This window comes from Bradyrhizobium sp. URHD0069, assembly GCF_000701345.1.
Classification (GTDB): Bacteria; Pseudomonadota; Alphaproteobacteria; order Rhizobiales; family Xanthobacteraceae; genus Bradyrhizobium.
On record NZ_KL370775.1, the window covers coordinates 57,672 to 115,342 of the forward strand.

Sequence of the window (57,671 nt, forward strand, 5' to 3'; positions counted from 1 at the left end):
CAATGGCGGTTATGGCGCTGTCACCCACGCGCTCAGCCTCGGTGTGCCATTGGTCGTTGCCGGGGACAGCGAGGAAAAACCCGAAATCGCCGCGCGGGTCGCGTGGGCGGGCGCCGGCATCAACCTCGGCACCGGCCGGCCATCGGCCGCGCAGATCGGCGAGGCGGTCCGCGCCCTGCTCACGCAGCCGCACTATCGACAGCGCGCGCAGGAGCTGCGCACCGCGTTCGGCCGCCACAACGCGCGTGACGAGATCGCGCAATTGGTCGAAGGCCTGGCGGCCAACGGGAGCGCGGCGGGCGGTCACACCAATGCAGGTCGCCGCGCGGTCGACGTCGACGCCGCTTCGATACAAGCGATGTCGAGAACCATTTGATCGGCCCCGATGCTTCAATGGTCTGCTCCGTACTCTGCGTGCCATCGCTGATGCCCACGCCGGTCATCGGATGCCGTGCCGCTTCGCAACGGCAGACCCGCAGGAAGGCAATGGGGTGAAGAAACCGTTAGTGATGCTCGCCTGGATCGCCCTGCTCATGCTCGTCCTCACGGTCTGCGTTTACAGCTTCGCTGTGACCGGCGCGCAGCGCCGACAGATCGAAGCGGTCGCAATGCAACTCTCTGGCCCCGGACGGGACAGCGGCGGGTCTCCGAGCCCCGCACCGGTAGCCACGACGCTGGCCCGCGCCGAACGGCATTCGATCACCGAGATGCTCGCGGTCACCGGATCGCTGGTGGCCCGCGAGGAGATCGTCGTCGGCGCCGAGGTTGACGGCCTGCGCATTGTCGAACTGCTGGCCGACATCGGCGACCACGTCGAACAAGGCCAGGTGCTCGGCCGCCTCGACGGCAGCATGCTGCGGACCCAGCTGGCGCAAAACACGTCGATGATCGCCAAAGCCGAGGCGTCGATCGCGCAGGCGAGGGCGTCGATCGCCGAGACGCAGGCCGCCGAAGCCGAAGCCGCCGACGCGCTGAAGCGCACCCAAACCTTGGGCGCCACCGGCACCAGTTCTCCGGTACAGTTGCTGACGCGGGAGACCCAGGCCAAGGTCGCCGCCGCGAAGGCCACGGCCGCCAAGGCGAGTTTGCGCATCGCCGAAGCCGAACGCGCGCTTGCGGAGGCGCAACGCAGCGAGATCGAACTGAAGATCGCGCGAACCGAGCTGAAGGCGCCGGCAGCTGGAACCATCTCGCGCCGCGCCGCCCGGCTCGGCGCCGTCGCCGGCACAGTGGGAGAGCCTCTGTTCCAGCTGGTGCGCAATGGCGAAATCGAGTTCGACGCCGCGGTTCCGGAAACGGTGCTGCCGCAGATCGAGCCAGGTCAGAACGTCGAAGTCTTGCTGTCCGGCGTCAGCGAGGCCATCAGCGGCACAGTGCGGCTGGTCGACGTGAGCGTCGATAAAGCCAGCCGGCTCGGCCGCGTCGCGGTCGCGCTGTCGCGCCATCCGGCCATGCGGGCCGGCATTTTTGCCCGCGGCAACATCACCGTCGGGCGGCGGCAAGCCGTCACCGTGCCGTTGTCGGCGGTGCTGTTCGGCAAGGATGGCGCCTATGTCCAGCTCGCAACCGACAATGTCGTCGAAACCCGCAACGTCGAAACCGGCTTCAAACGCGGCAGCCGCGTCGAGATCGTCAACGGCTTGATGGAAGGGCAGGAAGTCGTGGTCCGCGCCGCAGCCTTTGCCAGGCCGGGCGAACCGATCGTGCCGGTCCGCAACGAGGCGAAAGCCGCGGGAGGAGGTTGATGGCCCTCAACATCTCGGCTTGGTCGATTCGCAAGCCGATCCCGTCGCTGGTGCTCTTTGTCGTGCTGATCGCGCTCGGCACGGTCAGCCTGAAGACGCTGCCGATCACCCAGATGCCCAACATCGACATCCCGATCGTCACCATCACCATCGTCCAGACCGGTGCGGCGCCGAGCGAGTTGGAAACCCAGGTCACCAAGAACGTCGAGAATGCGGCGGCCGGGGTGGTCGGTGTCAAGCACATCACCTCGAGCATCTCCGATGGGGTGTCGGTCACGACCGTCGAGTTTCAATTGGAGACGCCGGCCGATCGTGCGGTGAATGACGTGCGCAACGCGATGGCGAACATACGGTCGGAGCTGCCGAAGACCATCGAGGAACCGTCGATCCAGCGGGTCGACGTCGAAGGCATGGCGATCGTCACCTATGCGGCATCGATGCCCTCGCGGTCCGCCGAGCAGGTGTCCTGGTTTGTTGATGACGTCATCGCGACCGCGCTGCAGGGCGTTCGCGGCGTCGCCCAGGTCAAGCGCGCCGGCGGCGTCGACCGTGAAATCCGGGTCTCGCTGCTGCCCGACCGGCTGATCGCGCTCGGCATCACGGCGCTGGACGTGAACGAACAGCTGCGCGCCAGCAATGTCGATCTCGCCGGCGGCCGCGGCCAGTTGGGATCGCAGGAGCAGGCCATCCGGATGCTCGCCGGCGCCGCCACGGTCGAGCAACTGGCCAATCGCACCATCGTGCTGCCGGGCGGTCGAAACACCAGGTTGAAGGAGATTGCCACGGTCAGCGATGGCGCGGCGGAAGCCCGCAGCTTCGCCGCCCTCAATGGCCAACCGGTTGTCGCCTTTGGCATTTACCGCGCCAAAGGTTTCTCCGATGTGGCGGTCGCCGAGGCCGTCGCCAGCAAGCTGCAGACGCTCACCAGCGAGCGTCCGGAGTTGTCGGTGATCGAGATCGACAGCACGGTGCGCTATACCAAGACCGACTATCGCGCCACCATGCAGACCCTGGCCGAAGGCGCCATTCTCGCGGTCGTCGTGGTGTTGATCTTTCTGCGCGATTTTCGGGCGACGGCGATTTCGGTGCTGGCGATCCCGCTGTCCATCATTCCGACCTTCTGGGCGATGGACCTGCTCGGGTTTTCGTTGAACGCCGTCAGCCTGCTGGCGATCACGCTGGTCACCGGCATTCTGGTCGACGATGCCATTGTCGAGATCGAAAACATCGTCCGCCACATGCGGATGGGCAAATCCGCCTATCGCGCCTCGCTGCAGGCCGCCGACGAGATCGGGCTCGCGGTGGTCGCGACCACCATGACCATCGTCGCCATGTTTGCGCCGGTCTCCTTCATGGGCGGCATCGCCGGGCAATATTTCAGGCAATTTGGTCTCACTGTCGCCGTTGCGGTCACCTTCTCGCTGCTGGTCGCGAGGCTGATAACGCCGCTCTTGGCGGCATATTTCCTGCGCGAGCCTCATGACCGCGTCGAAGCGCGCGGCGTCTTGATGCGGCACTATCTGCGCCTGCTCGAATGGTCGCTTCGGCATCGCTTCGTCACGGTTGCGCTTGGGGCGCCGGTCCTGCTGGGCTCGCTGATGATCGCAGGGTCGTTGCCGGTTGGCTTCCTGCCGACCGGCGACCTGTCGCGTTCGGTTCTCCAGATCGAGCTGCCGCCGGGGGCGACCATCGCAGATACCGTGGCGACCGCGGACCGCATCACGGAGTTGCTCAGGCAGCGGCCCGAGGTCAGGAGCGTCTATGCGGTCGGCGGCGCCGCCGGCAGCAACGGGCTCAGCGTCACGGCCGGCGAAGTCCGCAAGACCACACTGGTCATCGACCTCGTCCCGCGCGGCGACCGCTCGGGCGATCAGAAGGCATTCGAGCGCGACATGCACGCAGCGCTCGGCGCGATCCCGGATATCCGCTACAGCTTCGGCAATGGCGGCGGCGGACGCGAATTCACGCTGATCCTGTCCGGGCCCGACGGCGCCGCGATCGAGCAGGCGGCGTTGGCGATGGAGCGCGAGGCGCGGCAAAAAGTGTCGGTTCTCGCCAATGTGGTCTCGACCGCGGCGCTGGCCCGGCCGGAGATCCGCATCGTGCCGAGGCTCGAGGAGGCCGCCGATCTCGGCATCTCTGGGGCGCAGATTGCCGAAGCGGCACGGATCGCAACGGTTGGCGACGTCTCGGCTAATCTGGCGAAGTTCTCGGCTGTCGACCGCCAGGTGCCGATCCGGGTGCGGCTCGACGAGCGGGCGCGCGGCGATCTGTCGACGCTCGATACGCTGCGCATCAAGGCCGGCAACGGCATCACCGTGCCGCTGGCGACGGTCGCCGACACCGGCTTCGGCGAGGGACCGACCACCATCGAACGCTATGATCGCAGGCGCCGGGTCGCGATCGAGGCGGATCTGGTCGGAAGCACCCCGCTCGGCACCGCGATCGAACAGGTGACGGCGCTGCCCTCGGCGCGAAACCTGCCTGCCGGCGTGACCATCGCAAAATTCGGCGATTCGGAAATCATGGACGAAGTGTTTTCGAGTTTCTCGCGCGCCATCGCCGCGGGCGTGCTGATGGTGTTTGCCGTGCTGGTGCTGCTGTTCGCCGACGCCACGCAGCCGGTCACCATTCTGTTCTCGATGCCGCTGTCGATCGGCGGCGCATTCCTTGCGCTGCTCATGACCGGCAATGCCATCAACCTCTCGGTCATCATCGGCCTGCTGATGCTGATGGGAATCGTGACCAAGAACGCCATCCTGCTGGTGGATTTCGCGATCACGGAAGTGGCTCATGGCGTGGAGCGGACACAGGCGCTGATCGATGCCGGCCGCAAGCGCGCCCAGCCGGTGATCATGACCACCGCGGCGATGACCGCAGGCATGGTTCCGTCTGCACTGGGAATAGGCGACGGCGGCGCGTTCCGTGCCCCGATGGCGATCGCCTTGATCGGCGGGCTGCTCGCCTCGACCTTCCTCAGCCTGGTCTTCGTGCCGGCCGCCTTCACCATCATGGATGATTTCGGCCGGCTTATGCGCCGCAGGTTTTCGCGCCTGATCGGACCGAAACCCGAACTGGAATTGGACGGCGATGAGCCGGCCTGATCATCGATAACCGTCATGGTCTGCCAGACAGCGCGCGAAATTCAACCGGCGCAGCCGAACCTGCATCGGCTTTCGCAGCCCGTTCGCTATCATTCGCTGCACAACACCGCCGCCGCTTCCGCGCTTCCGCTTGGTGCCGAAGCGCGATTGCGCTTGCCGCAGTCGCTCCGGCATGCGGTCCCGAACCGCCAGCGCGAATTTCTCGCCGGCCGCCTCTGTGCGGCCCAGGCGCTGCGCTGTCTGGGCGCTGGTTCAACCCATGTCGGGATGGCCGAGGATCGGGCGCCGGTCTGGCCCGACGGTGTGGTCGGCTCCATCACCCATAGCGGCGGTTTTGCCGCGGCGGCGGTGGCATGGGCGGCGGACATCGCCGGGATCGGCATCGATTCCGAACAGATCATCACCCCGGCGGCGACGCGTGACATCGCCGACGTCTGCATGGTGGATGAGGCGACGCTGTTCAAGCCGGCCGATGGCCGCAGCTTTTGCGAATTCTGCACATTTGTGTTTTCGGCAAAGGAGGCCGTCTACAAGTGCCTTTATCCGCTGACGCGGAAATTTCTCGAATTCTCCGATGTGCGGATAACGTCGTTCGACTGGGATCGAAACTATTTCGCATGGACGACTGTCAGCGAACATATCGGAATGGGACGACTGTCGCATGCTGACGGGTTTGTGCATACCTCGGTCGAATTGTCGTCGCTCGGTACGCCTCCGACACCGTGAACTCACCGAAACGGTAGTCCGCAATTTCAAGGTACAAGTCGATAAAGCAGTATTCGCCTTGGTCGAAACAATGGTGCACGACTTCCTCAGCGCGCCTCGTACGCGCGCGACCTATTTCGGATTCGGCAGTCATGCTCACACGCATATTAGCTTTGCTCTCGCGGCGATCCGATGGTTTTGGGGCTTTCCCGACCAGGCCCCCGCGACACCCGCCATGCGGGGAGTTCGCCGTTGCCCTACGCTCTCCGCCGTCGCCTCTTCACGTACGGTGGGCCAACTTCACTGACAACCAAAGTAATGCGTGCCCGGATTCCGGCGAGCCAATGCGAACATCTCAAACGAAAAATGCCGGCCTTTCGGCCGGCATTTGTAAGTTCACCACGATGTTGCGATGTATTTAGCTTCGGTAAATTCCAGTAATCCGTGATGGGCGCCTTCGCGCCCCAGGCCGCTTTGTTTCGTGCCGCCAAATGGCGCTGCCGGATCGGAGACCAGTCCACGATTCAACGCCACCATGCCGGCATCAAGCTGTTCCGAAACACGCAGACCGCGCGCGAGGTTCTGTGTGAAGACGTAGGATACCAGACCGTATTCCGTGTCATTGGCGAGAGCGATCACTTCCTCCTCGGTGTCGAAAGCGACCAGAGCGGCCACTGGTCCGAAGATTTCGTCATGTAGCAGTTCGGAGTCCTTCGCGACGTGGGTCAGCACGGTCGGCGGATAGAAGTAACCCTTCCGATCGAGTGCCTTGCCGCCGGTCAGCACCTTGGCGCCGCGCGATACGGCATCCTGGACGAAGCCGTCGACCTTCTTCAGGCTCGGCTCGTTCACGAGTGGACCGCATGCGGTGCCAGGCAGCCAGCCATCGCCGATGGTCATCGCGCTCATCCGTGCACTCAGTTTCTGCGCGAAAGCGTCATAGATGCTGCGGTGAATATAGAAACGATTTGCGGCGGTGCAGGCCTCGCCACCGTTTCGCATCTTGGCGATCATGGCGCCGTCAATTGCCGCGTCGATATCGGCGTCTTCAAACACGATGAAGGGCGCGTTACCTCCAAGTTCCATCGAGCAGTTGATGACACAGTCGGACGCCTCGCGGAGCAGGCGGCGGCCGACATCCGTCGAGCCTGTGAACGACAGCTTGCGCACGCGCGGATCGTGGAGCATCGCGCTGATGACCGGACCGGGCGTCGAAGTCGTAATCACGTTGACGACGCCGTTTGGCACGCCTGCCTTGGCCAGAATATCGACCATGGCGAACGCAGTCAGCGGCGTTTCAGTGGCCGGCTTCAGAATGCAGGTGCAGCCCGCGGCAAGCGCCGGACCGATTTTGCGCGTCGCCATCGCGGCCGGAAAATTCCACGGCGTTACCAGCACGGCGATACCAACCGGCTGATACTGGACAATGATGCGGTTCGCGCCGCTTGGTGCAATCGAAATGTCGCCGTTGATGCGAACGGCCTCTTCCGCGTACCAGCGGAAGAATTCAGCCGCATAATTCACTTCACCTTTGGCGTCAGCGAGGGCCTTGCCGTTTTCGAGCGAAATCAGCTCCGCGAGCCAATCCGCTTTTTCAACCATCAGATAGTAAGCCTTGAGAAGAATCTCGGCGCGGCGGCGCGGCGGGGTCTTGGCCCAATCGCGCGCGGCTGCGGCAGCGGCGTCCACAGCGGAAATGCCGTCCTCGACCGCGGCGTCGGCGATCGTTGCCAGCAGTTCTTCCGTCGAAGGATTGAATACCTTGATGCGCTTACCGGTGCTCGACGGCTTCCAGGTGCCGCCGATAAAGAGATCGGCCGGAATCGAGCCGGCATCGACTGTTGGAGCCTTGATTACAGTGACAGCGTTCATAGTTTTTTCCTTCGCTTACGCCGCAGCTTTGACGGACGAGCCGTGATAGGCCGCGGTGATGATGTGATGCAGTTTCTTGACGTCGAGAGGCACGGGATTGTTGTTGATCAGGCGCTGTGCGGTGAATGATTGTTCGGCCGTCCATTCGAGCTGGTCTTCGGGCAATCCAAGCTCGGCAAGGGTTGCCGGGATCTTGATGTCTTTGAACAGTGTCTTCACCGCTTCGATCGCTGCGAACGAAAGAGCCTCGTCGGCCGCGTCCTTCCGCGCGGCGCCCATGGCGCCGGCGATCTGTGCGAATTCGCTGACGCGAGCCGCGCGATTGAAATCCATGACGTAAGGCATGAGCAGCGCGACGCCGGTGCCATGAGCCGTGTGGGTCAATGCGCCAACTGGATACTGAATGGCATGAGCCGCCGCCGTTCCGGCCGTACCGAAGGCGAGACCCGCGGACAATGCGCCAAGCATCATATCTTCGCGCGCGGCTTCATCGTCGCCCTTGCTCACGGCGACGCTGAGGCTGCCCGCGATGCGTTTGATTGCGAGGAGTGCATGATGGTCGGACAGTGCGTTCTTTCCGATAAAGACGTGTTCGTGCACGAGTCTAGGCGTCTCGGGCTTGCGGATGGCGGTGAAGGCCTCGATTGCATGGGTCAATGCGTCCGCGCCGGAAACCGCGGTTAATGCGGGAGGACAGCTATAGGTCAGTTCCGGATCGCAGATCGCGGTATGTGCGATGATATGCGGACTGGCGATGCCGACCTTCATAGTGCGCTCCGGATCTCCGAGCACGGCGACCGGGGTGACTTCGGAGCCGGTGCCCGACGTTGTCGGAACCGCAATCAGGGGCATGACGGGCCCGGGCACTTTGAACTCGCCGTAATAGTCGCGAATGTTGCCGCCGTGGCTCAGCATGACGGCCGCGGCCTTCGCCAGATCCATGCACGATCCACCGCCGATGCCGATGACCAGGTCCGGACCGAAGCTTTTCGCGGATGCAATGCATTCGTCGAGACAGGTGAGCGGCAACTCGGCAACGGTCTGATCGTACACATGTACCGCGATGCCATTGGCCTTCAGATCGTCGATCATGGCCGAGAAATCGCGCTCCGCGCTCAGGCGCGGATCCGTGCAGACGAAGGCGCGGCTGCCGAGCGATTTCGCAGCCAGACCCAGCGCGCCACGCTGCCCTTTTCCGAAAATGATGTTGCGCGGTGTTCGAAGAGCGCCGATTTGAGTCATGCTATTTTTTACCCTTGGTTGAAGATCAGTTTGTCTCGCCGGCAAGATGAAGAAGACGTGTCCATACTTCTTCAGCCACGGGCATTCCCTCCTTGAGACGCTGTTCGCGCACCGCAAGGGAACGATCGCCGGGAATCGCGACATTGTTGAAACCGCGCGCTGGAGAGCCGTTCCGGATCTCGTCGAGATAGGCGCCGATAGCGTCGGCCATCGTACCGGATGTCGAGGTATCGATAACGATGAACACGTCGCCCTTGTTGCAGGGATGTGTTGAATCCAGTGTGCCGCGTACGTTCCGGCCGAGCGCCGAAGCCGTCAGGCTCGCAACCAGAACTTCAAACGCGAGACCGAGGGCGTAGCCCTTGGCTTCACCGAAGGGAGCGACCGCGCCATCGCGGGCTGCCGCGGCATCGGTGGTCGCCTCGCCATTGGCATCGAGCGCCCAATTCGGAGGAATGCGGACCTTGCGGTGGGCATGATCATGAATCTGCCCCATCGACACGAGACTCGTCGCCATGTCGACAACGAAGGGACGGGGCGAGGCGGGCACGCCGATCGCGATCGGGTTGGTGCCCAGCATTGCGCGGCGGCCGCCCCACGGATGAACAAGCGCCTCGCTCGTGGACAAGGCGATCAGAGTCAATCCACGCGTCGCGATGCGCTCCGCGTACCAGGCCATCATGCCGAGATGGTTGTTGTTGTGAATCGCTGCGATCGCCACGCCGGTTTCGCGCGCACGTTCACAGATGGCATCCAATGCCACGCACGCGACGACGGGGCCAAGGCCCATCTTGCCATCGACATCGAGATAGGCCTGGCTGCGCCAGCTGTGTTCGCCGATGGTGTGTGGATCGGTTACGTCGTTGTGGATGCGTTCGACTATTCGTGGCAGTCTCAGCAATCCGTGCGATGGACGTCCGCGCAGCTCCGCTTCCAGAAGCAGATCGATTTGCAGGGTGGCGTGAGCGTCCGGCACGCCGGCGCGATGGAGGACTTGCTTCGCTACTTTTCGAGCCCGGGAGATAGCTATCGTCAATCGGATATCCTATACGATATTTGATTGCGCCGCGAGATTTATGGTATAATGGCACTAAAGGTCAAGGCAGAATCGCAGGGTTGAAATGTCGGGAATAAAGGGCAGTCGCACTTCCAAGCACGCAGCCAATACTGACGATGATGCACCAAGGACGATCAATCGTCCGGCCGCGCTTGTGGACGAAGTCTACGACGCGATCCTTGATCGGATCATGGCGCTCAAGATTCAGCCGGGCGCCAAGATTACCGTCGACAATCTCGCACGCGAACTCGGCGTGTCGCAGACGCCGATCCGCGAGGCGCTCAGTCGCCTTGAGGCCGAAGGGCTCGTGCTGAAGGCTCACCTTGTCGGATACAGCGCGGCTTCCCAGCTCAGCAAGGAGCAGGTCGAGCATCTGTTCGAAGCGAGACTTCTGCTAGAACCGGCGGTGGCCGCAAAGGCTGCGGCCCGAATAACGCAGGCGGAGATGGATATACTGCGTGCGCTTCATGCCGACATGGTAAGCCTGCGAGACAACCAGTTTCCGGCATATGGCCAGTTCGCACGCAAGGATGCGGAGTTTCATCAGGTCATTTCCACGGCCGGTGGCAACTCGTTGCTGGTCGATACGTTGGCGCGGCTTCATTCGCATGTTCATATTTTCAGGCTGGTGTTCCACACCCGCGTGACGTCTGAAGCGATTGCCGAGCATGCCGACATTCTGACTGCTCTTGTCGCGCATGATGGACCTGCAAGTGAGAAAGCCATGCGGGCGCATATCCTTGCATCGCGTAACCGCATTCTCACCCTGGTCAGCACCTGACCCTTGCGACTCCGTTGAAGGGGGTCACGAGCGTGCGGCCATATATGTCCGGCGCGCTCCGTTGTGATCGCGCTCCGCTGCCTCGCTAAGTTTCCTGCCAGTCGGACAACAAAGATCTGCTGCCCCGTGGGCTCATTGCGCCGTAGTTGACAAAAGATTCGCATGGGATATTAAAATAGGTATTGTATATCCTATACGATATTGGAGGTCAGCTAGCGAGAATCAGGAAGAGTTGAAGACCCGCTGGTTCTTTGCCTGCAGGGCATTCGAAGCGAGACGCCTGCCGGCTGGTCGCAGGCCTTCTGTGGGAATTCTTCACATTCAATCGTCTGAACGAACTAGCCATCCGGTGGGCGGCCTCCGCCGCGGCACGTCGTGGTCACTTGTCGTTCGATGCCACGATCGCGGAGCTGCGTGATTTCAGCGGTTCCGAAATAAGAACACTTGGAGGACGTCGCAGTATGAGAGTGGGAGTAGAGGTCGGGGGGACGTTTACGGACCTCGTGGCGATCGATAACGATCGCATCGCCATTACAAAAGTGCCGAGTACCCCGTCCGCCCCCGAGCAAGGGGCTTTCCATGCCGTGAGTGCGGCGGGTTTAGAGGTTAAGGGGATCAAGGACTTCGCCCACGGTTCAACGGTCGCGACCAACGCGATCCTTGAGCGCAAGGGGGCCAAGATTGCTTTCGTGACCACGGCCGGTTTCCGTGATCTTCTTCAGTTGCAGCGGCATGATCGCCGCAACATCTATAATCTCCAGTACCAGAAGCCTGAACCGATCGTTCCGCGCAGCGGCTCTTTTGAAGTGAACGAGCGTATTCTGCCGGACGGCAGCGTGCTGACGGCGCTGTCGGAAGCCGACGTCATTAAAAACCTCGTTCCGGCTTTGCGAGCCGGCAGTTTCCGGGCCGTCGCGGTCTGCCTTCTGAACTCCTATGCCAACTCGGAGCATGAAGAGAAGCTCGGAAAGCTGCTGCGCTCTCATCTTCCCGGTGTTTCGGTGACGTGCTCGACCGAGGTGGTCAGAGAATTCCGCGAATACGAGCGCGCATCGACCACGGCGCTCTCGGCCTACGTGCAGCCGGTCATCGCCGGTTATCTGTCGCGATTCTCGCAGTGGCTGAACGACAAGACGTTCGACGGCCAGTTCACCGTCATGCAATCCAACGGCGGCTTGCTGCCGGCCGAAGCAATGGCAAGAAGCGCAATCACGGCGCTGTTCTCTGGTCCTGCGGCGGGCGTCGTCGGTGCTGCGCGCCTGGCGGCGCTATCCGGCTATCGCAATCTCATCACGTTCGACATGGGCGGCACGAGTACCGACGTCTCGCTTGTCGTGGATGGTGAGCCGAGCCTTGCAACCGAGACGGAGATCGACCGTCTTCCGCTGCGTACGCCTGTCCTCGACATTGTCACCGTAGGCGCGGGTGGCGGCAGCATCGTCTGGATCGATGACGGCGGCATGCTGCGGGTCGGACCGCAAAGCTCCGGCGCGACGCCAGGACCCGCCTGCTACGGCAAGGGCGGAACGCTGCCGACCATCACCGACGCGCATGTCGTTTGCGGCGCGATCCACCCGGATACGCAACTCGGCGGACGCATCAAGGTCGATCTCGATGCGGCGCGCAAAGCCTTCGCGCCGGTTGCCGAGGCTTTGAAGCTTTCAATCGAAGAGGCCGCAGAAAGCGCGATCCGCTTGGCCAATGCCAACATCGTACGCGCGATCCAGCTCGTTTCGACTGAGCGCGGCCGCGATCCGCGAGACTATGTCATCGTGCCGTTTGGCGGAGCTGGCTCACTGCATGCCACTGCCGTCGCGACGGACCTCGGCGTCGACAAGGTCGTGGTGCCGCCGAATCCCGGTGTGATCTCTGCCTATGGATTGCTAGCGTCGGATTGCGTGAAGCACGACAGCCTCACGCACCGTATTCGGCTGAATGCCGAAGCTCCAGCCCTGGTCCACAAGGATTTTGAGAAGTTGCGGGAAAGCTTGCAGCGGCAGATGGAGGAGATCGGCCTCGGCGCGCCCTATGAATGGACCTACGGCATCGACATGCGCTTCGTCGGGCAGGCGTTCGAGGTCACGGTCTATTTCGATTACGAATCCATCGAAAATTTGACGCAGGACGAAATGGAGCGGCGCTTCGTCGACGCTCACCAGCGCGCGTTCTTCCATGGAGCGGCGTCGAAGCGGGCAATCGAGATCATCTGTCTGCGCGTCGCCATCCGCAAGAAGTTGGCGACGGTACCGCGTTTGATGCGCGAGGCCAACACTTCCGAGCATTTTTCCGACGCTCCGCTGTTTTCAGACTGGAAATGGAACGAAACCAAGCGGCTAGCAGACGGGCTGCTCAAAATTGGTGAATCCATCAAGGGTCCGGCAGTGCTTCACGGCACGACGGCCACTGTTCTCGTCGGGGTCGGATGGAGCGGCCACATCGACGAGCAGGACAATCTGATTCTGGAAAAGGACAAGGCATGAAAGTCTCGCCCATTGATTATGCGGTGATTAGCCAGGCGCTGCATGCCGTCGCCAACGAGATGGGTGCGAAGCTCATTCGTTCAGCCTATTCGACCATTCTGCGTGAGGCGCGGGACGGCGCGTCCGCACTGCTCGATCGCTTTGGCAATGTGGTTTCGCAAGCCGATCTCATCCCGATTCAGCTTGGGCCGATCGGCATGACAATTCAGCCCTGTCTGGCGCGCTATCCGGCCGAGACGCTTGAGGAGGGCGATTTCCTCGTCAGCAACGACCCCTACAACGGTGGCCAGCATCTTCCCGACGTTTTCATCTTCACGCCGATTTTCTTCGAGGAGAAGGTGATCGGCTTCGGCGCCAGCGTTGCGCACCATCTCGATCTCGGCGGGGGCAGTCCCGGCCTCGACACAGACGCCACCGACATTTTCCAGGAGGGGATTCGTATCCCTCCATCGAAATACAACATGGCGCGCGACTGGAACGGTGGAAACTTCGAGCGATTGATCGAAGCCAACGTTCGCGTTCCGGATCTCACGATCGGAGACTTCAACGCTCAATTCGCCGCGAATGCGGTGGGAGCGGCGCGGGTCCAGCAGCTCTGCACCAAGTACGGCGCCGATGCCGTCTGTGAGGTGATGCAGGAATTCATTGCATATTCCGAGCGGCGCATGCGTGCCGCGATTCAGAAGGTGCCCAACGGCGTCTATTACGGTGAAGACGCGATCGATGACGACGGCGTGACCGACACGCCGTTGCCCATAAAGGTCAGGGTGGAGGTGAAGGACGAAGATATCTACGTCGATTTCACCGGCACATGCCAGCAGGTCATGCGCAACGTGAACGTCCCGCTGTCGTCAACCTATGCGGCGACGCTGAGCTGCATCAAGTCGGTCATCACCAGCGCAGGTATTCCGTTCAACGAAGGCGTGAAGCGCCCGATCCACATAACTGTGCCTCCGGCTTGTCTGCTCCATCCGGTGTCTCCAGCGCCGGTGCGTGCGCGGCTTGAAGGCGGCTATCGTGCATTTGGCGCGATCATGAAGGCGCTGAGTCAGGCTGTGCCCGAACAGGTCATCGCTCCGGGCTTCGATACAACGACGGTCATCTGCTTCTCGTATCACGGCGAGAAGGGTTTCCAGGTCAATCTGGAAGTGTTCGGCGGCGGATACGGCGCGTCGGCGATCGGCGACGGATGCGACGCTGTCGATTCACCGCTGTCGAACTGTTCGAATACGCCGGTCGAGGTGATGGATATCCAGTGCGATTACGTCCGCATCGTTGGCTACAAGCTCGAGCCGAATTCCTTCGGGCACGGCCGCTTTCGCGGTGGTGCGGGCTTCAGCCGACACTATGAAGTGCTCCGCGACGGCACCAAGCTCGCCATCTATGCCGATCGCTTCCGTCTCCAGCCAGGCGGCATCTTCGGCGGCACTCCGGCGCTATCCGGATTCTGCGGCATCCACCGCGACGGCAAGCTTATCAAGATCGGCTCGAAATCGTCCTTCGATCTGCGCAAGGGCGACGTCGTGGAAGTGTTCCTCGGGGGTGGCGGCGGCTATGGCCTTCCATCGCAGCGCGACAAGGGTCTTGTCGAGCGCGACGTCGCGGAAGAACTGCTGTCTCCCGATGCCGCAAAGAAAATCTACGGTCTCAAAACGCAGCCGCGAGAGAAGGTGGTCGAACGCGTGTGAGGGTTTCCCGGTCCGCCGCTTTATCCAGAAGCGGACCGGTCGGTATTCGTAAGAACAAGAAAACATTTGAAAAATCATGATCTCAGGAGGAAAGAATGCACGCCACAGTTCAGGCGCCGACGACCAAAGAACAACGCAAGGTCATTCTTGGATCTTCGCTTGGTTCGGTTTTTGAGTTTTATGATCTGTATCTGTTCGGTTCGCTCGCTTCGGTTATTGCGAAGCAGTTTTTTAGCGGGCTCAATCCGACGACGGGGTTCATTTTTGCACTACTGACTTTTGCGGCGGGTTTTATCATTAGGCCGTTTGGAGCGTTGTTTTTTGGCCGCATCGGCGACATGGTTGGACGCAAGTATACCTTCCTCGTCACCATCGGCATCATGGGACTGTCGACCTTCGTCGTCGGCTTGTTGCCGAGTTATTCCACCATCGGAATAGCAGCTCCGATCATTCTGATCGCATTGCGCCTGCTTCAAGGCCTTGCGATCGGCGGCGAATACGGTGGTGCCGCGACTTATGTCGCCGAGCACGCGCCGCAGAACCGGCGCGGTTACTACACCTCATGGATTCAGATCACCTCGCCATTAGGTCTTCTGCTTTCGCTGATCGTCATTCTCATCTGCAGGCAAATCACAGGCCCGGCATTCGATGATTGGGGATGGCGGCTGCCGTTCCTTCTTTCGATCATCCTGTTCGCGATTTCCGTGTGGATTCGTCTGACCATGGAGGAATCGCCTGCGTTCAAGAAAATGAAAGCCGAAGGCACGCTTTCCAAGGCGCCGCTGACGGAGTCCTTCGCCCGCTGGGGTAACCTGAAAATCGTGCTGCTCGTGCTGTTCGGTCTGATGGCCGGTCAGGCGACGGTCTCCTACACCGGACAGTTTTATTCTCTGTTCTTCCTGAGCCAGGTTCTGAAGGTCGATCCGTCGACGGTGAACCTTCTGCAGGGCGGGGCGCTGCTGATCGCATCACCGTTCTACATCGTGTTCGGCATTCTGGCCGACAAGATCGGGCGGAAGTGGATCATCATGGGGGGATGTCTGCTTGGCATTCTGACTTACTTCCCGATCTTCCAGGCGCTGACTCATTACGCGAATCCTGCGCTCGAGCGAGCCCAGAACTCCGCACCGATCACCGTAACGGCCGATCCCAACGACTGTTCGTTCCAGTTCAACCCCACCGGCACCGCGAAGTTCACCAGTTCATGTGATGTCGCCAAGCAAGTGCTGACGGCCGCAGCTGCGACCTATCAGAACGTGGCGGGTGCACCGGGAACGACCGCGACGATCAAGATCGGCGAACTCGAAATTCCGTCCTACAGCTCACAGGGTCGGTCGCCCGATGACGCGAAGAAGAAAGAGGCGGAGTTCAAGAAGGCGGTGTCCGACGGTTTGGCGAAGAGCGGCTACCCGACCAAGGCGGATCCCGCCGAGGTCAACGTTCCCATGACGCTGTTGCTGCTGACGATCCTGATCCTCTACGTGGTCATGGTCTATGCCCCGACGGCGGCCATGCTGGTCGAACTGTTCCCGACCCGCATTCGTTACACGTCGATGTCGTTGCCTTACCATATCGGCTTCGGCTGGTTCGGCGGCTTGCTGCCCAGCATCGTCTTCGCCCTGTCGGCACAGAACGGCAATATTTACTTCGGCCTTTGGTATCCAATCCTGATCGCGGTGATGACATTCATCATCGGCGCGATCTGGCTGCCCGAAACCAAGGACGTCGATATCAACGCGATCAAGTGATCGCGACTGCCGGCATGCCGCGCTCGCGGCATGCCGGCAGTCAAGTGCGAAAGATCATGGAAACTCCCCGTGGGTTTCCCAAGAACATGGAGATGATGATGTCTGTACCCACAAGTGGACGGCCTTCGGCTCGATCAGCAAAGGCTGGCACGAAGACGATCCGGGAGACTGCCCGCGACATTCCGATCTATGCCGAGCCCGACGTGCTGGTGGTCGGCGGCGGCGCCGCCGGACTGTCGGCAGCCTGTGCAGCCGCACGCGCCGGGGCCGATACGTTGCTGATCGACGCCTATGGCTATCTTGGGGGCACTCTCACACTCGTAACCCTCGGCGGTTTCTGCGGTACCCACGCCATCGTCGACGACAAACGGCTCGGTCGCACCGTCGGCGGCATCTACATGGAGGTCGAGGATCGCCTGAAGCGTTACGATGGCCTTCTTGAACCCAGGCGCCATGGCAAGATCATCGGCGTTCCCTACGAGTCGATCGCGTTGCGCCGGGTCGCGGACGAGATCGTGGCTGCAAATGGCGTCAAGGTTCTGCTGCATACATCCGCCGTTGACGTCCAGACTGAGAATGGCCGTGTGACTGCCGTGATTATCGAAAACAAGGGCGGCCGTTCCGCGATCCTGCCGCGGGTGGTGGTGGATTGTTCGGGCGACGGGGATGTTGCTGCGCGCGCTGGCGCGGAATTCGGTCTCGGCGAAGACGGCGAAACCCAGTACGCATCCGCTATGTTCCGCCTCGGCAATGTCGATCAGGAACGTGCCGGCAAGCTGTCGCGCCCTCAAATTCGCGAACTGCTGGAGCAGGCCGTGGCCGACGGGTTTCCGTTGCCGCGAACGGCAATCGGTTATCACGTCAATCCGCTGCCCGGTGTCGTGCATCTGAACGTCACCAAGCTTGGTGACGAAAACGGCGCGCCGTTCAATCTGGTTGATCCAGAACAGCTCTCGGCTGCCGAACGCGAGGGCCGCCGTCAGGTGCGCATGTACGAAGAAGTCTTCCGCAAATATGTACCCGGCTTCGAGAACGCACGCGTGCTGGATATAGGTGCCAAGGTCGGCATTCGCGAAACGCGTGTGATCCGCGGCGACAGCGAATTGCAGGTCGAGGACATTCGCAACTGCGTGAAGCCCGAGGACCGCATCGCATGTACCGGCTGGCCGCTGGAGATTCATGGCCGCGGTCTTGCGACGCAGTGGGAATTCCTGCCGGACGGCGAGTACTACGGAATTCCGTGGGGCTGCCTCGTGGTCAAGGGCTTTGAGAATCTGCTGGTGGCCGGCCGCAATCTGTCGTCCTCTCATGCGGCGCAGTCGTCGGCGCGCGCGGGTGGTCCATGCTTTGCGATGGGCGAGGCGGCGGGGGCGGGCGCCGCTCTGAGCCTCTCGGATAACGGGCGTGTACGTTCCGTACCGATCAACGCGTTGCAGTCTGCGCTTGAACAACACGGCGCAATCCTCGCTCCGGATCTGCGCTGATAGGATTGAAAGCGATACGGACCGAGAGATGGCCCGTGGATAAACGACAGCGGAACGGCGACACGCTCCTGACTTACGTCAGGAGCGTTTGTCTTTTTAGTAAGCGCACATCAGACGCTCGAACTCACCGAATATCGCGCGTAGCTGGATTCCAGGGCGGCGCTCCAAATAGCGTTTTCGAGCGCGAATACATCAAAAATCCAAAGGCGATGGTCCCGGGCACCAAGATAAAGTTCTCAGGGATTAAGGACGAAGCGAGGATAAATGGCCTTATCGCGTATCTCAGGAAGTTCGCGAGTGACACAAAGACTAATACGTTGTCAGGCTCGAAGCCCTCTACCGCTGACTAATTGCGGTCCGAGGTCTTTCGACATACCGGGCGTGGAGCAATGATTTGATCGCCAGCCATGACCGATGGCAATCAGATGCAATCAGGAGGAAAGAAGATCATGATCGACCTTTATACTTGGAGCACACCAAACGGCCGCAAGGTCTCCATCATGTTGAAAGAGCTTGGTGTCGAGTATGAAGTAAAGCCGATTGACATTGGAAAGAACGAGCAATTTACGCCGCAGTATCTCGCACTCAGTCCCAACAATAAGATCCCGGCAATTGTCGATCACGATAACGGAACCACACTGATGGAGTCGGGCGCGATTATGCTGTATCTTGCGGATAAGCATGGGCGCTTCCTTCCGGAAAGTTCGAAGGGATGATGGTCTGCAATTCAGTGGCTGATGTGGCAGATTGGCGGAGTCGGTCCGGCACTTGGGCAAGTGCACAATTTTATCCACTTCAATCCAGGAAAAGCACCATTTGCCGAAGAGCGCTTCGCCAAGGAAGCCTATCGACTCTACGGCGTGCTGGACAAATGTTTAACCGGCCGCGATTTCATTGCTGAAACATACTCGATCGCTGACATGGCAATCTGGCCCTGGATCTCCCAGATTCGAATGGCAAAAGATAAATCTGAGTGAGTTTCCAAATGTGAAATCCTGGTACGTGCGAATTGCCGCGCGACCGGCCGTTCAATGCGGCTATCAAGTACCGAAGAGGTTGAATGATATCCCGATGCCGTGAGTAGATTTTGGCGGAATGAACTGCGGCCCGCAGGTTCCGGAGGCCCTTAAGGCGCAATGAAGATCGGCTGCTGGCTGGTGATTTCGGCCGGCGCGGATCAACGCGTGGGGGAACTGGTCCGGGTCACGCGCGTTTCAGAAAATGAGTACCGCAGCGAGGGTATCGCGGACGTTCGCTTCGTTCCATTGATCGGGGAGGCGAGGAGGGGGACCGGGAAGGAAGGTGAGGGGCGCGCACCTGCGCGCCGGGCGTTGCGGTGGTTTCTCCGGAACAGGAAACGCCGGTCCGGAACCTCGCCGACGCAGCGCGATTCGTTCCCATAGGTGGGGGACTGATCTCAATCCCTTGATGGAATGGAACGGATCCGAAACCGAGTTCGCGAGCGCCGCAGCAATTCGACGAATACGTGTGGTTCGACGAAACTCGCGCGGTGACGCCGCTGGACACCGCCGAAATCAAAGGTCTTCCAGATACCTATCCGCGGCGTGTGAAGCAGTACGTCGACCCAAGGCCATGACTTGCCCGTAGGATCGAGCTGGGCGTATGAATTCGAAGCGTGAGACAAGCGAGCCAGGAGGGCAGCCAAGAGCTGAAGCCGGGATGTCACGGTCGGATTCGGCCTTAGAATCGTTTCTGGTCTGGCCGCTTGCTGCAGCAGCGCTGGTGGGGAAGGCCAACGTGCGGTTTCTTGAAGATCTCATCTCGTCGGTATCGGGTAAGCGAAGTGTATCGAGTAGTTTGTCGTTGCCTTGGACGACATCGAATACGGTCGCTCTTGAGCTCCCATCGATGCGATTGCGGAATTTTTCCACAAAAACAGGTGGGCTCGCGACACTCATTTGTGCACCCTATGCGCTACACAGTGCAACCATTGCGGATTTTGCTCCGGGTCATAGCGTAGTCGAGGCGTTGTGCCAGGGTGGCTTGTCGCGCATTTTTGTCACCGATTGGCGGTCTGCAACCCCGGAGACACGTTATTTTTCAATCGATAACTACCTCGCCGACCTCAATGTTGCGGTAGACGAACTTGGACCGCCGGTCGACCTGATTGGCTTGTGTCAAGGCGGCTGGTTGGCATTGGTCTATGCCGCGCGCTTTCCAAAAAAGGTGCGACGGCTAGTTCTTGTCGGCGCGCCGATCGACATAGCGGCCGCCGAATCTCAACTATCCCGTTTCGTCGCCAATGTTCCGCTGAGGATGTTTGACGAGCTTGTCCAGCAGGGAAAGGGCATTGTCCATGGTGACCGTATGCTTGAATCTTGGGGTATCTCATCGAGCTTCAATGATGCGGAGGCGGTTCTTCAAAATCCGCCGGGCCTTGACTCGGGGCGACGGCGTGAATTGTGTGATCGATTTCGGCAATGGTATGCCGAAACGCTAAATTTACCCGGGGGATTCTACCTTCAAGTCGTCAAATGGCTATTCAAGGAAAACCAGATCGCTGAACGGCGCTTTGTCGCCCTTGGGCAACAGGTTGATCTGACGCAGCTTCGCGTACCAATCTTTCTTCTCGCTGCCAGCAACGACGAAGTCGTTTCGGTCGATCAGCTGTTCGCAACAACACGGCTAGTCGGCACACCGGCCGAATTGTTGGAGAAGGTGGCGGAACCATGCGGCCATTTGAGCCTATTCCTAGGGTCCAAGGCGCTTGACGGGTCATGGCGCAAGATTTCTCATTGGCTAGTTAGCAGCGAGCTGAAAGAGCCGGAGAACGTTCCTGAAGAAAAGCGATCGTATGATAAACGACTCCGGCATCGAAGCGCGCTGAAGCAACATCCTTAATGGCACTGCAACGCGCGGTCTGAACCTGACGACGGAGAATGGCGGCCCTACTATGCTGGCGCAGCAGGAATCGGCCTGCCCTGCCTGATGACATCAGCATTCGGGTTGCTTGGCATGGCCCGATGCTTGAGCGTGATCACAAGGGCGATTCCCAGCCCAATCAGTACCGTTCCCAGCAAGAGGCCCACTACGAAAATGATAATACCTCGCGTGTTGAGTTTGCGCATCGGTCTACTCTGGTGACTTGGCGTTGTCGATGTGCTCGCAGCGACAGAGACGTGCGTCCATCGGATAGCACTTCCGCAGACGTTGTTCCTCCGTCACGACCTACGCTATCAGGTAATTACCTTAGCGCTCGAAAGGGAAACACCGCGAGGACGTCGGTCTGCGTCCGCGTGACGCTCCAGCCGTTTTCCCCGATCTGTCGAATTGTGTAAGGCGGGCCAGTTCAGTCGGTCGAATTTGGTGTTCGCTGTGCGAATCTGAGGCAACTGACGTGGGTCTGAAGGTTTATTGCGTATGAACCATTCCTAGTATCAGTATTGCAATTCAGCTATCCCCCAAAATGCAATCAATGCGAGAGGTAGGGTAAACCCCGATAGCGGGTGAGGCTTTATCCCACTAGGTTTTGACACCCGCAGCAGTCCATGAGGGGTGTGATGAAAACCGTCCTTTCCGATTCTTCGGCGAGCGTTGGCCGCGAGACCGTTTTGGCCGATCTTGCCCTGCAGGGTGGCGGCTCTCACGGCGCCTTTACGTGGGGCGTTCTTGATCGGCTCCTCGAGGAGCCATGGCTACGGATCCATGGTATCTCGGGCACCTCTGCGGGCGCGATGAATGCCGTGGTGCTGGTGGATGGCTATGAAAAGGACGGATCTAAGGGAGCGCAGGCTGCGCTTGAAAATTTCTGGCGGCGCGTCTCGCATTCCGCTCGATTCAGCCCTATCCGGCGAAGCCCTCTGGATATGCTCTTAGGCCGGTGGACGTTGGACACTTCGCCGTTCTTCTTAGCTTTCGACCTGGCCGCGCGTGTGTTCTCGCCTTATGATCTGAACCCGGGAGGCGCTAACCCGTTACGCGACATACTTGCCGACTGCGTGGACTTTGGGCGGGCGGCGAAATCTCCAATCCGTTTGTTCGTGACCGCCACCAACGTTCGCACTGGCCGGGGCCGCGTCTTCCGAAACGGTGATCTCACGCCGGACGTGCTGCTCGCGTCCGCCTGCCTTCCGACGCTGTTTCAGGCCATAGAGATCGACGGCGAGGCCTATTGGGATGGCGGCTACTCGGGCAATCCGACCATCACCCCATTGGTGCGCGAGTGCACATCGCACGATACGTTGCTCGTTGCGGTCAACCCCGTCGAACGCCAAGGCACGCCGCGTGCGGCGCGCGAGATCCTCGACCGTTTGAATGAGGTTTCCTTCAATGCCACCCTTCTGAAGGAATTGCGTATGATTGCCCTATTACGCCAGATCGCTGATGTCGGCACTGGCGAGGGGGCTCTATGGGCAGGAATGCGTATTCATCTCATCTCAAGTAAAACCATCGACGAGCTTGGAGCTTCTTCCAAATTCAACGCGGAATGGGACTTTCTAAGCATGCTGCGGGAGGAGGGCCGTCGTTGCGCGGATTCCTTTCTGACGGCGCATGGTGCGAGTGTTGGTAAGCATTCCACACTCAATCTGGACGTTCTACTGGAACAGGTCTGATGCCATGGGCCTTCTAGGCATTCTCCTTGCGCTGGGGCTGCTCGTCTGGCTGGCTTATCGCGGGTGGAGCGTGCTGCTGTTGGCGCCTGCGGCCGCACTTATCGCGGCTGCCGTTTCTCGGGAGCCGTTGCTCGCCCATTGGACACAAACTTTCATGGGCAGCGCAGCGCAGTTTCTTGCTCAATTCTTCCCGCTGTTCCTGCTCGGTGCGCTGTTCGGCAAGCTCATGGACGACAGCGGTTCGGTCGAGTCCATCGCACGTTTCATGACCGAGCGGCTGGGTGCGCGCCGCGCGATACTGGCGGTCGTGCTCGCGGGTGCATTGGTGACATATGGGGGCGTCAGCTTGTTCGTCGCCTTCTTTGTTTTGGCGCCGATGGCACAGGCGCTTTTTCAGGCCGCCGACATTCCGCGGCGGCTGATGCCGGCGGCAATCGCACTCGGCACCTCGACGTTCACGATGACAGCGTTCCCCGGAACGCCAGCCATTCAAAACGCGATTCCGATGCCATTTTTCGGCACCACGCCTTTTGCAGCGCCTGGCCTCGGCATCATCGCCTCAGCCATCATGCTGGGATTTGGATTGTGGTGGCTCGCCCGTTGCGAAGCCCGCGCTCGGCGGGCAGGTGAGGGCTATGGCAGCACTGATATGACCCCGCGCTCGGTCGCCGATGACCAGATTATCCGGGAGCGGGCGACGACCGCACGCGAATTCGATCCTGCGGAGATCGGCCATGGCCGTCATGGCGAAACCCCGGTGCCGATTGGTATTGCCGCGCTTCCGCTGGTTGTTGTCGTGACCGTCAATCTCCTGATGTCGCTCGTCATTTTGCCGCGTCTGGACTTTTCCTTCCTGGCGGAGGCGCGCTGGGGCGCCACCTCACTGTCAGCTGTTGCAGGTGTCTGGTCGGTGGCGGTGGCACTCGCGACCGCGATCCTGACACTTATCCTTGTCAATAATCAGCGGCTGCCGACCTTGCGCGAGAGCATGGATGCCGGCGCCAACGCCTCTGTCTTGCCAGCGTTCAGTGTCGCCAGCCTAGTGGGCTTCGGCGCCGTCGTCGCGATGCTGCCCGCGTTTGCGACGGTGCGCGATTGGGTGCTTTCAATTGGAGGCGGGCCGTTGGTCTCGCTTGCGATGGCAACTAACGTACTCGCCGCCCTGACCGGTTCGGCTTCGGGTGGAATGACGATCGCACTCGATGCGCTCGGCGACACCTATATGCGCATCGCCGCGGAGCAAGGTATCGATCCGGGTTTGATGCACCGGGTAGCCGCCATTGGCTCCGGTACTCTTGACAGCCTGCCGCACAATGGCGCGGTCGTGACGCTGCTCGCTGTCTGTGGCTCGAAGCATCGCGAAAGTTATCTCGATATCGTCATGGTCGGGATTGTCGGCGCGATCATCGCCCTCGTGGCGGTTATTGCCTTGGGCTCGACGTTTGGCTCCTTCTAGAATGGTGCGGGCGCACGCGGGAAAGAGATATATTGCGGACCATTTCAATTGCTCCGGGCCGTTCTCCACAGCATCATCGAAGTTAGAGGCGCCGATGATGCGAGCATCTGGCGATTTTGCGAACCGTTTTACCGCGCGAATAGCGCCGCACCTAGCGCGACAATCAATATAAGTAACGACACGCCGGCCGCCGGCCACTGACGAAGAGCGTTGTCCATTCGTTCCAGCGTCTTGCCCCACGCAACAGCCAGGCGAACTCCACCATCTATTGCCACCACGACGTCTCCCTCGGGAACGCGTGGCAACCAACGCGCCCAACGCCACAGCCCGATCGCCAGTACGGCGCCTAGCAAAACGGGCCAGAGCGCTTTCCATAGCACCGCAGGAGCGAGCGGGTCAGGCAGCGTTTCGCTCGGGACCGCCAGATACAACGTCCACGGCACGACGAGCGAAACTGCAGCGGTCGCCAACCAGGGCCAGACAAGTCCGGCGGCCGCTTTCGCCTCCGGGTCTCGTGACGCGGTCTTCGCGAGGCTGCGCAAGAACTGCAGCATCAGCAGCGTCGTTCCGACAGCAGACAGCGTTGCAATCTTGCTCGCGGTACCATCTCCCAGCGGTCCGTCAACCACGATCTTCGCCAAGGCGCCGCCGGTAAGCGGGAGCCCGCCGAGGCCCACTGCAATTATTGCCACGGGCAGAAGCATCGGCCATAGACGACGGCTTCCGGTCGCGGCGATCACGCCCACGGACAGGAACAACGCGCCTTTGACCAGGACGTGGTGCGCGGCATAGAAAGCCGATGCCAGTGCAGCTCGGTCATCTCCTGCGATCATTCCCATACCAATGACCGCAACGATGAATCCCATTTGGCTCACGCTCGAATACGCCAATACGACCTTGGGATTGCGTTGCGTGATGCCAATCACAACGCCGTAGAGCGCGGCGAAAAGTCCGGCGGCTGCGAGCGCCGTGCCCCAATCGGGCCGCGCGGTGTCGAAGGCCAGAAAGCGGATCATTCCAAGGACGCTTGCCTTGACGACCGCACCGCTCAGTACAGCGGAAGCAGGCGTCGGCGCCGCGGCATATGCCAGTGGCATCCAGAAATGAAATGGTACGAGTCCGGCCTTGATGCCCAGGCCGGCGATCAACAGGGCAAGTATCAGATCGCGCTGAGGCGAGGTCGGCAACGCTGCCGCAGCGTCACGGATTAACAGGCTATCACCCGGGATTTGTGCGGCGAGCAGCACGAAAGCCATTAGCAGCAATGCTTCGGCCAGCAGGGCGAGCCCGATATAAATCGCGCCGGCGCGCCATGCGCGAGGCGTTTCGTGGTAGATAACGAGGCCGCAGGCTCCGAGCGTAAGCAGCGCTAGAAGAAAATAGAAGCTCACCATGTCGGCAGCGAGAAATACGCCGAGGCAGCCGGTCAGCGTTATCAACCAGCACACCACGAATCGCCCGCGGTTCGGTCGGCCCTGCAGATACTGCGAAGCGTAAGCACCTGATGCGATCCACAACAGCGCCGCAACGCCGAGCAACAGGGCTCCGGGAAGGTCGAGGGCGAAAGTCAGGTGCAGGCGTGCTGTCCCCAATATCAGCGGGGAATCATCAGCGGCAAGCAACACGGCCGCAAGCGCCGGGATCGGGGCGGGCGCCAGGAGCGAAGGCATCCGGTTCAGCGCCCGTGACCAAAGGCATGCAGGCGTGTTGGATCATCGCTCTTCACCACCATGTTATCGAGTATCCCAAAGTAGCAAAGGTGCTATCTGAGCGAATCGGTACAGCGGTAAATGGAAATTGGTTTGTTCGGCGGCTCCAGGCGTTGGGAGGCCGGGCAGTGCTAATGCACGGACACCGGCATATTGACTGGATCGGAAGATGTGCTGGGCTTTCGATCGTGTCGGCGCCGTCGCCGGTGATGGAAGCGGCCGACGACGCCGATACATACTTCTACATCCATACTTTATCGGCACAAAACGGCGGACGGCTCGGTTTGCTGGCTCCTGAGCGGGTCGTTGTGGGAACCCAACCTAAGACCGGCGGCTAGACGCCCTCTGTCAGCGGACTGATCGGTCGTCACTCATCGGCCTCCTTCGGCTACCAGGCTGCAGACCTCGAAAACGATTATCTTTTGAGGCTACATTCCGGTAGCCGGTCGCGATCGCCCGCCGGAATTGATGATAAAGTCCCAATCAGCCGCCTCGGCCTCACCGAGAACAACCTGTTAAAGCTCCGCAATTAGGCCAACTTTGCCGATTGCGGCGGCGTTTCGGTAGTCGCTGCTTTGGCGAGGGCGTCGCGTAACACCTGTTCCTTTGTCTCATCAAGCGATGTTTTCAGCACGACGCCTCCTGAATCCTTGATTTCCTTAAGCACCTTGTCTGCTGTCATGTTTTTGATGAGAACAAACAGAGCGGCATTACCGGGTTGGATGCTCGCTGCGAGTTCCTTCATGAATGTATCATTGATGCCAAAATCCGTCAGCGCGCCTCCGAGCGCCCCTGACGCCGCGCCCAACGCGACGCCTATGATTGGATTCAGAAAGAGAACTCCTATCAGGAGTCCCCAGAAACTGCCTGAGGCCGCTCCCAAAGCGGTCGTGTTAACAAGTTGGTTCAGTTTGATGGCGCCCGCTTCGGTCTTAACGGCAATTACTGCGTCGTTGATCGTAATCAGATATTCTTTCTGCAGTTTGATGAGGCGTTGGCGTACTTCTTCGGCCTTCTCCTCGGACGGATACACGATGACAACTAAATCAGACATGGAAGCCTCCGCTAGGTTGAAGTCTCCCCCTCCCCAAACTGGAATGCCCGATCGTACCTCACAACTCACTAGATCGAAATAGTACCAGCCACGGGACTGTAAGGCCGAGGGCAGTCGCGACGAGAAGCCCCTCACAACCGTAAAAGAAGCTTCAATGAAGCTGTGATGAGATTTAATGAAGCCCTGGTGCGGGCCTCGATAAAGTCGAGGCGAGATTTGCTAACGCATCTGAATAAGTGGCCGTCGATGCCTTTTCGGTCGGCGTTAGACCTGAAGATACACAACGGTTGTCCCGTCGATCTGTCAACGCCTCTGACCTATTGAGACGAGGCCACACGGCTTTAGAAGGCTACTGTCATATTGGCAGCGGGCCGACAAAGCGAAAGGCGTTGCAAATCTGGAATCCGCACGGCGGCATCTCGATGCGCCACGCTCCGACTCCTCATTTCTCGATCGGCACGCCGGGCGACTTAAATCACGATGCGATTTGCGGGGCAGCGTCATTTCTTCGTGCGGCAGGTGCCGGCTTGATCACCACGATGTTTGGGCCGGTGGGCGTAGTGTAGGTGCTGCCTGCTATGACGACGCAATGATGATGCCGGTGCCGCCACTGAGCTTCCATCGCGATCTCTTCAACGATCATCGTACCCGGCTTGGTGAGCGGCATAGCTCGTGCGCGGTCATGCCAAGTAGCGATAAAAAACGCACCAATGGCCGTGAAGAACAATTGAGGTCATTTGTTCGCTCTTGCGTCTACATGTCGAAAAGATAACTCACACTGAGCGGCGATGCGTACGACGTGCTGTGACGTGTCTCCATTTTATCCGGCCCGAGCCGACGAGAAGTACACCGCTGTCATGCGCTACGGAGTCCTGCATATCACCGCACAACGTGCCCAAGCTCGGGCAGTTACAAAAGTTCTGTGCGGCAAAATTCCGCTGCCATGAGAACAGTGCCCGTCCACAACGTTGCGTGTCCTGAGGCGGATATCATGCGCCATAGCACAGAGGTTCACGCCCGCGGCGCTGCCGATCCCTTGACCAATGTATTTTACCTTGTTCGCGTCTGGCTTCGGTGCAGGAGGAACGTCAACCCACGAGTTATTGGGAGAAGTATTGGCAACCAAATTGACCCGGGTACAAGCCTGCTGCCCAATATCTAGTGTGACGTTGCTTAAACATTGCGGTGCAATAGCATTATTCGCATTGTCTCTGGCCCGATCTCTAGCTGCGGCCTTAATGTTAGAGGTATCACTTCCGGCGCAGGCATTATCATCGCCCCGTCGCTCGATTCTGCGACTGAATTCGGCAGCGGTGAGTTCGACGCAAAAGTCGGTCGCGAATGCAGACCTAATCCCGTAGTCGATAGGGGCCGCAGAGAGCGCAACAACAGTGAGCGCAAGCGATCCGATTTTCATGGCTTCCCGCGTGTCCTCGCTCTGACCATTGTATATCGCTTCTGCAGTTTACCGCCATGGCCGTCTCGCCCGCCTTGGCGCAATGCGCCGCGCCATCGGGGAAGTTCCACAGCAAACGAAACGCCTTTGCCGCTATCGAACGTTTCATTGAAGTTTGTGACGCGTAATTCAGTGGGGCGAGATTGTCGCCGGCCTATATGTAGCTAGTACATCCGAGTGTTCGGATGCTTCAAAGGTGAGACGTCCGCGTCACCAGAGCATGCTCATCTGGTTGCTTCTGCGCGCTCCGCGAATTTTCGCACCGATCCGTACATGGAGGCGCAGCTATGACTTCACTCAAGACTCTTGCCGTGGCAGCACTTCTTTCGGTGACGGCGGTAACCCCGGGTATTCGCGCAGGCCGCCATCCAGGAACCAGGCCTCTTTGCATTCTATCACCCTAATCTGGATGTTCGGCGGAGCGCCCACGCCGGCGGCCGCATTGGCATCGGACCCTCCAGCCATGGAGGCCTATGCGGCGAGGGAAAGCGGCATCGCTCCTCGCGAGCGTTATCGCTCCCACTGCCGCGGCCATGACGGTCGCCGGCACCGGTGTTGGTGAAGCCCGGCAGTCAAGGAGCCGATGGCATCGCGAATCGCCAACCAACGTACACGACGGCAACGTACAAGGAGCTTTGCACTGAGCGAGAGTTCCGCCGTCAAGATCACAGGAGTTTAGCTTGGCTGGCTCTGCGCCCGCGCGGAGGTCAGGGGGCGACGACGATCCGGGCTTCCACCTTGGTGACGTCCGATGCCGACCACGCCACGCGTTCGGCTTCGTGGCGCTCGAACCAGGTGCGCACGGTGCCACTCAGAAACACCTCGCTGCCATTGGTCTCGGACAAGGACGCCATTGGCTTCTGCCTCAGCGTTGCGCTTGAGCGCTTCCTGTCCTTTCTTCCGGACCTCGGTAGGCTCAGCGCGGGGCTTGACGGCGATGATGTCTGATACGCCTTTCACACCCCTGACACGACGCACGGCGTTCCCGGCGGGGGCGGCTACTCATGATGCTCTGGCACGATTTTCGAGCGCCAGGATCGCCGTTTTGCAGTGGTCAGCGTAGCAATTTTGATCGCAGTAGGAAAGCCGCGTACCGATTTCTCGCAGATAGCTCGCCGCGATTGGCTCACAGCACAGCACACAGAAAGATTGCGGGCAGGGCGTCCTGCCATTCACCAACACGAATCTCATGTCGCGCCCCCCAATGCGAAGCAGAACACGGTATCGGAGACATTGGGCGGGGGAGCGCACAGGTGGTTTCTGCCGTCGGGATTGTCCCTATTGTGCTCTACCTTCTGAGGTGGGACAAGAATGTACTTCCCGTCTTCTCTGCGTTTTGCGTAGATGCTGCCGTCCACGTATTTGACTTCGGTCGGGTAGCAATCCGCCTTGTTGCAACAGCTAAGGGCAGGATTGTCGGGCATGTGCCATGTTGAATAAAATCTTTCGTGCAGGAGCTGGTCCTGCGGAGGATGGTGGCGAAGCGCAGCGTGATCTTCTCCACCTTCTTGCGCTTGGACTGGCATTGCCAACAGGCAACAAAGACAGCTCCATAAGAGGAGTTTTCTTAGAAGGTTCAATGCGCGGCCTCCTTGTTCCGAAATCCTGAACGGCGAGAAATTTCCGCGTGATTCTCGCTGCAGTTGTTGTCAGGCGACTTGAAGTCGGCGTAACCATCTCCGGTCGCCGTCCTGGCGGGCCTTAAAGCGATCAGCACACTTCTTTGAACAGAGAGCAGTTCGCCAGAAGTAGTACCGGATGAGACCAAATTTTCCGTCACAGATGGCGCATCGCGTGGCTGCGCCATTCCGAAAATATTGGGGACTGTTGCGCATTTTCGTCTCCTGTGGACCTCGCGTGGGTATTGGTTGGTGAGTATCCTTTGCTCGCCGTCGCACTTCGCGCACGCATGACGTGCGGCTTCGGGGTCGTAGTGGCCTGTCAAGTCTTGCGGCGTATATGGACACCGCGCGCAGAGTTTGACTCTCATGTGCCGCCTCCCAGGGCGAAGCAGCGGAGCTCTTCGCCGTCATAAGTGTGGTTTGCCGGCAGGGCACACATGTGATTCCGACCGTCGGGATTATCGCGGTTGCGCTCAATCTCGTTGGCCGGGATCGTGGACATCTTGCCACCTGCAATCGGCTTTTCCAGATTAGCATTGAGACTAAAGCGATTGAGATTGATGGCTCAATTGTACGTAGGTAAGCGTCCGATATCGAAAGGGATCAGGGGAGTCATACGGAGGTTTGTGGTATTTTCGTTTCACGTCCCATCTCTCTGGACGTTAGCGGCGCGCTTCTGCGCAACTGGACTGTACCTTGGTGGCAATCTCGCTCGCGATAGGCAATCTCGCTTGGTGGAACCGCCTGCATAAGCCGCGCTGAGGGGGCAATCGAATTGCCGATTCTCCTCCGAAATGCTCTAATCTTGTCCGTCAGAAAGACCGGGGACGCTCTGCGAATGGCGCGTAACCAGCTCACGAATTTCGAGAATTTGGCCGCGCAATTTTTTTTCGGCAGCCTTGCGCTGGCATTTTTGACCTGGGCTCTTTTTCGGCTTGGCGTCGACCTCGCCTCGACCGCGTTCGCCTATTTGATTGTTGTCGTGCTGTTCTCACTGATGGGCAGCATCGCTGCATCGGCGCTGCTTGCTGTCATGTCTGTTGCAAGCCTGGTGTACTTTTTTGCTCCGCTAACTTTCGATTTCCGGATCGACAATCCGCAACATATCATGGTGGCGGTCGCCTCCTTGCTTACCTCGTTGATCGTGATGCTCTTGATCCGAAGTTACCGCCAGCGAATGGAATCAGCACTTCAGGCCGAAGCCAACCTCCGGCGTGGCGAGGCCTATTTACGCGATAGCGAGAGGCAATGGAGAGAGTTCTTCGAAGACAACCCGATTATGTATTTCATAGTCGATGGAACCGGCACGGTCCTGTCGGTCAACACCTTTGGCGCTAAGAAACTCGGCTATTCAGCCACCGACGTGGTTGGTCAATCCGTACTGAACGTCGTCTACGAAGAAGACCGGGACGTCGCCCGGAGAAATGTGGGCCTTTGCCTAGAAACTATCGGCCAAACCCACACCTGGGAAATCCGAAAGGTTTGCAAGGACGGCTCAGTGCTCTGGGTTCGTGAAAACGCCAAAGCCTTACGGCGGTTGGACGACCAGTTGATCATCTTGGTTGCGTGCGAGGACATCACCGAGCGCAAGCACACCGAAAATGCTCTGCGCCAAAGCGAAGCGCATTTGGCCGAGGCGCAGCGATTGAGCCTCACCGGTAGTTTCGGCTGGCGCATCGCCACCGGCGAGGTCACCTGGTCGTCGGAAACCTTTAGGATCTTTGGATATGACGAGGCGTCCTCTGTCACCATTGATATGGTTGTTGAACGCACCCATCCGGAAGATCGCGCTGCCGTGCAAAAGACCATCGATCGCGCGTCCAGGGACGGAAAGGATTTCGACCATGAATATCGATTGCTGATGCCGGATGGCTCAGTAAAGTATGTCCATGCCGTGGCTCGCGCTGCCAAAGATGCGCCTGACAGCATCGAATTTGTTGGGGCGGTAACGGATGTTACGGTTGCAAAGGAGGCGGAACGGAAACTACGACGTAGCGAGGCCTATTTGGCCGAGGCCCAGCGTTTGAGTCGCACAAGCAGTTGGGTCTGGGATGTGAGCCGTCGAGAGTTTGTGTACCGTTCGGCCGCAGTATACGATCTGTTTGGGTTTGATCCGGAAAAGGGCGCTGTGCCGCTGAAAGCCCTCCGGGACCATATTGTCCCCGAAGATGGGGTCCGCAATGTCGAAGCGGCGTCCCGGGCTATCCGAGAGAACGCGGACTTCGAAGTTGATTTTCGAGTAGCGATTCCAGATGGATCGATAAAGCGCGTACATTGCGTAGGGCACCCTGTCGTCAGTAGCGACGGCGAGGTGGTCGAATTAATCGGTACGCATATCGACGTCACCGAGCAGCACGAAGCAAAGGAGAAGCTGCAAAAGGCCTTTGACGAAATCAAGAAATCCGAAGATCATCTTCGACTCGTCATCGATACAATCCCGACGCTGGTCTGGCGCGCCGGACCGGAAGGGATCCCCGACTTCCTTAATCAGCCGGCCCTCGACTATACCGGCCTCTCATTGGACCAAGCCGAAACTGGCTGGCCTCGCGCCTTTCATCCTGACGACAAGATGGGCATGTTGCAAAAGTGGAGCGCAATACGGGAGTCCGCTATACGAGGCGGGCTTGAAGCTCGGCTCCGGCGCTTCGATGGCGAATATCGCTGGTTTTTGTTCGAAGCCGAGCCGATGCGCGACGAGGCTGGCAACATTGTCAAATGGTATGGGTCGGCTACCGATATCGAGGACCGCAAGCAGACCGAGGTAGCGCTTCGCGAGAGCGAGCAGCGCTTTCGCGATTATGCCGAAACGGGCTCCGACTGGCTCTGGGAAACCGGACCAGACCACCGGATCACCCGCATATCGGAGCCCCTCAATGCTGCTGGCATCGTGCCCTCTAGCGCAATTGGCTCGGCTCGCTGGGATATTGCAACTGACGTCGAATCAGAACCCGAAAAATGGCGATTGCATCGGGCGATGCTCGACGCACATCGGCCATTTCGCGATTTTGTGTACCGCGCCGCGAGCGGCACTGGATCTCCGGTATACGTCAGATCAAGCGGCAAGCCGATTTATGACGCTAACGGCAATTTCCTCGGCTATCGGGGCACCGGCACCGATATTACCGCGACAATCCGCGCTGATCACGCCGAACAGGCGCTACGCAAGACGCAGGCGGAACTCGCACACGTAACGCGCGTGACGACGCTGGGCGAGCTGGCAGCCTCGATCGCCCACGAAGTAAACCAGCCGCTCGCCGGCGTCGTCGCCAACGCCGAGGCCTGTTTGCGCTGGCTCGACCGCGGAAATCCCGACCTGGATGCAGCGCGCCGCTCGGTGGAATGGATCATCGATGACGGCAATCGCGCGGGTGAGGTGATCCGGCGCGTCCGGGCGCTCGTCAACCAGACCAGCCATGAGAAGGTACCGCTCGACGTCAATGACGTCGTGAGGGAGACTATCCCGTTGGTGCAGCGTGAGTTGATCAGCCATCGGGTGTCGTTGCGAACGGAATTGGCACCCGCTCTACCCATGATCCTGGGTGATCGGGTCCAACTGCAGCAGGTGATCATCAACCTGGTGATGAATGGTATGGAAGCGATGCAATCGGTCACGGATCGGCCGCGCGAACTGGTGATCCGATCAGGCCAGGACGAGACACAAGTGCTCGTGAGTGTGACTGATTGCGGAAACGGGATCCCTACCGAGAACGCGGCCCGGCTGTTCGACGCCTTCTTCAGCACCAAATCCAGCGGCTTGGGCATGGGACTTTCCATCTGCCGTTCGATCGTGGAAGCTCACGGGGGACGACTGTCAGCTTCCGGCAATGAGGGGCCGGGTGCGACGTTTCAATTCGACCTGCCCTTGCATCAAGAGGATGAGTCGTGATCGAGCGCCCCAAATCACCGCGTGAATCCGCGAGCGCCAGGCAGCCGATTGTCTTCGTTATCGACGACGACGCATCGATGCGCAGGGCGTTGAGCAATCTTTTTCAGTCCGTGGGATTGGAGGTTGAGGTGTTCGGTTCGGCCCGCGAAATGTTGCAAAGTAAACTTCCCGATGTTGCGAGCTGCCTGGTCCTCGACATCAGGTTGCCAGGATTGAGCGGCCTGGACTTTCAAACCGAACTAGCTAAGGCAAACATTCACATTCCAATAATCTTCATGACTGGACATGGCGATATTCCAATGACCGTCAAGGCCATGAAGGGCGGAGCGGTCGATTTCCTGACCAAACCGTTTCGCGATCAAGACATGCTGGATGCTGTGGTAACGGCGATTGAACGAGATCGGAATAGGCGCGAAGCTGAGAAGATCGTCGCGAACTTGCAGGCGCTTTTTGAGACGCTGACCCCCCGCGAGCGGGAGATTCTGGCTTTGGTCGCTTCCGGCCTCATGAACAAACAGATAGCAGCCGAGATTGGCCTCGCTGAGATTACCGTGAAGATCCACCGGGGACACATTATGAAAAAAATGGGCGCTAGGTCCTTGGCCGATTTGGTGAGAAAGGCCGAAACGCTGGGGATCGGCCGTGCGAAGTCCTAGCGCGAGCAAACCTAAGTATGATTTCACAATCCTAATTGGCGGCCCACTTTCCGAGCGGGCAGCTGTGCTGCGGCAGGCGCTTTGTGCCCGCGTCAGGAAGGACCGTCTTGTCAACGCTAACCGTTATTTCCGTCATTGACGATGATGCATCCGTCCGCGCTGCGACGAACAATCTTCTGAGGTCGCATGGGTACACTGTCCATACATTCGCGTCGGCCGAGGAGTTCTTGCAGTCGGCCCACCTGAATGACACGTCGTGTGTGATTGCGGATGTGCAGATGTCGGTTATGAGCGGCTTGGATCTGCTAACGGCTTTGCGCACCCAGGGTTACGCTGCACCGTTTATTTTCATCACGGCCTTCCCCGATGAGAGCGTCCGCGCCCGAGCGCTGAAGGCTGGAGCCATTGGCTTCCTCGCCAAACCCTTCGCCGGACCCACTTTGATCAACTGCCTGCACACTGCCCTGGAAGGTCATCACGGGGGAGCCGGCAACTGAGCCGGTGAGCGTCGGCGCTATCACGTACGCCGCCTGCGATGGCCTTTTTCGAATGCCATCGTGTTTGGAGCGAGTTCTCCCGCAGCTAAACCAAGGTATGGGGCGCCGAAACCAACACGTCATTCGAATCAACCTCGGTAGGATCGAGCCGTTGGCCCTGATCAGACTAAGCTGCCATTGGGAGCCGGGCCTGGAATGCGCCGGGCGAGTATCAGCCAAGCGTCAAACGCCAGGGGTGGAACCTATGTTGACGAAGTCATGGCCCTTTCGTCGAAGCCTCGCAGATATTCACCAGAATAAGCAGAAACGTTGAACGCCTCCGTAGTCCTTCGCGGAGTAGTCTATGCAACTACCTGAGTTGATGCGCTCATCCACGCTGCGCTGGACCTTCTTGGTGGCCGTTATATTTGCGGCCTTCATCGTTGCGTTGCTCGGGTTTGTCTACTTGAAAACGAAAGCGGACCTGACGACGCGATCCGACAGTGTGATCGCCTCGCAAATGGACGTCTTCGCGGAATTGTCGCCGGAGCGGAGGCTGGAGGCGATCAATGAGGATCTGAAGCAGGATCCGGCTCGCGTTCAGCTCGCGGGATGGTTTGACTCAAACCGTCGCAGAATAGCGGGTAACCTGGAACGTCTGCCGCCCGATCTTGAGATCGATAATGCGGTACAGAGCGCCGTGGTCGACAGGGTGGACGATAGTGGTCGGAAGAAACAGGCGGTCCGCCTGATCGCGCGAAGTTTGCCGAACGGCGATCTGCTGGTGATCGGACGAAATGTCGACGAAGTCGAGGAGATCGCACACGTCGTTGGTCGGGCGCTCGCGCTTGGTCTGATTCCCGGTGTGCTTCTTTGCCTTGTGGTCGGTGTGCTGTTGAGCGCTCGTGCCCGAAAGCGTATTGAAGAGGTCAACGAGCGGGTTCAGCGCATCGTCGCCGGCAACCTGCGTGAACGACTCCCGCATCGGAACACCGACGATCCCTTCTCCAGCCTTTCGATGATAGTCAATGGCATGCTCGACGAGATGGAAACTCTCATCCACTCCCTTGCAGGCGTCGGCAATGATATAGCGCATGACCTGCGGACGCCGCTCACCCGTGCGCGGCTGATGCTTGAACGCGGTCGCACCAACGCCAGGACACTGGAGGAGCTACAGATGGTTGCAGACAAGACGATAGACGGACTCGATCAATTGCTATCGATCATCACTGCCATCTTGCGGCTTGCGGAAATCGAGAATAGTCAGCGATCAGCCGGCTTTGGCAAAGTCGCCCTTGCGAATATCGTACGCGAAGTAGGCGATATGTACGAACCGATCGCGGAAGACAAAGGTATCGCTCTGCACATTGACTCGCCGTACGAATTAAGCGTGCACGGCGACCGCGACTTGCTGATCGAGGCGGTCGCCAACCTCGTCGACAACGCTGTCAAATTTACGCCGGCCGGCGGGCGGGTGGAAATTGGATTGCTTCGCGGCAAGGGCGAAAACATCGTGCGCGTGAAAGATACAGGTTCTGGCATAAGCGAACACGAACGCGACGCCGTCTTAAGGCGTTTCTACCGTTCGAACAATGTAAGACACACATCAGGCTTTGGTCTTGGCCTGAACCTGGTAGCGGCGATTGTAAAACTGCATGGCTTCCGATTCACAATCGTCCCGGGCTCAGGGTGCGTGGTTGAGATCGCATGCCCCTACGCACTCCGGAGTTAAGCAAAGTGGTCCCAGTGCGATTGAAATTTAGGAGTCGCATGCCGGCGACAAATTCAGAGACCTTAAGAAATTGCCGAAGGTCCCGGGACGGCTACAGGGCTTGGCCGGTTCTGCTGGTTTAGAACGATCCGCAGCTTGATTGCCCTTGCGATCGGCGGTCTTGCTCTTCTTGCTGGGGATGGTTTGCTTGGTTTGTTTGGACTTTTTGGCTGATGACGAAAAGGCATTCGGATCGCGCCAGTGCCGGCTGATGATCTTGGGTTCAATCGGCGGCGTAGACGGACTGACGACCGGAACGGCTGGCTCGGTAGGCTGCGATGCCGGTTGGGGCAGTCTTTCCTGACGCGCGTAGGCAATCTCAAGCCGATCGGCCTTGGTTAGCGTATCTTGAGCCGAGCCAATACCAACGGTCGCTTGATCTGCCGACCGCTCTGCAACGATAGCCTCGGCCGGCGTCCTCAGAGCCTTGCCGGTGGCCACGGCGCTGACGACCGCTAGACATACAGTCGCAAGCCAGACTGTCCTGATCATTTTCTGTCCTAGACCGGTAACCGCCGCGTAGCGTCAGCATGGATTCGGGCGCTTAAAGGGCAGGTTGACCCTCGAAATGAGGATTCTCATACAAATCGTCGGCTAAAGTTAACAAGACTATTGGTTCAGCGCATGAGCCGGAAGCCGCACGATCACACGTTTTCGAGCAAGCGCAAGGTACGACGGTAGTTAGTTGGGCTTCGCATAACGAGCTGCCAAAGAACGTCCGCTGTCTAGGGAAAGGCAGACTCTGGCCCGCGAACCCGGGTGTGCTCAACCTGTGTTCGGACGGACGTGCTCATTTCTTGACGCAGAGTTCGCTGACGGACGCTATCGACGTTGGGTGGGCTGCCACCCATTTTTCGCGTTCCGCGATTTCTGCATAGTACCTGGCCATCCTCAGCAAGCGTTGATGCGTTCTGGGGTCCTCTTCGTGGTCGGCATGTTCGGCTAGTTCGGAAGCGCGTCGGATAAGGTCTGATGGATCAATCATGCTTGCCTACCTCGCGGCGAGTGACCGTTGCTTCCTGCTCGCATCTGACGTAGCGCGCTCTATTTAATCAAGCTGCCGTTGTGAGACGGACGTCCACTAAGACTCCCGCCAGCGCCTGTACCAGGTGTTCGATATGAGCGCCCGTGTGATACGGCGCGTGATGCGCAGCCGTTCGGTGTCGCGGGGTCTTGCGCGGGGTTGGCGATCCATGATCGCGAACGTTACTTCGACGTTTTGTTCGCCTCCCTCTCGGTGCTCACATCTCTCTCCATTTCGAGGCATGTCAGGAATTCGACATAGCTGGGCGTGCCGTCCATGCTGGTTACTTTGTTGCACTGGGCTTTAGCGCTCGGACCAAATTGTATCCATTCCGTTTGGAGTTGGTCGCGCGCTTGCGTCTCATCGGCCGCGCACCTTTTTTGCATCTCGTTCGTGCCGCCTTCGCCCTGGCACTCCCGCGCAATATCGAATTTCGGTACGGCGTCCGCGATAGCCATGGGATGCAGGGAAGTCAGGATAATGATCGGTATGTGGATCAGCATGTTGTTCTCCAGGCTGCGTGACGTAATCCAGGCTCATTCGCGCCGCACAAGACAGATCGACTTGCATTCAACAGCCCCGGCAGATGTTTCCAATCATTCGATCAAGGGCCGCGTCTTTCGGATCGGGTTTGAGCGAGATGTTCGGCGAAGCGTTATTGTCCGACCTTGGTTGTTGATGTGGTGGAAGAGGCGCGCCTCCGACGAGACGTGTATCTGGGGTCAGTGAAGGTGGGACGGTCGGATTTGCTGGGGCCATCAAGCCACCTGCACCATGACCGTGCATGCCGCCGCGCGCATAACCGGTAGAGAGCCCGGCCAATACAAATATTGCGGTCATTATGATGAGTTTTCTCATCTTGTCCTCGTTAGATGACCGGCATCGAAAAGGTTGCAACACGCGTTCGGCGGCCGCGCAGCCGATCAGACACGTCAGCGTGATGCGGCGCTTCCTGCACTGCGCGGATAATCCTCGCCGTCAAGTCTTCAATCGTAAGAAGATCTGCTGACGTCGTGCGCACTCCGCACGCTACAATTTGGATATAGGGAGACCGCAGCGTGAACGAGATCAAATCCGCGATACCGAGGCCGAAATTGAGCGGTCCACTGCTCTGTTCGTCCGCGGCCGGCCGCATCTGGCCATGATCTCCGCAAGTAACGTATCGATCAGCGCGCGGCGCCTATCCGGCTGGAGATGGCAATTCCTTCCGAATATTAATGCGACAGCCAAGTGGCAGAAGCGTTCAAATACTGCGATCCAATAAGCTTGAGGGAACCGGGACCACTCAAGTATCGCCGGCGCGGCTTCTGAAAGCGGCAAAGTCCCGCAAGCGGCAACCGGCCAAAGCGAAGTGCCGGTATCCATCGCCGGAAGGCGGCGCGGGGGAGAAGGACAAGAATCCGGACGATCCACGGTCCGGCTTGAACGCCGCAATTCAAGGCGCAGCTACAAAAACCTCAATTGGTAAGGGGTGATCGATCACATAGCTGCCGAAATTTGGATTGTGACCGTCCGGCTGGGTACATTGGTCTGCTCCCGTCGCGCGCGCCAACAGCGTATAGCGGCCCGGTTGCGCCGGCGTGATCCAATCGTATTTCCAGCGGCGCCATGCGTGTCGGCATATCGGGTCGAGAAAATTGCCTTGAACCCACGAGACGCCGCCATCGAGGCTGATCCAGATCTCGGTGACATCGGTGTCCCCAGCCCAGGCTGCACCGAAAATGGTGCAGGGGCGATCGGGTTCGAGCCTCTCGTACACACGGGGGCGTGCGATCTGCGACTTCAGTTTCATCTCCGCGAGCGGCCGGCGCACAGGTGTACCCTCGGAGTCGTCCCAATAGCCGTAGTCGGACGTCTGCCAGTAGCCCTGGAAGGGTTGTGTGGTCGCAACGACGTTGGTCAGCCACTTTACCGACGCCATGCCGTAATGCCCCGGCACGATGGCACGCAGTGGATAGCCATGATCAGGCGTCAAATCTCGCCCGTTCATCTGGTAGGCGATCAGCACATTGGACTCCATCGCCTTCGTCCTCGGAATGCTACGGACATAGGAGATTGGACCCGGCGGCTTCGGCTCCTCCTTTGGTATACCGCGATCAGCGCCCTCCAACACGATTTCGCACACGTCATCGGCCAGTCCCGCGCTTTCCAGCAGCACGGAAAGCGGAACACCAGTCCATTCGGCATTGCCGACCGCACCCAGTTCCCATTGAGCGCCTGGCGCTGGCGGAACCAGGAATACCCGGCCGTTGCCGGCGCATTCCAATGTGGCGACGCATGTCCTCGAAGGCATGGCGCGGATATCCGCGTAGCTCAGCCCTAATTCCCGCTGCACCGCGCCACCTATCGACAGCCGATGGGTGACAGGATCCAGCTCCGGCGTGGGGAAATGACTGCGTATGTAGAACAGCTCGGCCGGTGTGATAAAATCGCCGAGCTGATCGAATGGCATTTCGAGATTATTCGGGTCTTTTTGCCGAATAATCAGGCCAACGGGGTGCACAGCTGTGCCGGACCAATTTTCGGTTCTTGTATCCACGGGTTCTCCTCCTGTCGCGATTCGGACTGGGTCAAAGCATTGCGAGATAGATGCAGAAAATCACCACGGCGATCGCGAGTGCCGCCGAAAGTAGTGACGTCGCGCGGGACTGCGGGATCTGGATAACCTCATCGCGATCAATCGCACGGCGCGTGCGCTCAAAGCCGACGCTGCTTCGTGCGATGATGACGATTTCAATCGCCACCATTGCCAGCCCCGCATAATGCGCCGCGATCCCTACGAACGCGCCGGCGTCTTTTACAGGAAGGCGGGGTAGGCTCCCGCCCACCGCATCAACAAGGACGTTCAGCTCGATGAGAAAAAAACCGAATGCGACCACGGGCAAGCCGGTGCCTATCCAGGCAAGAAAGGCTCGCTTGTTCGCCGCGTGATCGGTGTAGTTAGCGATCATTGGATCTCTCCTCCCACCACGATCATGGAGTGCCGCGCCGACCAAATCGACTAAAAAGAGATTCATTCTTGCTGTCCGCTTCAAATCGCTTTCGATGCTTGCGTTGCATTATGCAGATATGGAGTTTGCAACTGATGCAGTACTCAGAACGAGGCCCGGTGAGGACGTTACTTAACTACCTCATGGACGTCCGGCCGCTGCCAGCGCATGCCCGCAACGATAGGGAGTATTGCGGGCACGAGGAAACGCGGCCGTATCCGGCAGAAAAATGCTGATAATCAATAGCAGTAAAGCGTGACGCGACACAACGCGATCGCTGGGCACGTTGCGCTTTTCATGCGAGTGCAAGATACTCAGCGAGCGTCCAGAACCTGGGCAACTTCGTAGAGATGGGGATCGATTTGATCGGTCAGATCGTCAAACTTACCCCAAGCCTTGCGAAAGTCCGGCGATTGGTGGGCGGACTGTAGGAGTTCGCGGTTTTGCCATTGGATGTAGTTGATGATGCGCCGACCGTCGAGGCTTCGATGAAGGCTGATTGAGACAAAGCCCGGCTGGCGCGCCATGAAACGTGCTCGCTCTGCCATCAGTGATAGTGCCTCATTCTGCTTTTCCGGCTCTGCCTCAATGACAGTGATCTGCGTAACCATCTGATTGGCTGTCTGAATGTGGGGCATGGAGTCACTCCTTTCTTAAAGTCCGCGCTGCAACGTAGCGGCGCGGAACGCTTCCTGGCGTTTCCGTGTCTGAAGTCCCCGTGCTCATCGATCGATCTCACCGAACACGATGTCGAGCGATCCGATGATGGCGGAAACGTCGGCCAGCATGTGGCCGCGCGTCAAAAAGTCCATCGCCGAAAGATGCGCGAACGAGGGGGCCCGGATCTTGCACTTGTAGGGCCGGTTGGTCCCGTCGGAGACGAGATAGACGCCGAATTCCCCTTTTGGCGCCTCGACAGCGGCATAGACCTCACCGGCCGGAACGCGGTGGCCTTCGGTGTACAGCTTGAAGTGTTCGATGAGTGCTTCCATCGAACGCTTCATTTCACCGCGTCGCGGCGGAACAATCTTGTGATTTCTGGTGGCTACCGGCCCCTGTCCTTCGGCCTGCCGAAGTTTTTCGATGCATTGTTTCATGATGCGCACCGACTGACGCATCTCCTCCATGCGCACGAGGTAGCGATCGTAACAGTCGCCGTGCTTGCCAACGGGGATGTCGAAATCAAACTCGGGGTAGCACTCGTAGGGCTGCGCTTTGCGCAGGTCCCACGCCGCGCCGGAGCCGCGCACCATGACGCCCGAAAATCCCCATGCCCATGCATCGGCGAGCGTGACCACGCCGATATCGACGTTGCGCTGTTTGAAAATGCGATTGTCGGTCAACAAGCCTTCAAGGTCGTCGCACACCTTCAAGAAGGGATCGCAGAACGCCTGGATATCGTCCAGCAGTCCGGGCGGCAGATCCTGGTGCACGCCGCCGACACGAAAGTAATTGGCATGCATGCGTGCGCCCGAGGCGCGCTCATAGAATACCATGAGCTTTTCCCGCTCTTCAAAGCCCCATAGCGGCGGCGTCAGGGCGCCAACATCCATCGCCTGGGTGGTAACGTTGAGCAGGTGGGAAAGAAGCCTCCCGATCTCGCAATAGAGCACGCGGATGAGTTGGCCTCGTCGGGGGACCGCGATCCCAAGCAGCTTTTCGGTCGCTAGACAGAACGAATGTTCCTGGTTCATCGGCGCGACATAGTCGAGCCGGTCGAAGTATGGCAGCGCCTGCAGGTAGGTCTTATGCTCGATCAGCTTTTCGGTGCCGCGATGAAGCAGGCCGATATGAGGATCGACGCGCCGGACCACCTCACCGTCGAGTTCCAGGACGAGGCGCAACACCCCGTGTGCCGCTGGGTGCTGCGGTCCAAAATTGATCGTAAAGTTGCGGAGCGCAGCTTCGACCATTTGGGCCTCTTCCGCTTTGCTGGAGCCTGAACGCTTGGTAACCTGTCCTGTTCCGCGAATGCGCCGACCAATGACGTTTTTGTGCCCGTCCAGGACCAAGGACGGGGAGGAATATGCCGGCGTGGAATTCTTCGCTGGCGAGGCAATCATGGATTGGCGGCGGGGTGAGAAATAGGGCCGTTCTCGTGAACAAGGCCATAGCGGAAGTCGCGGAGTGTCACCCGGTCGGGATTAAATTGCGCCGGATTCGCCGAGGATATCTCGACATGCCAATGACCCCGGGTGGGTGTGGAAAGACAACAAATCCGGACGTCCAACGGAACGCCTTAGCGGAGCGTTCCGAAGCGTACGTTCCTACACAGGACTCTATCGACAGTGGTCCGAAGCAAGCCGTCGCCAGATTTGGAAATCCACAACGGCTTTCTCCGATATTGGCCTAAAAAGCCGCCCGCCCGGGTCCGGGAAAAGCCCGTCAGATGTCAGCGGCCTGGTGCCGTGCGGCAGCTTTGCGCACCTCAGGCCTTTCGCCGATCGGGCTTGCAGGCAATTGCAGTACGATCGCCCTTTGCCCGGCGGTGAGGTTAGTGACAAGAACGATTGCACCGTTTGAGAATTCCAACGCGTCGTGATGTTGCGACGGCTTGTCGAGGTCTATTTGGCGAAATCGTGCCAGTCGATCTCCGATTTTTTTACGAAAGAACATGCCGTCAGTTTGAACATCGTTCTCGAATGCGATCTCGGTCCCTGGACGAAGGCAGACCGCGACGTTCGGATTGTCCGGACTCGCAAATCCCCGAGTCCCCGTAGACTGGAATTTGGTCGAAACCAATGTCTCCGCTACCTCAGCGGGACGATTTGCGACCGCATGCAAGCTGTAATCGCACATGGATACCCTCCCATAAATCGCCACCCAGCCAACAATGAACCCTTGCCGACCTATTTAGTTGCGATACCGTCGAAAAAAGCCGCCTACGTGCCGCGGCGCGTCGGTCGAAATCCGCGCTGCTGGCATCGAGCAAGCCGGGCGCATCAAATCGAATTGGCAATGTGCTCGCCGCCCATTGAATATGCACTCAGTGAATACGCACAACGAAGCAGCGCGATTCATCGCCAATTGTTGTCGGCTGATCGACTTGAGCATCGGCAGTGGCCGGCGCGCCACAAATTCACCGAGCGGACCATAGCTCGTTGTCGTTCGGAAAGCGCTTCGCAATCGGCAGCCGCATGCGACATGCCAACGGCTGCCATCTCTCATGGCCTCAAAGTAAGCTACGGATCTAGTAGCCGGTGCCGCTCGAGTTGTTGAAGTCCCGGCAAACCCATCTCGCGGGAGGGCAGCGGGCGTGTATCTCGGGATCACCGAGTGCCGGCATCGTTGCCAACGGTAACCAGCCTCAGGCGAGGGACGATACCGCTTACCTCAAAGCAGGCGGCAGGACGTCTCTCAGTGGAACCACCGCAAGTTCCCGTCCATCGCCGCTGGTGATCACGATGCAATCCGGCAAATCGTCCCTTCCGGCTTTAACGCACTCGCTCACAACCTCTCGTGCCGCACGAAGTGCTTCGATTCGTGCCTCTTCAAGGCTGGGCAAATCCACGCCCTCGAAGTCATGCGCCGTTTTGTCACCGGTTTGATAGTTGAAGAAATATCTGGCCATCCAACTCACCTTGACAGGCTAAGTATTCAAAGAGCGTGTTGGAAATACGCCATTGAAGATCAGGTTCCTCTTCGCGTGATTTATCTTCCTTATGTGCGGTTGCGGACGGACCTTTCAGTAGAATTATGTCTACCATCCGACTTACGAGTGGTGTCGTCAGCCGTCGGTGACGAGCAAAGCGCTCCCGCCTTGATGGAAGGGTGCGTTTGATGCTGAGCTGTTTTAGTCTCTTCATTTTCCTTGGGCGACCTGTCGATTCTCAAGCCGCATCTTCGCAACCTACATCTCACGCAAAAGACAGTTCTCTTCGATCAGGCAGATCGAGTGGAGTCCGTATACTTTCCGTTGCAGTCGGTTATTTCGCTGGTCGAAATTTCATGTGCATTGGACGGCAAAGTCTCGCCAAGGAGGGCGGTGGTTTAGATATCCGGTGATGCCTGGTCTGCCGTGCAGGTGCTTTCAAGCGCACGGCCATGCGGAGCGAAACCCTGCTATCCAGGCTGATGAGCCATGAGCAGACGGTATACGCCCAAGCCCAGCAAACAGCCGCTTGCCATTCACGCAAGAGTTTCTTGCGAACTTGCTGGGCGTGCGGCGCACAAGTGTGACAGCCCTGGAACAGTCCCCACAGCGAGCCGGACTGATCAATACTCGCGCGGCATGATTCAGATTCTGGATGTCGAAGGACTGAGAGAAGCAGCTTGCGAGTGCTATGATGCTATCAAATCCCAGCACGCCAGACTTCTTGGTGCTGTCGCAACCGGGCCAAGCGGAGACCCGCTGCCGAGACAAACCTGACGCCCAGTCTATCCGACCGCGTCATGAAGCCGCTACAGCGCCCATGCGCAGCAAGATGATCGATCAAGCTTTTGCTATGGTTCCGCACTGATGCCGGCGAATGTTGGTTCGGGTCCCAAACGCACATTGGCGTTGGCACGAGAGCTGCCCGCTCTCTTGGGCCCCTCCCGCTTGGGTTGCGGCGGTCTGGCGCCGGATTTGACGACAGCAAATGCGCCAACCAGGCGTTTCCGATTGCCGCAATTCATAATTGGCTTCCATAGCGGTCAGCTTTTGCATACGCTTTGAGTCGGCAGCCGCACTGCAGCAGCGGCTGCCATCAGTCGCGAACGCCCAAAATCCCAACAAGGGATGGGTATCACAGGAGGGGACGCCATGAAGCGAAGATCCGTACTCGCCGGGCTGGGTGCAACAGCGGCCGCTGGCGTGATTGGCATGCCATCGGTCGTCAGGGCACAGGGGACCATCACGCTGAACGGTGCCGTGCAGTTCAACGACGATCACGCCTTCACCAAGGCGCTCGTCAGGTTCGAAGAGCTGGTCCAAAAATACTACGGCAAACCCGTCAATTTTAAGCTGCACAAGAACTCGTCGCTCGGTCTCGAGAAGCAGTATTTCGAGTACATGTCGCAGGGCAAGGCAGTCGATTACGGCATCGTCTCTCCGGCCCATATGTCGACCTTCGCCAAGGCGGCTCCGTTCATCGATGCCCCGTTTGTGTTCAAGGGCATCGACCACATGAACAAGGTCGTCCAGCAGAACATTCTGGCGCCAATCGCCGACGAAGTCGCAACCAAAGCCGAGGTGGTGCTGATCGGCTATGCGGGCGGCGGCATCCGCAACATCTTCGCCAACAAGCCGCTCAGAAGCCTGGCCGATATCAAGGGCCTCAAGGTGCGCGTGCAGGGCGCTCCGATCTGGTCGAAGACGTTTGCCGCCGCCGGCATGAGCCCGACGGTCATCGCCTATAATGAGGTCTACAACGCCATCCAGAATGGCGTGATCGCGGCCGGCGAGAACGAGGCGGCCGGCGTCGAGGCGATGAAGTTCTACGAAGTCGCGCCGCACCTCAGCCTGACGCAGCATGCGGTGTCGATCCGGCCGATATGCTTCTCGGTGAAAACACTCAAGACCTTGCCCAAGGAGTTGCAGGACGCAATCTTCAAGGCCGGCAAGGAGGCCGGCGATTTCGGCCGTCAACTCGAATCGAGTGAAGAAGTCATCAAGCTGGATGCACTGGAGAAGGCAGGCAAGCTCAAGCGCGTACCGTTTGAGGAGCGCGACGCCATGAAGAAGCTCGCTGATCCCGTGATCGCCTCATACGCCAAGGAAATCGGCGCTGAGGGCATCTTTGAAAAAATCAACGTCGCTTAACACTGCAACGTCGATGGACGAGATTTCGGGGCAGGCTCCGCTTGCCCGGTTGACGGCTATTATCCGCGCGGAGCCCCGATGACCGACATACCACTGCCATCCAACCCGTCGCTGTGGCGCCGAGTGACGGCCGCTTACGCCAAATTGCTGGAGATCCTGCTCGCGGTCTGCGTCGGCGTCCTGGTTATTCCCGTCACCCTCCAAGTCATCTCGCGTTACACCCCGTTCATCCCGTCTTACATCTGGACCGAGGAGATGGCACGTTTCCTGTTCGTGTGGACCATCATGATCGGCGCGATGATCGGCGTCAGGGAGGCGCAGCATTTTGAAGTCGACGTATGGCCAAACCTGTCGCGGCGGCCTGAGGCCGCGGTGCGGATCGTGGCGCGTCTTGGCGTGCTGGCGATGGCGCTGGTGTTTGTGTGGGCGGGTATCGAGTTCACGCGGTTTGCCTGGAATCGAACCTCGGAGCTGGCCGACCTGCCGCTTTGGCTCATTCACGTCGCATGGCCGGTAGCAGGCTTTACCTGGATCGTGTTCGCGGGCGAACAGATTTTCGATGAAGCGCGGATCTTGTTCGGGGTTAACCGATGAGCGGTGGCGTTCTTTCCCCGGGACAGGCGGCGCTGGTTTTGTTTGGTGCTTTCATCGCACTGCTGATCGTGCGCGTGCCGGTCGCTTTCGCGCTCGGGCTCGCATGCCTGCCGATCCTGCTGATCGAGCCGCATCTGTCGATGATGATGCTCGCGCAGGAAACCTTCAACGCCTATAATTCCTTCATCCTGCTGTCGGTGCCGTTCTTCCTGTTGACGGCGAACCTGATGAGCATCGGTGGCATCACGGACCGGCTGGTTGCGCTTTCCCGCTCGATGGTAGGGCATTGGCCGGGATCGCTGGCGCAGATCAATGTCGTGCTTTCGGTGTTCTTCGCCGGTATCTCGGGTTCCTCGACGGCGGACGCGGCAAGCCAATCGAAAATCTTCATCGATGCTCAAACCAAGGAGGGTTACGACCTCTCGTTCTCCATTGCCATTACGGCGGTGTCGGCGGTGCTTGCGGTCATTATCCCGCCCTCGATTCTGATGATCGTGTGGGGCGGGCTGATCTCGACATCGATCGCCGCCATGTATCTGGCGGGCATCGTGCCCGGATTGCTGATCGCCGGCGCGCAGATGCTGACGGTGCACGTCTATGCGGTCCGCCGCGGCTATCCGACCTATCCAAAATCAAACTGGGTAGAGATGCGCTGCGCGATCTGGCGCTCGCTGCCAGCGCTGATGACGCCGTTCATCATCGTCGGCGGCATCCTGCTCGGCTGGTTTACCGCGACCGAGTCCGCTTGCGTCGCGGTGCTCTATTCTGTTGCGTTGTCCGCCTTCTTCTACCGCGAAACGGGCCGGAAGGAGCTGTACAGAGCCTTGCTCGACACCGGGCGCCTGGCCGGGGTCGCGCTGTTCTGCGTCGGCACCGCAAGCGCATTCGGCTGGTTGTTGGCCTACTACAAGATTCCAGAGGCACTCTTGGCCAATGTCTCGACCTGGGGCATGGGGCCGATCGCGGCGGGCTTCTTCATCGCGTTCTGCTTTTTGGTCGTCGGCTGCTTCCTCGACGCCATTCCGGCGATCGTGATTGTTGGCACCGTGCTCGAGCCGCTGGCGAGAGCGGTCGATCTTCATCCCGTGCAATTCGCGATCATCTCGATCGTCTCGCTGGCGTTCGGACTAGTGACGCCGCCGTACGGGTTGTGTCTCATGATCGCGTGCTCGATCGCCGGCGTGCGGCTGCGTTTTGCGCTCAAGGACACGATCGTCATGTTGGTGCCGATGTTGATCGTGCTGGCGGCGGTCATCATCTGGCCGAACGTGTCACTTTTCCTGCCGCGCCTGATCGTTCCGGAGATGTTGAAATAGCTGCAACGCGCTGCATTCAGATACGCTGTTCTAAGCAAGGCGCATGAGCTGCGGACAGTGCCGCCTGCTACAGCCGCCGCCTCACACTTGCACGGCGGTGCGAACACGGCCGGCATTGCCAAATACCCGCAGATAACGCTCCGCCTCGGACGGGCTGCCGGTGGCTTTTTCCGGGTTGTCCGACAGTTTTACCGCTGGTCGGCCGTCGACCGACGTCACCTTGCAAACGATCGAGATCGGATCGAGATCGACGGAGCCGTCCGGCGCGCATCCGACGAAATCATTGGTCAGGTTGGTGCCCCAGCCAAAGCTGATCCTGACGCGGCCGGCAAAATGGCGGTAGGTCTCCTCGATCGATCCGACATCCATGCCGTCGGAAAAAACCAGCAGCTTCTCCTTGGGATCGCGGCCCTTTTGCTTCCACCATTTGATGATTTCCTCGCCTGCCGCGATCGGCGGTGCGCTGTCCGGCCGAAAGCCGGTCCAGTCGGCCACCCATTCCGGCGCATCCCGCAGGAATGATTTAGTGCCGAAAGCGTCGGGCAGGGCGATCAGAAGATTGCCGCCATAGGTATGGCGCCACTGATCGAGGATGCGGTACGGCGCCCAGCGAAGTTCGGTATCGTCGTTCGCCAGCGCCGCGGCCACCATCGGCAGTTCATGCGCGTTGGTGCCGGTCGCTTCCAGATCATTGTCCATCGCCAGCAGGACATTGGAGGTGCCGGTGAAGGACGGTCCGAGGCCTTCCTTGACGGCCTCAACGCACCAGCGCTGCCACAGGAATCCATGGCGCCGCCGCGTGCCGAAATCGGAAAGACGAAGTCCTTCCAGCTTGCGCAGGCGCTCGACTTTGCTCCAGAGCTTGGCCTTGGCGCGGGCATAAAGCACATCGAGCGCAAATCGACCTTGGCCTTTCATCACCTGGCGCGAGCGCAGCTCATTGAGAATCGCTAGCGCCGGGATCTCCCACATGGTGGTGTGGGTCCAGGGCCCGTGGAAATGCAATTCGTATTGGCCGTCTACCTTGTGAAGCTCATACTCAGGCAGGCGGAAGGGGGCGAGCCAGCTGATGAAGTCAGGCGCAAACATCTGGGTCTTGCCATAGAACGTATTACCGGCGAGCCATATCAACTCCTTCTTGGTGAAGCGGATGGTGCGGGCGTGGTCGAGCTGGGCGCGAAGCTCTCCCTCATCAATGATTTCGGCGAGACGCACGTGCCGGCTGCGATTGATAACCGAGAACGTTACGCGCTGATCCGGGTAAAGCTCCCGAATCATTTGCAGCATCAGCAGCTTGTAAAAATCGGTATCGAGCAGGCTGCGCACGATCGGGTCGAGCCGCCAGCCGTGATTGTAGGTCCTGCTTGCAATATCTGTAACTGCCATGCTGGAACTTTATCGCGCCGGAAGCCATGCAACCAGTGGCTTTCGGTAGGCATGGCAGGCCAGCGAGATATCCCTTCCGGCCCCGTTATGCCCGAAGGCAGCGTGGCGCAACCTCGATCATTAGGAAATCATCTTGTTCTGGCCTGCCGGCCGGACCGCCGCCAGTTTTTGCGATCGGCCTTCACCCAAGCGCTCCAGCCACACCAGTGCCACCGCTGACAGAAAAGGCAGGCTTTGGATCAACAGGATGGTCGCGAATAGGTCAGCCTCAAGCACCCGGTAGAAGTTGGTCGCGAAAATCGTGATAGCGCCCGCGACCAACAGCGCGCCGAGCACCGTTTCCGGCATCGTCAGGATGCGGGTGCCGACCACGACCCCCTTGCCCTTCGGGGTACGATGGAAATAGTTGCCATGCGCCGGCAGCGCCGCCTTGAAGGCTGCGCTCGCCACCGTCCACTGAACCGACATGAACACCACCATGGCGCCGAACATCTGGCGGTACGGCACTGCAACGCGCAGCCGGTAAGCACAGACAAAATGGGCGAGCGATACGATAAAGGCAGAGATGATTGGCAGCGTGAGCAGCGGATCCGGGATGGCGACGATCTTGAAGGCCACGAACGGTACCCAGACCAGATTGAGCAGCGCCGCCGCAACGGCAATGATTTCGGCCCCGAACCAGCTCAGCCAGCCGAAAGCGAATTCCCGCTTTTGATCGCGGTCGAGCAGGCTCGTTCCCGGCAGGAACTGCCGCCAATGCTTCTTCACGATCTGCACCGCGCCGCCGGCCCAGCGCGACCGTTGCGTCCTGAAGGCCATATAGTCTTGTGGCAGCAATCCCCAGCCATAACGCTGGTTGGTGTAGTGGGCACGCCAGCCGCGCTCCAGGATTGTCAGTCCCAGATCGCTGTCCTCGCAAATCGTGTCGCTCGACCAGCCGCCGGCCGCCTCTAGCGCAGTTCGGCGGATCAGGCACATCGTGCCGTGGACGATGATGGCGTTGACCTCGTTGCGCTCGACCATGCCGATATCGAAAAAGCCGGCATATTCGGCGTTCATGGCGGCGTGGATAGCGCTTCGGTCGCCATCGCGATGATCCTGCGGCGCCTGGATCAGTCCCACCTTGGAATCGGCGAAACCGGGGATCAGATCCTTCAGCCATTTTGGATCGACTACGTAATCGGCGTCGATGATGCCGATGATCTGCGCATCGGCAGAAGTCTCTGCCATCGCGAGCCGGAGCGCGGCGGCCTTGAATCCCCTAAGGTTCTCGACGCGAACAAACTTGAAGCGCGGGCCCAGGTCGCGACAGCGTGCCTCGATCGGCCGCCAGAATGCCGGATCGGGCGTGTTGTTGATGACGACCACGCATTCGAAATCCGGATAATCCAGCTGCGCCACCGAATCGATGGTGCGCAACAGCATCTCGGGCGGCTCCCGGTAGGCGGGAATGTGGATCGACACCTTCGGCGTCAACACGGCTGGGGCCGACGATGACACGTTCAACAGCCGCGCGGGCTCGTGGCCAAGCGCAACCGTCGCCATTTCGTTCAACCGGGAGCGCGCGATTGGCGCGAGCAGGCCCAACAGCGGCAGCGCGATAGCGAACGTGATCACCTCGCCATGCAGGAAATAGTGGCCCTGCCAATACACTAGCACGCTTGCGCACCAGTGGCCGACCAAATGGTCGGCGGCGGCGAGCAACGTTGCCTGGCCGGCGGTCGCACCGCGAAGCGCCAGGATCGAGATCGACAGCAACAGACCGATCGATACAGCGAGTAGCGCCGCTTTCCAGTAATCGGCGTCTACGAGCTGTCCAGTCCAGGCGAATTTTGGCTGCAGCGACGCGTCGAAGATGCCCCAGTAAGGCCCGACATTGCCCTCGAACAATTTCTCCGGCTGATCGATCGCCTCGACGATGTTGTAATCGATGCCGAGCACGTTGGCGCGTGCCACGAAATTGCGCAGCAGCACGGCCTGACTGACCGGGTCGGGCACCGCGCGCTCGAAATTGTGCCCGGCGCTCGGCCAGCCGAACTCGCCGATCACGATCTTCTTGCTGGGATACTTGGCGCGCAACAGCTCGTAGAGCGCGAGCGATCCATCGAGTGCGGTTTGCTTCGGCATGCCCTCCCAATAGGGAAGGATATGGGCGAACACCTCGTCCACGGCATCGACGAGCTCTGGATGGTCGATGAAGGTTTTCCAGTGATCCGCAGTCGCCACTGGGACCGGACTGTCCCGCTTTACGCGCCTGACGATTTTCGCAAGCTCGGCCGCGCTGTGCTCATGCCGCAGGAACGTTTCGTTGCCGACGACCAGCCGGGTGACGTTGCGATAGCGCCGCGCCAGATCGAGCGCGGTCGCGATCTCGCGCTCATTTCGCGCTTCGTCCTTGTCGAGCCAGATCCCGAGCGTCACTGTGAGCCCGAGTTCTCGCGCGATTTCCGGAACCCGTTCCAGGCCTTGCGTCGAGGCGTAGGTGCGCACCGACTCGGCGTATGCGGCAATCGCGGCAAGGTCGGTGCGGATCTGCGCTTCCGGTACGATCGGACCCGCCGGAGTTTTCTGGGCGAACCGGTTGTAGGAGACGCTCGGCAATTTGTCTTCAACCGAATCCGCAGCCGTGTCGGGCTTCTTCAGCGCCCAGAATGCCAGATGGATGCATGCGATAAAGCTAACGATCGCGGCAAAAGTGCCGAGCGACATCACACGGTGGCGGCCCTTGGCAGCGCCGCTCCGTCTGCCGGCGATCTGGTCCGGCGTGTTCATTCGGCGGGTCGGGTCGCGGGCATGAAACCTTTTTGGGACGGCAGGCCGATGCGCGTAGCGAAGAGGTGGGGACGAAACCTCGAATAAAAAATAAAAGATCATTTAGTATCGGCTGCTCAGCCGAATGTGATGAGCAGCCCAGCGCGATATCCGTTGCCGACCTGACTGTCGACCGCCTGCACACCGGTCCAGGCCTGCTTGTCCGGGGCGAATTGCCGCCTCAGGTAAGACACAAGCTCCGCGATCTGATCGTCGGTCATGCTGTCGTTGAAGGCGGGCATATAGCCGAGGTTGCGCGACACCGGTGACGCGATACCGTGCAGGAGCATTTGAATCAGGTGTCCGGCAAAGTTTGACGATGCCCCTGTCACTTCCGCTTACGCCGACAGCCAGCGCAGAGCGGATGTGGAGGGCTAGTCGGCGAGGCTAAGCGCCAGCGCAATAGCCCCCACCACAATGAGGCTGGCGGCCCAGGACGTATCCAGATTGAACCAGCTCCGTGATAGGAATTTAAGACCGAGATAGCGGTAAACCAGCCACGCCAAGCATCCGCCGGCTGCGATCATCGCGGTGGCGTGGACCACGGAGACCACCACGGCCATTGCGAGATTGGCATTGATGAGGATTCCGGCTGCCTCGTGGGCTTTGTCGAGATCGGCTTGACGGCAGAGCCCGAGATAGATCGGCACAAGCATCAGCCCCGCGCCATGAGCAATTGCCACGGCGAAGGACCAAAGACCCAATTGCGTCGGTCGTACCCGCGCCAATGCCCGTGGATGGCGCCGGTCGACCAGCCGGAAGATACCGAACCCGATGACAAGGAGGCCGGCGCCGACCTGGATCTGGCGCTGCCATTCGACGAGGGCGATCAGCAGTCCGAAGGGAAGGATCACCAGCAGCATCGCCAGCAGATGGCCGGCCGCTAGCGGCCAAAGCGCGGCTACCAGGGCACGCGAACTTCTTTCCATCAACCCGGCGGAAACGGCGAGCGGCCACCCCATTCCCGGGTTTGCTCCGTGGTAGAGGCCGCTCGCGATGACAGCCAGCCAGAGCCAGGCAGGTGTCCAACCCGCTCCGCTCAAATTCAAACCGAGGGATAGCAGAACGAATCCGTCGAACAGTCGCCGCCCTCGAGCCGGATCTGATGCGCGCGGTATCCGTCGGGGAAGCTTACCCAGTAGTCCTTTGACAGCTCAAGGCCACCGTTCGGATTTGCATTGGCCATGACCTCGGCACCCGGCATCCCCTCGGGATAAAATTGGTTGTCCCATGTCGAGTAGAGCGAGTTGGTCCAATACACTCGTCTGCCGTCGCGGCTGATCTCGACCATCTGCGGGCCGCCCGCATAGCTCTTGCCGTTCGGGTGAGGCGTGCGTCGTACAATGCCGCCGATGTGCACCGACCCCGCGAGCTTCGGCTTTTTCGGATCGGTAACATCATATTGACGCATCTCGCCGGTGCCCCAACAGGAGACATAAAGGAATTTGTCATCCATCGACAAGTCGATGTCGGTCACAAGCGGCGGCACTGCGCCAAAGCCCTGCAGAAGCGGCGGCAGCCGATCCTTTGGCGCCGGCTCGGGTGGGATCGTCGCCGTCTTCTCGATGTGGAACTTGCCGCCCTCGCGCCACCAGGTCCAGATCGAACCTTCGAGGTTGGTGGTATCGACCACAACGCCCAGGAAACCGTGCTCGCGAACGGGATCGTGAGCGGGACGCACTTCGAGTGCCATTTGATGATTGGCGCCGAGATCGATCGTCTGGACGTTTCGCCGCGCCCGAAGATCCCAGAAGTGGATCCGATGACCATATTTGTTCGAAAGGAGATCTTCCGGCACGATCCCGTTTTCGAACTGGGGCGGCAACCCCCATTCGCTCGTCACCATGTAGTCGCGGGGCAGGTTCCACCAGAAATCATAATGCAGCGTCTGGGGGCCGCGATCGATCTCCCACCGTCCCAGCACATCGAATGTCTCGCAGTCCATGATGAAGACGCCGGGCGGCCCATCGGTACCATCCTTGCCGCCGCCACCGAGCGTGCTGACGTAAATCCCTTCCGGCCCGCAGTGGACCGTGTGCGGCCGCGAGTAGCCGGTCTTTTTAAGGATTTCCTCAGGCTCGATAATCTTGTGAATCTTCGCCTTGGCAGGATCGGGTTGCGTATCCACGACATAAATGCGCGAGGACCGGATCCCGGGGATTATCAGGTAGCGCCGCTCGACGAATGCATGCCCCGCGAGCGGCCACAAAGCGGACGAGCAGGCGTTCCACCCGAAATGGTGAAACTCGTCCCCCTTGTTGGGCATCGTCACCGTGTGGACGATTTGGCTGAAGGTCGGCGAGCCTGGCTTCACATCGATCACAGCGAGCGCGTCGGGTTTTGAGAAGTCTGGGCTAAGCAGCAAGGTGTAGGCGAAGCTCTCTGGCGGAGCTTCCATTGCAAGCTTCGGAGATGCGTGAAACGTGGGATCGGGCCTCATCGTCATCGTACTGCCTCCCTGTTGCCTGGCGTGCCATTGCACCAACAATACTGCTCGGTGAAAACGACGGAACCCCCGCATGCGGCTCTTGCGCGCTAGTGCCCCGCCACACGCAAGCCGAGCGGTTCTTCTTACCGTCGCGATCTTGCCGGCGTTGTGCGAGCGGCGTGCGGTGTCACCGCTGATCGCACACCTGGACGCCAAAATCTCGCAGTCGGGTCCATTGCTGCCGACCGCCGCGCCGAATTCACCTTGCAGGTCGGTTCGGGTCTCAAAGGAGAACCGCAACCGAGTTAATCCTACTTGATCGTGATAGTTATTTTTTCTGACACGACCGGAGGGTTGAACGGATAGTGCTCGGCGTCGCCCAGCACGAGTTGCAGGGTATGCTTGCCGGGCGGAAGTTCGATGCGCGCCTCGGTTTGGCCCGCTCCGAAATGAAGATGTGCCTTGTCTTGTGGGATCGGTTCGTTGGGATTGAGGGGATCATTCACATCAATCAGCAAATGGTGATGGCCGCTGTTTGGGTAACTATCGCCCGCATGGGTTACGCCCATGTTACGCAGACCAAAGCGGCACCAAAATCCGCCTTTGATGGTGGTGCCGTTCTGCGGCCACACGAAATAGAGAAGGGCATTCTTTGGCGCGGGCTTTCCTTGAGCATACGCCGCCGATGAAAGACTGGTCAGGGCCAAGGAGAGCGCGATCAACGGAATTATCTTCATGACACGTCCTGTTTCAGCGCGCTTTCAAGGGGACAGTGCGACGCGGAATCCGTGGGTGTAATATCGCACATTGGTATCGTAACTGTCGCGGTTTGACGGCCGCACATAGCGCGCGTCACTCCTCCAGGAACCGGAGCGGATGACGTGTGAGCCGCATTGGCCCTCGTCCCATGCCGAACCGTCCGTCGGAGCGCCCTGGTAGTTTTTGTGCCAGCAATCCTCGACCCACTGATCGACGCCGCCGCCCATGTCATACAGTCCAAACGGATTTGGCTTGAAGCTGCCGACCTTGATCGGTTGTTCGACGGCTGCGATATCGGTGCAATTCTTGCAGTTGGCCACGCCGGATTGAAGCTGATCGCCCCACCAGTATTTTGTCTGCGTGCCTCCGCGCGCCGCATATTCCCATTCGGCTTCGGTGGGGAGCCGATATGGCTTTCGCGTGGCTTCCGCGAGCCACGCGACATATTGCTTGGCATCGCTCCAACTGACATTCGTGATCGGCGCATCGTCCTTGCCGGTCGCCGTGAACCCACATGCTTTTGCGGCAGCGCATTCATTCCATTCCCGCACCGAGATAGGGAATTTGCTGATAGCAAAAGGCCTGACCGTCACCTGGTGAACCGGCCTTTCCGAAATTTCTTCATTGCTGCCCATCGCGAAGCTGCCGCCGCGAAGCGGGCTCATCTCGGGTTCTCGGACCGATGAGGCCAGCTGCGTCGTCGGCGCGGTCACGGGCGCGACTGAAGGCGCGGATTGCGGTAGCGGAGCTCCTTGTTTCGCTGCGGGAGGGGGTTGAGGCTGAGGCGCCGCTTGTTGCTGGGCTGGCGCCGCCGTAGGAGTCGGCTGCGGCGCGGCTTGTTTCGCGGCGGGGGCTGGCGCTGTCGGAGGCGAAACGGGGGCTGACGCCCGATCCCCTATCCTACCACGCGGTTGCAAAAGCATGTACCAGAGAATGCCGCCGGCAATGATTATTAGCGTCAAGCTCAGCAGCGAGATCAGAATGGTCTCGCGTCGCCTGCGATGCCTGTGCAAGGCGGCTGGGTCGGGAAGCACGCGGTAAACTCTCACCGGATCGGTGATGTTCTTGATCTTGCGATCACCGAGCGACTCGTATCCGCAAACCAGTTTATGCTTTATCTGTTCGTAAATGCCGCCTGAGATGTAAACTTGGCCGGCCTCGGCAATGCCCTCGAGGCGCGAAGCAATGTTGACACCATCGCCGTAAACGTCATCTGTTTCGATAATAACGTCGCCAAGATTGACACCAATTCGGTACTCGATCCAAGAATGCTTCGGCACGGATGCATTGCGGCCAACCAGATTTTGCTGGATGACGATGCTGCACCGGACGGCTTCGACGGGACTGTCGAAGATTGCGATGAAGCCGTCCCCGGTGGTTTTAACGAGTTTCCCGTGGTGCTCTACTATGCTGGGTTCTATGAGATCGCGCTCGATCCGCTTGACGCGACCGTGTGTTCCTTCTTCGTCAATTTGCATCAGGCGGCTGTAGCCCGCGATATCGCCTGCGACAATCGCAGCAAGACGACGCGGCGTCATCTCCCGCGGCGGCTCACCACTTTTGCCCGATTTGAAGTTGCGAATTTCGGCCATGGCTTAGATTGGTTTCCTTGAACTGCAAAAGTACAGTGTAGGCAAAACAACCTCTATCCAGCGCTAGCAGCCTATCATATTGCCGGTTCGCGGCAAATCAGCCGAGTGCACGCAGAAATCCAGCTATTGGGTCACGACTGACTGCCGAAAGGTTCGAAACCCCGGCTCTCTGTTCCGTAACGGTTGCTTGAGGGCGGCGTGTTGCTGCGCAGCATGCGGACGATGTGGGGCGATTGTTCCCGATTTAATGAATCGTTAAAGCCGCTGATGTCCGATACGAAACGCTCGAACTGCCTGCCCGGCCGTCGCGCAGATCCGGACCGTCCTACGCGGCGGACTTTCCGGAAACCTCATCTTGCTTCGTGGTAATATGGCGACAAATTACCCCTGCCGTGGATTCGATACAAAGTTTGAGACCTTCGCCTGGACTCGCGGCGACCAGATCGGCTCTCGCGGCATCTC

The 57,671-nt window shown here is 59.5% G+C and carries 43 protein-coding genes and 1 pseudogene (1 of these 44 only partly in view); 22 read left to right on the plus strand and 22 right to left on the minus strand.

The window, feature by feature from the left end:
- From N554_RS0130865 to N554_RS37670, 4 genes are all read left to right on the plus strand, one after another.
- Nucleotides 1-376, plus strand: the 3' end of a protein-coding gene (locus tag N554_RS0130865) for a glycosyltransferase (protein WP_156042210.1). Its footprint begins 1,004 nt before the window's first position; 376 of the gene's 1,380 nt are visible here — the last part of the coding sequence; the start codon falls outside the window, past its left edge; the stop codon is at nt 374-376.
- A 115-nt stretch (nt 377-491) separates the two neighbouring features.
- Nucleotides 492-1,745 (plus strand): efflux RND transporter periplasmic adaptor subunit, encoded by a 1,254-nt coding sequence (locus N554_RS0130870; RefSeq protein WP_197033815.1) that lies wholly within the window; start codon nt 492-494, stop codon nt 1,743-1,745.
- The gene (locus N554_RS0130875) at nt 1,745-4,849 is read left to right on the plus strand and encodes an efflux RND transporter permease subunit (protein ID WP_051677812.1); all 3,105 of its coding nucleotides are present in this window, start codon (nt 1,745-1,747) and stop codon (nt 4,847-4,849) included. Before N554_RS0130870 ends, N554_RS0130875 begins: the two co-directional genes overlap by 1 nt.
- Before the next feature lie 15 nt (nt 4,850-4,864).
- On the plus strand, nt 4,865-5,575 hold the full coding sequence (locus tag N554_RS37670; RefSeq protein WP_051677813.1) for a 4'-phosphopantetheinyl transferase family protein: 711 nt from the start codon (nt 4,865-4,867) through the stop codon (nt 5,573-5,575).
- A 375-nt stretch (nt 5,576-5,950) separates the two neighbouring features.
- Here the strand turns inward: N554_RS37670 and N554_RS0130885 are convergent, their stop codons facing one another.
- From N554_RS0130885 to N554_RS0130895, 3 genes are read right to left on the minus strand one after another with little or no spacing between them, the layout of a single operon-like run.
- On the minus strand, nt 5,951-7,426 hold the full coding sequence (locus N554_RS0130885) for an NAD-dependent succinate-semialdehyde dehydrogenase (RefSeq protein WP_029586966.1): 1,476 nt from the start codon (nt 7,424-7,426) through the stop codon (nt 5,951-5,953).
- Between the two features lie 15 nt (nt 7,427-7,441).
- Entirely contained in the window at nt 7,442-8,668 is a 1,227-nt protein-coding gene (locus tag N554_RS0130890) for an iron-containing alcohol dehydrogenase (RefSeq protein WP_029586967.1), read from the minus strand.
- A 25-nt stretch (nt 8,669-8,693) separates the two neighbouring features.
- Nucleotides 8,694-9,704 (minus strand): Ldh family oxidoreductase, encoded by a 1,011-nt coding sequence (locus N554_RS0130895; RefSeq protein WP_029586968.1) that lies wholly within the window; start codon nt 9,702-9,704, stop codon nt 8,694-8,696.
- Between the two features lie 85 nt (nt 9,705-9,789).
- On the opposite strand from N554_RS0130895, the gene N554_RS0130900 reads away from it, so the two are divergent.
- From N554_RS0130900 to N554_RS0130955, 9 genes and pseudogenes are all read left to right on the plus strand, one after another.
- Nucleotides 9,790-10,506 carry a GntR family transcriptional regulator gene (locus N554_RS0130900; RefSeq protein WP_197033816.1) on the plus strand — a complete coding sequence of 239 codons (717 nt, stop codon included), beginning with the start codon at nt 9,790-9,792 and terminating at the stop codon, nt 10,504-10,506.
- Nucleotides 10,507-10,967: 461 nt separating this feature from the next.
- Complete coding sequence (locus N554_RS0130905; protein ID WP_029586970.1) at nt 10,968-12,986, plus strand: hydantoinase/oxoprolinase family protein; 2,019 nt, start codon at nt 10,968-10,970, stop codon at nt 12,984-12,986.
- Nucleotides 12,983-14,674: a hydantoinase B/oxoprolinase family protein gene (locus N554_RS0130910; protein WP_051677814.1), complete on the plus strand. Its 1,692-nt coding sequence runs from the start codon at nt 12,983-12,985 to the stop codon at nt 14,672-14,674. Before N554_RS0130905 ends, N554_RS0130910 begins: the two co-directional genes overlap by 4 nt.
- 95 nt (nt 14,675-14,769) lie before the next feature.
- Nucleotides 14,770-16,422 (plus strand): MFS transporter, encoded by a 1,653-nt coding sequence (locus tag N554_RS0130915; protein ID WP_029586972.1) that lies wholly within the window; start codon nt 14,770-14,772, stop codon nt 16,420-16,422.
- A gap of 98 nt (nt 16,423-16,520) precedes the next feature.
- Entirely contained in the window at nt 16,521-17,906 is a 1,386-nt protein-coding gene (locus N554_RS0130920) for an FAD-dependent oxidoreductase (protein ID WP_197033817.1), read from the plus strand.
- A 449-nt stretch (nt 17,907-18,355) separates the two neighbouring features.
- Nucleotides 18,356-18,986: pseudogene (locus N554_RS36830) on the plus strand (glutathione S-transferase family protein).
- A 543-nt stretch (nt 18,987-19,529) separates the two neighbouring features.
- Entirely contained in the window at nt 19,530-20,768 is a 1,239-nt protein-coding gene (locus tag N554_RS0130940) for an alpha/beta fold hydrolase (protein WP_245283767.1), read from the plus strand.
- A 659-nt stretch (nt 20,769-21,427) separates the two neighbouring features.
- Nucleotides 21,428-22,480 carry a patatin-like phospholipase family protein gene (locus N554_RS0130950; RefSeq protein ID WP_029586976.1) on the plus strand — a complete coding sequence of 351 codons (1,053 nt, stop codon included), beginning with the start codon at nt 21,428-21,430 and terminating at the stop codon, nt 22,478-22,480.
- Nucleotides 22,481-22,484: 4 nt separating this feature from the next.
- Nucleotides 22,485-23,936: a GntP family permease gene (locus tag N554_RS0130955; protein WP_029586977.1), complete on the plus strand. Its 1,452-nt coding sequence runs from the start codon at nt 22,485-22,487 to the stop codon at nt 23,934-23,936.
- Between the two features lie 128 nt (nt 23,937-24,064).
- Here N554_RS0130955 and N554_RS36835 read toward each other — a convergent pair whose 3' ends face one another.
- The 4 genes from N554_RS36835 to N554_RS39235 form a co-directional block, all read right to left on the minus strand.
- Complete coding sequence (locus N554_RS36835) at nt 24,065-25,606, minus strand: proton-conducting transporter transmembrane domain-containing protein (protein WP_051677816.1); 1,542 nt, start codon at nt 25,604-25,606, stop codon at nt 24,065-24,067.
- A 568-nt stretch (nt 25,607-26,174) separates the two neighbouring features.
- A complete protein-coding gene (locus tag N554_RS0130970; RefSeq protein ID WP_029586979.1) occupies nt 26,175-26,699 on the minus strand; it encodes a DUF1269 domain-containing protein in 525 nt (174 codons plus the stop codon).
- Between the two features lie 475 nt (nt 26,700-27,174).
- Nucleotides 27,175-27,426 carry a hypothetical protein gene (locus N554_RS0130975; protein WP_156042212.1) on the minus strand — a complete coding sequence of 84 codons (252 nt, stop codon included), beginning with the start codon at nt 27,424-27,426 and terminating at the stop codon, nt 27,175-27,177.
- Between the two features lie 1,436 nt (nt 27,427-28,862).
- A complete protein-coding gene (locus N554_RS39235) occupies nt 28,863-29,009 on the minus strand; it encodes a BON domain-containing protein (protein ID WP_081851515.1) in 147 nt (48 codons plus the stop codon).
- Between the two features lie 575 nt (nt 29,010-29,584).
- Here N554_RS39235 and N554_RS40615 point away from each other — a divergent pair.
- The 5 genes from N554_RS40615 to N554_RS0131010 all read left to right on the plus strand — a co-directional run bounded on the left by N554_RS40615 (nt 29,585) and on the right by N554_RS0131010 (nt 36,527).
- A complete protein-coding gene (locus N554_RS40615) occupies nt 29,585-29,764 on the plus strand; it encodes a hypothetical protein (protein ID WP_156042213.1) in 180 nt (59 codons plus the stop codon).
- 851 nt (nt 29,765-30,615) lie between these two features.
- Nucleotides 30,616-33,663, plus strand: coding sequence for a PAS domain S-box protein (locus N554_RS36850; RefSeq protein ID WP_051677817.1), 3,048 nt, complete (start codon nt 30,616-30,618; stop codon nt 33,661-33,663).
- A complete protein-coding gene (locus N554_RS0131000) occupies nt 33,660-34,319 on the plus strand; it encodes a response regulator transcription factor (RefSeq protein WP_029586982.1) in 660 nt (219 codons plus the stop codon). Before N554_RS36850 ends, N554_RS0131000 begins: the two co-directional genes overlap by 4 nt.
- Nucleotides 34,320-34,426: 107 nt before the next feature.
- Nucleotides 34,427-34,816 carry a response regulator transcription factor gene (locus N554_RS0131005; protein WP_029586983.1) on the plus strand — a complete coding sequence of 130 codons (390 nt, stop codon included), beginning with the start codon at nt 34,427-34,429 and terminating at the stop codon, nt 34,814-34,816.
- A 484-nt stretch (nt 34,817-35,300) separates the two neighbouring features.
- The gene (locus N554_RS0131010) at nt 35,301-36,527 is read left to right on the plus strand and encodes a sensor histidine kinase (RefSeq protein ID WP_245283768.1); all 1,227 of its coding nucleotides are present in this window, start codon (nt 35,301-35,303) and stop codon (nt 36,525-36,527) included.
- Nucleotides 36,528-36,554: 27 nt separating this feature from the next.
- Here the strand turns inward: N554_RS0131010 and N554_RS37675 are convergent, their stop codons facing one another.
- The 8 genes from N554_RS37675 to N554_RS0131055 all read right to left on the minus strand — a co-directional run bounded on the left by N554_RS37675 (nt 36,555) and on the right by N554_RS0131055 (nt 44,151).
- Nucleotides 36,555-37,007: a hypothetical protein gene (locus N554_RS37675; protein ID WP_029586985.1), complete on the minus strand. Its 453-nt coding sequence runs from the start codon at nt 37,005-37,007 to the stop codon at nt 36,555-36,557.
- Nucleotides 37,008-37,772: 765 nt separating this feature from the next.
- On the minus strand, nt 37,773-38,093 hold the full coding sequence (locus N554_RS0131020) for a hypothetical protein (RefSeq protein ID WP_029586986.1): 321 nt from the start codon (nt 38,091-38,093) through the stop codon (nt 37,773-37,775).
- Between the two features lie 932 nt (nt 38,094-39,025).
- A complete protein-coding gene (locus tag N554_RS0131030; RefSeq protein ID WP_197033819.1) occupies nt 39,026-40,129 on the minus strand; it encodes a sulfite oxidase in 1,104 nt (367 codons plus the stop codon).
- A gap of 31 nt (nt 40,130-40,160) precedes the next feature.
- On the minus strand, nt 40,161-40,541 hold the full coding sequence (locus tag N554_RS0131035) for a YidH family protein (protein WP_029586989.1): 381 nt from the start codon (nt 40,539-40,541) through the stop codon (nt 40,161-40,163).
- A gap of 353 nt (nt 40,542-40,894) precedes the next feature.
- A complete protein-coding gene (locus tag N554_RS0131040; protein ID WP_029586990.1) occupies nt 40,895-41,218 on the minus strand; it encodes an antibiotic biosynthesis monooxygenase family protein in 324 nt (107 codons plus the stop codon).
- Nucleotides 41,219-41,302: 84 nt separating this feature from the next.
- Nucleotides 41,303-42,493 carry an NADH-quinone oxidoreductase subunit D gene (locus tag N554_RS0131045; protein WP_029586991.1) on the minus strand — a complete coding sequence of 397 codons (1,191 nt, stop codon included), beginning with the start codon at nt 42,491-42,493 and terminating at the stop codon, nt 41,303-41,305.
- 472 nt (nt 42,494-42,965) lie between these two features.
- Nucleotides 42,966-43,379, minus strand: a complete 414-nt coding sequence (locus N554_RS0131050; RefSeq protein WP_029586992.1) for a hypothetical protein — start codon at nt 43,377-43,379, stop codon at nt 42,966-42,968.
- A gap of 529 nt (nt 43,380-43,908) precedes the next feature.
- Nucleotides 43,909-44,151 (minus strand): DUF6894 family protein, encoded by a 243-nt coding sequence (locus tag N554_RS0131055; RefSeq protein WP_029586993.1) that lies wholly within the window; start codon nt 44,149-44,151, stop codon nt 43,909-43,911.
- 589 nt (nt 44,152-44,740) lie between these two features.
- On the opposite strand from N554_RS0131055, the gene N554_RS42525 reads away from it, so the two are divergent.
- The 4 genes from N554_RS42525 to N554_RS0131070 all read left to right on the plus strand — a co-directional run bounded on the left by N554_RS42525 (nt 44,741) and on the right by N554_RS0131070 (nt 48,233).
- Nucleotides 44,741-44,815 (plus strand): hypothetical protein, encoded by a 75-nt coding sequence (locus N554_RS42525; protein WP_245283782.1) that lies wholly within the window; start codon nt 44,741-44,743, stop codon nt 44,813-44,815.
- A gap of 509 nt (nt 44,816-45,324) precedes the next feature.
- Nucleotides 45,325-46,323 (plus strand): TRAP transporter substrate-binding protein, encoded by a 999-nt coding sequence (locus N554_RS0131060; RefSeq protein ID WP_029586994.1) that lies wholly within the window; start codon nt 45,325-45,327, stop codon nt 46,321-46,323.
- A 78-nt stretch (nt 46,324-46,401) separates the two neighbouring features.
- The gene (locus tag N554_RS0131065; protein ID WP_029586995.1) at nt 46,402-46,917 is read left to right on the plus strand and encodes a TRAP transporter small permease; all 516 of its coding nucleotides are present in this window, start codon (nt 46,402-46,404) and stop codon (nt 46,915-46,917) included.
- The gene (locus N554_RS0131070) at nt 46,914-48,233 is read left to right on the plus strand and encodes a TRAP transporter large permease (RefSeq protein WP_029586996.1); all 1,320 of its coding nucleotides are present in this window, start codon (nt 46,914-46,916) and stop codon (nt 48,231-48,233) included. The genes N554_RS0131065 and N554_RS0131070 overlap by 4 nt, the downstream gene beginning before the upstream one ends.
- A gap of 81 nt (nt 48,234-48,314) precedes the next feature.
- Here the strand turns inward: N554_RS0131070 and pncB are convergent, their stop codons facing one another.
- The 7 genes from pncB to N554_RS0131105 form a co-directional block, all read right to left on the minus strand.
- A complete protein-coding gene (gene pncB / locus N554_RS0131075; RefSeq protein WP_029586997.1) occupies nt 48,315-49,619 on the minus strand; it encodes a nicotinate phosphoribosyltransferase in 1,305 nt (434 codons plus the stop codon).
- 120 nt (nt 49,620-49,739) lie between these two features.
- Nucleotides 49,740-52,391: a glycosyltransferase gene (locus N554_RS0131080; RefSeq protein WP_051677819.1), complete on the minus strand. Its 2,652-nt coding sequence runs from the start codon at nt 52,389-52,391 to the stop codon at nt 49,740-49,742.
- 116 nt (nt 52,392-52,507) lie between these two features.
- A complete protein-coding gene (locus N554_RS0131085; protein WP_029586999.1) occupies nt 52,508-52,720 on the minus strand; it encodes a c-type cytochrome in 213 nt (70 codons plus the stop codon).
- Nucleotides 52,721-52,804: 84 nt separating this feature from the next.
- On the minus strand, nt 52,805-53,392 hold the full coding sequence (locus N554_RS0131090; protein ID WP_245283769.1) for a hypothetical protein: 588 nt from the start codon (nt 53,390-53,392) through the stop codon (nt 52,805-52,807).
- An 83-nt stretch (nt 53,393-53,475) separates the two neighbouring features.
- Nucleotides 53,476-54,876, minus strand: coding sequence for a selenium-binding protein SBP56-related protein (locus N554_RS0131095; RefSeq protein ID WP_029587001.1), 1,401 nt, complete (start codon nt 54,874-54,876; stop codon nt 53,476-53,478).
- Nucleotides 54,877-55,169: 293 nt separating this feature from the next.
- Nucleotides 55,170-55,595 carry a DUF4399 domain-containing protein gene (locus N554_RS0131100; RefSeq protein ID WP_029587002.1) on the minus strand — a complete coding sequence of 142 codons (426 nt, stop codon included), beginning with the start codon at nt 55,593-55,595 and terminating at the stop codon, nt 55,170-55,172.
- Between the two features lie 24 nt (nt 55,596-55,619).
- Nucleotides 55,620-57,209, minus strand: a complete 1,590-nt coding sequence (locus N554_RS0131105; protein ID WP_029587003.1) for an SUMF1/EgtB/PvdO family nonheme iron enzyme — start codon at nt 57,207-57,209, stop codon at nt 55,620-55,622.
- Nucleotides 57,210-57,671: the final 462 nt, after the last annotated feature.

Coding starts and splice junctions, on each gene's coding strand:
- N554_RS0130875 (WP_051677812.1), top strand. CDS start 1,745: ATGGCCCTCAACATCTCGGCTTGGTCGATTCGCAAGCCGATCCCGTCG.
- N554_RS37670 (WP_051677813.1), top strand. CDS start 4,865: ATGGTCTGCCAGACAGCGCGCGAAATTCAACCGGCGCAGCCGAACCTG.
- N554_RS0130885 (WP_029586966.1), bottom strand. CDS start 7,426: ATGAACGCTGTCACTGTAATCAAGGCTCCAACAGTCGATGCCGGCTCG.
- N554_RS0130890 (WP_029586967.1), bottom strand. CDS start 8,668: ATGACTCAAATCGGCGCTCTTCGAACACCGCGCAACATCATTTTCGGA.
- N554_RS0130900 (WP_197033816.1), top strand. CDS start 9,790: ATGTCGGGAATAAAGGGCAGTCGCACTTCCAAGCACGCAGCCAATACT.
- N554_RS0130905 (WP_029586970.1), top strand. CDS start 10,968: ATGAGAGTGGGAGTAGAGGTCGGGGGGACGTTTACGGACCTCGTGGCG.
- N554_RS0130910 (WP_051677814.1), top strand. CDS start 12,983: ATGAAAGTCTCGCCCATTGATTATGCGGTGATTAGCCAGGCGCTGCAT.
- N554_RS0130915 (WP_029586972.1), top strand. CDS start 14,770: ATGCACGCCACAGTTCAGGCGCCGACGACCAAAGAACAACGCAAGGTC.
- N554_RS0130920 (WP_197033817.1), top strand. CDS start 16,521: ATGTCTGTACCCACAAGTGGACGGCCTTCGGCTCGATCAGCAAAGGCT.
- N554_RS0130940 (WP_245283767.1), top strand. CDS start 19,530: ATGAATTCGAAGCGTGAGACAAGCGAGCCAGGAGGGCAGCCAAGAGCT.
- N554_RS0130950 (WP_029586976.1), top strand. CDS start 21,428: ATGAAAACCGTCCTTTCCGATTCTTCGGCGAGCGTTGGCCGCGAGACC.
- N554_RS0130955 (WP_029586977.1), top strand. CDS start 22,485: ATGGGCCTTCTAGGCATTCTCCTTGCGCTGGGGCTGCTCGTCTGGCTG.
- N554_RS36835 (WP_051677816.1), bottom strand. CDS start 25,606: ATGCCTTCGCTCCTGGCGCCCGCCCCGATCCCGGCGCTTGCGGCCGTG.
- N554_RS0130970 (WP_029586979.1), bottom strand. CDS start 26,699: ATGTCTGATTTAGTTGTCATCGTGTATCCGTCCGAGGAGAAGGCCGAA.
- N554_RS39235 (WP_081851515.1), bottom strand. CDS start 29,009: ATGGCGTCCTTGTCCGAGACCAATGGCAGCGAGGTGTTTCTGAGTGGC.
- N554_RS40615 (WP_156042213.1), top strand. CDS start 29,585: ATGTTGAATAAAATCTTTCGTGCAGGAGCTGGTCCTGCGGAGGATGGT.
- N554_RS36850 (WP_051677817.1), top strand. CDS start 30,616: ATGGCGCGTAACCAGCTCACGAATTTCGAGAATTTGGCCGCGCAATTT.
- N554_RS0131020 (WP_029586986.1), bottom strand. CDS start 38,093: ATGCTGATCCACATACCGATCATTATCCTGACTTCCCTGCATCCCATG.
- N554_RS0131035 (WP_029586989.1), bottom strand. CDS start 40,541: ATGATCGCTAACTACACCGATCACGCGGCGAACAAGCGAGCCTTTCTT.
- N554_RS0131040 (WP_029586990.1), bottom strand. CDS start 41,218: ATGCCCCACATTCAGACAGCCAATCAGATGGTTACGCAGATCACTGTC.
- N554_RS0131045 (WP_029586991.1), bottom strand. CDS start 42,493: ATGGTCGAAGCTGCGCTCCGCAACTTTACGATCAATTTTGGACCGCAG.
- N554_RS0131050 (WP_029586992.1), bottom strand. CDS start 43,379: ATGTGCGATTACAGCTTGCATGCGGTCGCAAATCGTCCCGCTGAGGTA.
- N554_RS0131055 (WP_029586993.1), bottom strand. CDS start 44,151: ATGGCCAGATATTTCTTCAACTATCAAACCGGTGACAAAACGGCGCAT.
- N554_RS0131060 (WP_029586994.1), top strand. CDS start 45,325: ATGAAGCGAAGATCCGTACTCGCCGGGCTGGGTGCAACAGCGGCCGCT.
- N554_RS0131065 (WP_029586995.1), top strand. CDS start 46,402: ATGACCGACATACCACTGCCATCCAACCCGTCGCTGTGGCGCCGAGTG.
- N554_RS0131070 (WP_029586996.1), top strand. CDS start 46,914: ATGAGCGGTGGCGTTCTTTCCCCGGGACAGGCGGCGCTGGTTTTGTTT.
- pncB (WP_029586997.1), bottom strand. CDS start 49,619: ATGGCAGTTACAGATATTGCAAGCAGGACCTACAATCACGGCTGGCGG.
- N554_RS0131080 (WP_051677819.1), bottom strand. CDS start 52,391: ATGAACACGCCGGACCAGATCGCCGGCAGACGGAGCGGCGCTGCCAAG.
- N554_RS0131085 (WP_029586999.1), bottom strand. CDS start 52,720: ATGCTCCTGCACGGTATCGCGTCACCGGTGTCGCGCAACCTCGGCTAT.
- N554_RS0131090 (WP_245283769.1), bottom strand. CDS start 53,392: ATGGGGTGGCCGCTCGCCGTTTCCGCCGGGTTGATGGAAAGAAGTTCG.
- N554_RS0131095 (WP_029587001.1), bottom strand. CDS start 54,876: ATGACGATGAGGCCCGATCCCACGTTTCACGCATCTCCGAAGCTTGCA.
- N554_RS0131100 (WP_029587002.1), bottom strand. CDS start 55,595: ATGAAGATAATTCCGTTGATCGCGCTCTCCTTGGCCCTGACCAGTCTT.
- N554_RS0131105 (WP_029587003.1), bottom strand. CDS start 57,209: ATGGCCGAAATTCGCAACTTCAAATCGGGCAAAAGTGGTGAGCCGCCG.